Below are 57,671 nucleotides of genomic sequence, written 5' to 3'. Positions count from 1 at the left end.
GCGCCGCGACCCCTTCGCCATGCAGCCCTTCGCCGGCTACCACATGGCCGACTACTGGGGACACTGGCTGAACATCGGCGCCGACCTCGGCGACAAGGCACCCCGCATCTTCCAGGTCAACTGGTTCCGCAAGGACCAGGACGGCAAGTTCCTCTGGCCCGGCTTCGGCGAGAACGTGCGCGCCGTGAAGTGGATCGTCGACCGACTCGAGAACCGTGCCGACTCGCTGGAGAGCCCCATCGGCCAGCTGCCCGTGACGAGCGACATCGACATCTCGGGCCTCGAGGGCTTCGAGCCCGCCGCACTCGAGGAGATCTTCACGGTCGACCCCGAGTCGTGGCTCGTGGAGGTCGGCGTGACCCGCGAGTACTTCGACAGCATCGGCGAGAAGGTCCCCGCGGCGCTCTACACCGAGCTCGACGCCGTGCACGGTGCGCTGGACGCGGCTGCCGCATCCACCCAGACCAAGGCCCCCATCGGGGCCTGAAAGACGGCGGCGAGCGGGACTCCGACCACTCGCCGCAAGCTGTGCCCCTCCGCGCGCGCGTGGCGCGGAGGGGCGCACAACTCCTGGCAGCTCGAACCCCTGTGTTCGCAGCTGAGCCCCTCAAGGATGCGCCCCTGAGGGGCTTTTCCTTGCCCTCGCACGCGACCCGCCCGGCAACCCGCGACACCCCTGGAGCCGCTACCCTGGATGGGTTCACAACAGGCACCCCAGACTCGGTGCCGCCAACATCGACACGGAGTGTGCATGTCCAGCTCGCCCTCAGTTCCTTCTTCTTCCTCAACTCAGGGCATTCCTGACAAGCCCGTCCTCGAGGGCCTCGAAGTCAAGTGGGGTGAGCGCTGGGAGGACTCCGGCACCTACCGCTTCAACCGCGAAGGCGCGACTCGAGGCGACATCTACTCGATCGACACGCCTCCCCCCACGGCGTCAGGCTCGCTCCACGTCGGCCACGTCTTCTCGTACACGCACACCGACGTCGTCGCGCGCTTCCAGCGCATGAGCGGCAAGCGCGTCTTCTACCCGATGGGCTGGGACGACAACGGCCTCCCCACCGAGCGACGCGTGCAGAACTACTACGGCGTGCGCTGCGACCCATCGCTCCCCTACGAGGCCGACTTCACGCCGCCGCACGAGGGTGGCGACGGCAAGAGCATCAAGGCCGCCGACCAGCAGCCCATCTCGCGCCGCAACTTCATCGAACTGTGTGAGCAGCTCACCATCGAGGACGAGAAGGCCTTCGAGGAGCTCTGGCGCCAGCTCGGCCTCTCGGTCGACTGGACGCAGAGCTACCGCACGATCGACGACTCCTCGCGCCGCAAGAGCCAGCTCGGGTTCCTCCGCAACCTCGAGCGCGGCGAGGCCTACCAGGACCAGGCGCCGACGCTGTGGGACATCACCTTCCGCACGGCCGTCGCGCAGGCCGAACTCGAAGACCGGGAGCAGCCGGGCGCCTACCACCGCATCGGCTTCGCCCGCGAGGGCGGCGAGCCGATCTTCATCGAGACGACGCGCCCCGAACTCCTCCCCGCGTGTGTGGCCCTCGTCGCGCACCCCGACGACGAGCGCTACCAGCCGCTCTTCGGCACGACCGTCACGACGCCCCTGTTCGGTGTCGAGGTGCCCGTGCTCGCGCATCCGCTCGCCCAGAAGGACAAGGGCAGCGGAATCGCCATGATCTGCACGTTCGGCGACGTCACCGACGTCGTGTGGTGGCGTGAGCTGAAGCTCCCGAACCGCACCGTGCTCGGCAAGGACGGCCGCCTCATCGCGGATGCCCCCGAGGCCATCACGAGCGAGGCGGGCAAGGCCGCGTACGCCGAGCTCGCCGGCAAGACCGTGTTCAGCGCCAAGAAGGCCGTCGTCGAGCTCCTCCAGGCGTCCGGCGACCTGGTCGGCGACCCCAAGCCCATCCAGCACCCCGTGAAGTTCTTCGAGAAGGGCGACCGCCCGCTCGAGATCGTCTCCACCCGCCAGTGGTACGTGAAGAACGGCGCGACCGACGTCGACCTCAAGGCCCGGCTCATCGAGCTCGGCCGCGAGATCTCCTTCTGGCCCGACTTCATGCGCGTGCGCTACGAGAACTGGGTCGAGGGCCTCTCCGGCGACTGGCTCATCTCGCGCCAGCGCTTCTTCGGCGTGCCCATCCCCGTCTGGTACCCCATCGACGCCGACGGCGAGGTGCAGTACGAGTCGCCCATCACCCCGGATGCGTCGCAGCTGCCCGTCGACCCGTCCTCCGACGTCCCGAACGGCTACACCGAGGCGCAGCGGGGCGAGGCTGGCGGCTTCCTCGGCGAGGTCGACGTCATGGACACCTGGATGACCTCCTCCCTCACCCCGCAGCTCGCTGGCGGCTGGGAGTCCGACGAGGAGCTCTTCGGTCTCGTCTTCCCCTACGACCTGCGCCCGCAGGGCCAGGACATCATCCGCACGTGGCTCTTCTCGACCGTGCTGCGCGCGCAGCTCGAGCACGGCGTCGCCCCCTGGTCGAACGCCACGATCTCCGGCTTCATCGTCGACCCCGACCGCAAGAAGATGTCGAAGTCGAAGGGCAACGTCGTCACGCCCGCCGACATGCTCCAGGCGCACGGCTCCGACGCCGTCCGCTACTGGGCGGCCTCCAGCCGCCTCGGCACGGACGCGGCGTTCGACCCGAAGAACCCGACGCAGATCAAGATCGGCCGCCGCCTCGCGATCAAGGTGCTCAACGCGTCGAAGCTCGTGCTGGGCTACGGCGACCACGTCGGCGAGGTCACGGAGCCACTCGACCGCTCGATGCTCGCCGAGCTGAACCGCGTCGTCGGCGAGGCGACGAAGGCGTTCTCCGACTACAACCACGCTCGCGCGCTCGAGGTCACCGAGACGTTCTTCTGGACGTTCTGCGACGACTACCTCGAGCTCGTGAAGGAGCGCGCGTACGGCGCCGGCGAGGACGCCGCGGCTCAGGCCTCGGCCGTCACCGCCATGCGCTCGGCGATCGACGTGCTCCAGCGCCTCTTCGCCCCGTTCATCCCCTTCGCGACCGCCGAGTCGTGGTCGTGGTGGCACGACTCGGAGCTGCACACGGCGGCCTGGCCGACGTCGGCGGACCTCGCGGCGGCCGGCGACCAGGACGGCGCGCTCCTCGCACTGACGAGCACGGCCCTCACGAGCATCCGCGGCGCGAAGACCGCGGCGAAGGCTTCCCAGAAGACGCCAGTGGCGAGTGCGGTCATCGCGGCACCCGAGGAGTCGGTGGCGCTGCTTCGCCTCGCTTCCGCGGATCTCCGCCACGTCGGTCGCATCGAGCAACTCGACTTCGAGGTCGCCGAGGCGCTCGAGGTCCGGGATATCGAGCTGCTCGTCGTCCCGCCGACCGAAGCGTCGTCGTAGGCTGGGGGTTCCCCCCAAGTCTGAGTGCAGCAGCGACGTCAGTGACAGAAGAGGAGTCAGGGCCGGCATGACAGTTCCTGAAAAGGCCAAGCCCCGCAAGCGAACGCGGGACCGCGCCGCGGCGCGTCCCAGCATCGAGGTCAGGGCCATGGGCCCGACCGACTACTTCGTCTGGCAGCCGCTGTTCGCGCAGCACGTGGATGCGCTGGGCGAGAGCTCGAACGACGGGCGCGCGCTCGGCGTGTGGCGCCACGTCGCCAGCAAGACGGGCAACCTCGAGGGCATGATCGCGTTCGTCGAGGGCGAGCCCCGCGGCTACGTGCTGTTCCGTGAGCGCCTCGACATCCGCGGTGCGCGCACGGTGCTGAACATCGAGGCGAAGTACTCGGGCGCCGACTCGAACCGGGCGGCCGTCAACGAGGAGCTCCTCGGCGCCGTGTTCGCCGCGGCTGCGAAGCGCGGATTCGACGCCATCTCGTGGCTGGTCGACGCCGAGGACGAGGTCGGCCTGCAGCAGTCCGCGCGCATGGGCAGCCGCAGCGACGAGGTCCGCTTCGAGATCTCCGTCGACTCCCGCCAGCAGAACGAGGGCTAGACGTGCTCATCGGCGAACGGTGGCGGGCGGGCAGCCGCCCGCCCCGCTCGCTCGAGAAGTACCCGGAGTTCGTCGAGGCCTGCTCCGCGCATGAGCACGTCATCTCCCCGACCGTCGACGATGTCTCGAAGCTGTGGTGGACGCTCACCTGGCTCGAGGGGCGGCCCGTCGCCGAGCTCGAACAGGGGCCGCGGGTCGCGCTCCGCGCTGACGGCTCGGTGCATGTGAGCGGCGCCGAGGAACCGGTCGGAGCTGGCGTCGGCGTCGCCGACGGGGACTCCCCCGAGCACGACGTGTTCGACGAAGACGAAGATGACGACGACCTCTTCCCGGAGCCAGCGCCCCGCGCCTGAACGACGACGCCCCGCTGCGCGCGTAGCCCCTACTGCCCGCTCGACCTCTCCGCCCCGCCGGGCCCTGCCTGCCTGCTCCGATCCCCTCTCGACCCGGTCCGCTCCCTGTCCCGGTCCCCGGTCCCCGAAGCTGAGTTGTGGTCGTCTCGATCGCGTGAGAACGACCACAACTCCGCTCTGCGTTTCGCGGACGGGGTCACGACCGGATGCGTCCGCTGAGCGCGGACAGCGGATGCGCGTGCCGTGTCGGTGGTCGCGCCTAGGGTTGGAAGCATGACCCAGACCGTGCAGCTCGACGCCGAGAACCCGTTCGCCAACCCCAGCTCGCTTCCCTTCCAGTTGCCGCCTTTCGGAGAGGTGCGCGAAGAGCACTTCCTCCCGGCGTTCGAAGCTGGCATGGCGCAGCAGCTCGCGGAGGTCCAGGCGATCACGGCGAACCCCGAGCCTGCGACGTTCGCGAACACGGTCGAGGCCCTCGAGCGATCCGGCCAGCTCCTCGAGCGCACGGCCGCCGTCTTCTTCACGCTCAGCTCCGGCGACGCGACCCCGGGCATCGACAAGATCGAGGCGGAGATCGGGCCTCGGCTGACCGCGCACGAAGACTCCATCACGCTGAACCGGGCACTGTTCGCGCGCATCCAGTCGGTGTACGACACCCGCGAGCAGGCAGGGCTCACCGACGAGCAGACGTTCCTGGTCGAGAAGCTGCACCGCAACTCGAGCCTCGCGGGTGCCGGCCTCGACGATGCGTCGTCGGCTCGTCTGCGTGAGCTCAACGGCCGCCTGTCGGAGCTCGAGGTGCAGTTCGACCAGAAGCTGCAGGCCGACAGCAACGCGCTCGCCCTGGTCGTCGACTCCGCGGAAGAGCTCGCGGGGCTCGACGAGAGTGCCATCTCGGCCGCATCCGCTGCCGCGGAGGCTCGCGGGCTCACCGGCAAGTACTTGATCTCGCTGGTGCTCTTCACGGGCCACCCGCTGCTCTCGACGCTGACGAACCGCGAGACGCGACGCAAGCTGTTCGAGGCGTCGTCCGCGCGCGGCAGCCGCGGTGGCGACCACGACACAAGGGCCACGGCGCTCGAGATGGTGCGCGTGCGCGCCGAGCGGGCCCGTCTGCTCGGCTTCGAGAACCACGCTGAGGCCGCCGCGGCGAAGTCGACCGCAGGGAGCGCATCCGCGATCCGAGCGCGCCTCGAGCAGCTCTCGACTCCCGCCGCCGCCAACGCGCGCCGTGAGCAGGACGTGCTGCAGGCCACCATCGACGCCGAACAGGCCGCGGCCGGCGAGCCGAGCTTCGCGCTCGAGCCGTGGGACTGGGCGTTCTACACCGAGAAGGTGCGCGCCCGCGACTACGCCGTCGACACGTCGCAGATGCGCCCGTTCTTCGAGGCGAAGGCGGTGCTCGAGAACGGCGTCTTCTACGCCGCGAACCGCCTCTTCGGAGTCACGTTCACCGAGCGGCCCGAGCTGCGCGGTCACCACGCGGACGCGGTCGTGTACGAGGTGGGCAACGAGGACGGCACCGAGGTCGGGCTGTTCTCGCTCGACCTCTACACGCGCGATTCGAAGCGGGGTGGCGCGTGGATGAACTCGGTCATTCAGCAGAACCGCCTGCTCGGCGAGCCGACGGTCGTGCTCAACACGTTGAACGTGCCGAAGCCTGTTGAGGGCTCGCCGACGCTGCTCACCTTCGACGAGGTGGAGACGCTCTTCCACGAATTCGGGCACGCTCTGCACGGCCTGTTCGCGCTGGTCGGCTACCCGAGCCTGGGTGGCACGAATGTGCCCCGCGACTTCGTCGAGTTCCCGAGCCAGGTGAACGAGATGTGGATGCTGTGGCCCGAGGTGCTGCGCAACTACGCGAAGCATCACGAGACGGGTGAGCAGCTGTCGGAGGAGCTCGTCGAGCGCCTGCTCGACTCGGCGTCGTTCAACGAGGGCTTCGGCACCAGCGAGTACCTGGCTGCGTCGGTCATCGACCTCGAATGGCACTCGCTGTCGCCCGAGGAAGCGGCCGAGGTGACCGACGTCGAGGCATTCGAGCAAGCCGTTCTGCGCCGCTACGGGCTCGATCTTCCCGCCGTGCCGCCGCGGTACACGCTCCCCTACTTCCAGCACATCTTCGCCGGCGGCTACAGCGCCGGCTACTACGGCTACATCTGGAGCGAGGTGCTCGACGCGGCGACGGTCGACTGGTTCGCGGAGCAGGCGGAGCTCGACGGCGGCCTGCGAGCTGCGGGCGAGCGCTTCCGTCGCAGCATCCTCGAGCCTGGTGGCTCCCGCGAGGCGATGTCGCTGGTCAGCGACCTCCTCGGCGGCCCGGCCCCCATCGAGCCGCTGCTCAAGCGCCGCGGACTGCAGTAGCTGCGATGGAGGGGCTTCGGCCCCTCCATCTTGCGGCCACTTCGGCACGCCTTGGAGGCCTTGGGACGCAGTCGTCAGGAATGACGAGGTGTTCCTCGGCACGACTGATGTCCGGGTACCGTCTCCCGCTCGGACTGCGCTGAGCCGACGTCCAGAACGGCATGTTCGGCTGGACGGCATGGAGCTCTTCTGGGGTATCGCGTTGATCGTGGTCGGCGGCACGGCAGCGGTCGTCGACAACTGGCGCCACGCGGTCGTGAACCCTGAGCACCGGATCCCGTGGATCGGCCGCCCGCCGGTGCTCCCCCGAGCCTGGTACGTGGCGCGCGTCATCATGGGGTTCGCCACCGTCTACGGCGTCCTGACCGTCATGAGGGCCACCGAGCTGCTGATGTTCATGGCTGCGGTGCTCGCAGCCGTCGCTGTCCTGCCCGGGTTCTTCGTGGCGGTGGCCCACAACCGGCGGGTCAATCGTCAGCGGCTTGAAACTGCCCCGCAGTAGGAATAGACCTGCGCGAGCCCGAGTCGCACTCCCGAAGAGACACATTCAGGATTACTGCACCAGCAACGCTATAACCGGTGGGGCTTCATTCCTCGACCGATACGGTGGATGCATGAGTTCGTCGGTCGTTGTCGTTCCGCGAAGCCACTGGATCAGTGCCTGGTTCCTCCTTCTCTTCGCGGTTCCCGTCGTCCGCGTCGACGACGTCGACCACCCGGCCCGTTGGGGACAGCCGACCGAGGTCACCGTTGAGCCTGGCTCGCACAGAGTCGGCGTCGGTGCGAGGTACCACGGAACCAGAAGCGCGGTCGGCATCGGGGGCGCGGAATCCCGCTTCGTGGTCGCTGAGCAACAGCGACTCCTCTTGGACGCCAGGAACGGCTTCTTCAACCACGACCCCTTCCGAGTGACCGAGCGATCGATCGGAGCACTTCGGTGACCGGTCCGGATGTCCCGGCCATGGGATGCTCGGGAGCCGCGCGCGATGTCGCCGCCCGTCTGCTCCTCGGCCCCCGCGGGCGCAGGCTGTGCCTCGAGTACGCCGTGCACTCCAGCCCAGCGGTCGGCTCAGCCCTGTTCCCACTCGCGCGTCACGTTGACGTCAACCCGGGGGTTCGCTACAGCCTGACCGGACACGCGCCCATGCCCACGGACGATCCGATCCCCACTGCTGAGGAGTTGGCCGCGTGCCTCAGCGGCGTCGACCTGGCAACGGTCGATCCCGAGGGCGTGACGGAAGCCCTGCGCGCGTCACTCAACTCGGCCCGCTACTGGCAGGAACCAGACGGCAACGACGAGGTTGCGGCGTTGCCCGAAGTCCGGGCCGCACTCCACCCGATCGCTGAACTCGTCGCCGCAGCGCTCCCGGGCCTCGCCTCCCCGCGGGGAAAGAAGCAGTGGGCGGTGGATTGGAACCCGGCGGAGAACGCCGCACCGCTCCACACCGACCCGGCAGCAGCCCTCCGGACGTGGACGCGGGAGCTGGCCGACGAGGAGCAGCGGGCAGCGCGAGACCGCCCCTTGGATCCGCACGCGCGCTGGTCGGGAACCTGGTGGTCGGTGCCACAGACAATCCTCGAAACCCGAGGAACCGTAGAGGCGGCGCTCGAGCTCATTGAGGACTCCTTCGGCTGGACTGCGGCGACGTTCATTCCGGTCAGCGGCGTTGGGTCCGTGCTGGAGATCGAGTCGGCAGACGACTGGGCGAGGCTCTGCCGCGACTACCCGGCCGAGGTGACGGCGTCGCGGCGCCACGACTGGTTCCGGACGACTGGGCGGAACGGTCGCTGGGTCATTCCGCACTGGGAGCGCGTCGCGCAGGACTGGGACGCCGTGCACCTCACGGCCCTGGGCTACTACTCCTCGGCAACGCAGGTCGTGGGCGTCGATACGGAGTTCGCATCCGTGATCGCAGGGTGGGCGCCCGACTCGACGCTGTGGCTGCGCGACGTCGCTCGCGAAGCTACCGCGGCACGCGAGGAGTGGTCCCGGCCGACTGAGCAGGATGAATGGGCACGCAACACCGCCGCGTAGTCACAACGCCTGACTTTCAACCTGTGGGCCGAGCCGGAGTGATGCTCGCTCGTGCGGGACAAGCCGAGCATCTTTCCAGGGCTCTCACGAACAGCGCCGTACGTTGGTGAATCATGATCGAAGACCACGTTCGCGTCGAAGCGGCGTCCGAGCTTGACGTCGCCGCGGTAGCGAATCTCATCGCTCAAGCGCGTGCCTGGTTGGCGTCTCGTGGCATCGACCAGTGGCAGGACGAGGTGCCGATGTCGCTCCTGGAATCCGATGCGGCGCACGGGCGCCTGTTCGTCGTGAGGGACGGGGACCGCACCGTGGCGACGGTCACCCTCTCCGATTCCGACACCGCGATCTGGGGCACCACCGCGCGCACGGCTCTCTACGTGCACCGCTTGGTGGTCACGCAGACGCACCGGGGCGTCGGTCTCGGCGAGAGCGTCCTCGATTGGGCGCGGTCGCAGGCGACGGCTGGCAGCATTCCGCTCCTTCGACTCGACTGCGCGACCGAGAACCGCGTGCTGCGGTCGTACTACGAACAGCGAGGGTTTCGGCACGTTCGGGATGCCACCGTCATCTCACCCGACGGTGCACGCGAGCTGGCGTGCAGCCTCTATGAGGCAGAGCTCCCTCGCCTCTGAGAGGTGCTCGTGCCGATCTTCGCCACGAGCGCCAGGACGATGACGCCTGCGGCGACGAAGAGCATCGCTGTGAGGAAGATCATGACCGACACAACAAGACCCTAGACGCATCGCCTCCATGGGCGACCAGGTCCTCGAGTCCCACCGCCGCGGTGAGGCGTCACCCAGAACAACGTGTTCGTGTGGGCCGTATGGAACTCTTCTGGGGCATCGTGCTGCTGGCCATCGGATCGGCGGCGTGCGCCGTCGACGTCGTCCGACTGTCCAGGAGCATCCCGGGGCAGAGGATCCCGCTGTTCGGCCGGCCGCCGAAGCTGCCGCGCCTGTGGTTCCTCCCCCGCCTGGTCATGGTCTTCGCCGTCATGGGCGGACTACAGCTGCTCGGGCGAGCCGCAGACCTGACATTCCTCCTGACCGCCGTCTTGCTGGGAGTGGTCCTGCTCGTGCCGGCTCTCGGGGTCGCAGCGCTGCACAACCGCCGGATCGGCATGCGCGACGCGAGGCAGGCGCAGGACGATCTCGAAGGGTCCGAGGTCACCGGGCGCTCGCGGGGATGCGAGGCGCCGCGAGGCGATCCGCTCGGCAGGGCCGCGAATCTCTGCCCTGAGCCACAGCGTCCCGGGCAGACGAGATCTAAGCTCGTGCCATGTCAATGGTGGAATCCGAGCCGGAAAGCGCAGCGGTAAGCGCACGCGCGCCGCACGGGGAAGCCAGGACCATTGCCCTCGCCGTATCGGGGGTGTTCGTTCTCGGGTTCTTAGCGCTCGCACTCGGCCAAGGGATCGCGGAGATGCTCGTCTACGGTGCCGCGATGGAGACTGATCGGGATCCGCGCTCGTCCGCCGCGCTGAACTACGGCGAGGCGAAGTCCATGACCGACCTCGCGATCCTCGCCCTCGGCGTCGCCTGGATCGCATACCTCGGGGCCGCCGTCAGTTTCGCCAGCATCGGTCCGCGCGCCTTCGGCCGCACGTTCGGGATGCTCGTCCTGCTCTCGGTCATCGTCATCGTGGTTCCCGTCGGCTGGCCTCTACTCGACCTCGCGGTGCGATGAGCGACGACGTGCCCACCTGGCACACGGCCGAGCATCGCCCAGTTCGCCCCTCGGCCTGGCGCCCGATCCTCGGGTGGAGCATCGCAACCGTCATCATCCTGTTCGCGGCCGCGGCGACGCTCGTCATCGGCGTCTTCCTCGCGCTCAGCGTCGGCGAGGTCCTCCACTACGGCCCCGAAGCCGACGCGAGCGACACCTGGACCACCCCCAAGGGACACTACGAGGAGGCCATCCTCACGACGTGGATAGCCGGTGTCGCTCACTTCCTGGTCTGGTTCTTCAGCCTTTCGGCGGCCGCCATCACCGCCGCCTGCACCCACAAGTCAGTGTGGTGGTCGCTCGCCATCATCACGGTCCTCGCCGCGCTCGAGATCAGCGCCGCTGTCGTCATCCAGCACGTCAGGTACGAGGCGGGCGAATACCTGGGGTGAGCGGGCCCCGCGGTGCGCGCCGCTAGATCTGCGCGGCCGCTGCGAGGTCAACGACGCGCATGACCTCACGCTTGGGTGAGAGCTGCACCACCGTGATCGCGGCCGCGAAGGCTGCGCTGTTCTTCTCGCGCGCAACCTGGATGCGGCGCCGGAACGTCCCCAATTGCACGTCAAGCTTCTCGGCAGCGTCGGCGACCGACATGCCAGGCAGCTCCCCGCGAGGTGTGGCGCCGATCGCCTCGGATGCGATCTTGTTTCGCTGCGCCGCACGCTCGCGCGATTGCTGCGCCCTGGCCTCGCGTTCCTCCGGGGTGCCGCCGAATCTCGTGGTCGCGGTCGCTCCCGTGACGCCAAGCGCCGCTCCGATCTGCGCCCACGTCGAACCGGCGGCGCGAGCGCGCTCGACAGCATCCACGAGGCCGACTTCCTCCAGCCATCTGACTGCGTCGCGCGTCGCCGTGACGCGCGCAAGCGGATCGCCGTTGCCCGGCGCCAGTCGTTCGAGGGCAGCTTCAAGTGGTTCACGCATGGCATCCATCTGATCGAGCGTACGTCGAGCAACGGCACCCCGTCCGCAGGCCACCTCGAACCACTTCGACGGCACTCCCTGGCCGCCTCGCGCCTCGGCCCGGTATTCTCGGCGGCATGCTCAGCGACGGCAACCAAGTGACGGCAGCGTCGGTCCCGGACTGGGAGTTCCGGTTCAGCACAGGCGAGCGTGAGCAGGCGTCGCTGACCGGGGATCAGCGCATCCGCCTGACTCACCTGCAGTCATTTCTCCCGGCGACGGGTCACGCCCTGCTCGCGCCGCGCCGCGAGGAGCTGACGGTGTGGTTGCGAGCGCTCGTCGAAGAAGGGGTCAGCGTCGACCTGCTGGCAGTCGAGCTCCGCCTTCCCCGTGCCTTCGTGGCCAGCATCAACGAGGCCTGAGCCAGGCTCTCGGCTCTCGGCTCTCGGTTGATTCGCGATCCGCCCCGCCAGGCGTAGGGTGTTCTCCATCGTGATCCGAAGCCAGGAGGTGACACCCATGAACGCAGGACCAACAGTGGGTGCTCCCCGCAGCTCACGAACTCGCGACTAAGCAGGTCGCGCTGGGAGCGCCCGTCACGCACCGTGTGAAAGGCAACCCCCATGGACCTTCCTTCCTCCTCCGCTCCCCTGCTCGTGCCGTCTGACGCACACAGCCCCCGCCGTGCACTTGTGCTCGGCGGAGGCGGCTCAACCGGCAACGCCTGGCTCATCGGGGTGCTCGCGGGCCTCGACGCGGCGGGCCTCGACGTCGCGTCCGCCGACCTCGTCGTGGGCACCTCGGCGGGGGCAACCGCCGGTGCTCAGCTCGCCGGGGCGACACCGTCCGACCTGTTCGAGGCGATTCTCGCCGCGCCCGCGCGACCCCTCCCGTCCGGGCCCCGGCACCCGCCCACACCGGGGGCGGTATCCGAACAGGTCGCAGCCCAGCTCGAACAGATGCAACGGCTCATCGCCGGATCCGCGGACGCGACCGACATGCGCCGACGACTCGGCGCATCCGCGCTCGAGCGGCTGGCGGCTGCCGACGGATCGTGGCAGGACCGCTGGCGCAGCATCGTCGCCTCCCGCCTCCCAGTGCTGGACTGGCCTGCGAGGCAGCTGCTGCTCACCGCCGTCGACGCCGAGACCGGCGACCCGGTGACGTTCGACCAGCACAGCGGTGCGGACCTCGTCGACGCCGTCGCAGCGAGCACATCGAGCGGCCTCCCGTACAGCGTCGGCGATCGGTGGCTCATCGACGGCGGCTTCCGCCGAAACGAGAACGCCGACCTCGCAATGGGCTTCGACCGTGTCCTGGTGCTTGCCCCGTTCTCGGGGAAGAGCCTCACACCGCGCGAGTGGGGCCTGCAGCTGGATGCGCAGCTCGAGGAGCTGCGCACGACCGGCAGCACCGTCGAGACCATCTTCCCGGGTGCTGAGCTCGACCACCTGTTCGGGGCCAACGCCATGGACCTCTCGCTGCGACCATCCGCCGCTCGCGCCGGATTCGCGCGTGGGCAGCGCTGTGCGGAGGAGGTGGCTGAGAGCTGGGTGTAACGATGGGGTGAAATCTTCGCCCAGAGGATTCCCAGAAGAAGTAAGGGTCACCTAAGCTGAGGGAATTCAGTCTTCGGTGCGATCCCCTCGCACCGATCCCGCCCGAAGGGATCCCGCATGACCATCGTCACCGACACCGCGACGACCATCAGCGCGCGCCTGCGCGAGCGCACCTCGCAGGCCCACGAAAGCGCCGAACGCTCGCGCTTCCTCGAGCGCCTCCTGGGCGGCCAGCTCGGCATCGACGCCTGGGCTGCGCTGCTGCAGCAGTACGGCTTCATGTACGAAGCACTCGAGAGCGCGGCGGTCCCCGTGCGCGAGAGCGGCAAGCTCGGCGCTATCCCGGCCGTTGAGCTGAACCGTGCCGCTTCGATCGCAGCCGACCTGGAAGCGCTCGCTCCGCGGCTCACGCAGCCGCTCCCCGGTGAGCTCCCGGCCACCCGCGAGTACGCGGAACGCATCACCGCATCCGCCGACGACCCGGCCCGCTACCTCGCACACCACTACACGCGCTACCTCGGCGACCTCTCCGGTGGCCAGGCAATGCGCGTCATGCTCGACCGCACCTACGGGCTCCCCGCGCACGAAGCGACGTTCTTCGACTTCACCGAGATCCCCGCGATCGTGCCGTTCAAGCGCGCCTACCGCACCCAGCTCGACGACCTCGCCTTCGACGAAGCGGCCATCGTGCGCCTCCTCGACGAAGCCAACGCGAGCTTCACCTGCAACGAGCGCATCTTCGAAGCGCTCGACGCGCGCTTCTAGCGACAACCGCGCGCAGACGCAGACGCGCAGACGCGCAGGTGCGCAGACGCCAGGTGCGGACGCGCGCAGGTGCGCAGGTGCGCAGACGCGCAGGTGCGCAGACGCGCAGGTGCGCACGGCCCGCATCCACTCGGATGCGGGCCGTTCTCGCGTGCCCGCAGGCCTCCGCACCGACTCGCGCACCTCGCGGGAGCGGCTCCAAACCTGGCCAGTGCGCGCAGAGTTGTGGCGAAACGAGGTCGGGACGAGCGGCACCAGCACCGGGCCACAACCCTGCGCCGCCGCCTGAGCCTGGACCTGCACCTGTTACCCGCACCCGCCACGCGCGCCCGCAGCTGTCCCTGCATCTGCGCCCGCATCCGCACTTGCGCCCGCACCTGCACCCGTGCTTGCACCCGCACCTGCACCTGCACCTGCACCTGCACTCGACGGCGCCGCCCACGAGCGACACGAGCGCAAAGTTGTGGCCAGGTGAGGTCGGGAAGCGGAGCAACAGCATCCCGCCACAACTATGTCGAGGTAGCAAGGCAGCGAGTAGAGCAGCACGCAGAGCTACAAACGACACGAGCGCCCCCGCAAACGTCGCGAGCGTCCCAGCACAAGGTCGGGAGCTGAGTTGTGGTCGCTACGAGCGTTTTTTGACGACCACAACTCCACTTTGGGCGAGCGGACGACGGCTCCGACGGGTCGGAAGCCACGACTCCCCGCAAACGTCGCGCGCGTCCCAGCACAAGGTCGGGAGCTGAGTTGTGGTCGCTACGAGCGCGTCTTGACGACCACAACTCCACTTTGGGCGAGCGGACGACGGCGCCCACGAGTCAGAAGCCTCGACTCCCCGCAAACGTCGCGCGCATCCCTGCACAAGGCCGAGAGCTGAGTTGCGGTCGCCACGAGCGCACTTTGACGACCACAACTCCACTTTGGGCGAGCGGACGACGGCGCCCACGAGTCAGAAGCCGCGCCTACCCGAAGAGGTTCGGGTCGAGGCCGAGCCTTCGTCGGACGAGGAGCGAGATCGACCAGTTCAGACCGGCGATGGCGAGCATGCCTGCTCCCCCGCCGAGCACCATGGGCGCAGTGATCTCCCCGATCTGCAGGCCCGAGGCCTCACTCGCGGTGGCGACCGGGCCAGCCTCCGACTGTGCGGCTCCCCCGCCAGCGGTCGCGACACCGGCCGCAGGCGCCGTCGTGGTGGGGGCGGGTGCGGCCGCGTTCGGAGCCCGAGTCCCGCCCGAGGCGTTGTTCTGCGTGAGCGTCGGCGCGGCCGGCGCGCTGTACGCGCCCGCGGTGGGCGTGTGGTCGCCGGCGAGGCTCACCGTGAGCGGGATCGTCGGCTTGTACGCGTCGCGAGCGCCGTTCGAGGTGAACCAGTACGAGAACTGGCCGGTCTCCTTCTGGAAGTCGACGAAGTCCGACGGGAACGCGCCCCAGTAGCTGGAGTTCAGCGCCGTGCGTGCCGCCTGCGCTGTCGCGGTCGAGTCGCCCCCGCCGACCACTCCCTGAGACTGGCCGGTGCCGCTGTATGAGACGCCCACGTAGTCGGGGGTAGTCGTGATGACATCGCCGCTGGTGTCGACGCCGGCCAGGTTGGCGAGGGTGATGATGCGCTCGGCCAGCGGCATCCACTTCGAGGCATCCGTCATCGACGCCCCGTAGCCGGAGGCTGTCGCGGTGATGGTGCCCTTGCCGCTCCCGTCCACCTTGAGCACGGGGTCGGTTGCCGTCCAATAGGTGAGACCGCCGTAGAAGGCGACGGTGAAGCTGCCGCGCCACTGCACGGTCAGCTCTGAGCCGGAACGGGTCGCCTCGCCGCCCGTGATGCGCACCTGGGATTCCGTGTGGGAGCCGAGCCGTGCCGTCGAGACGGCGGTGCCGGTGCGGTCGATGCACTTCGTCGCCCAGCTCGCCTGCTCGAAGCCGTTGCCGTTGGGCTTGATGATGGTGACGTTGCCGTCGGCGGAGCGGTACTCACTCGCGTTCCAGGCGCGGGATGAGCCCGTGTCTCCGGCCTCGCCTGCCGCGAGGAAGTTGCATCCTCCGGCGTAGGCGCCGCTTGTTGCCTCCTTGTTGAGGCCCCAGTAGAACGTCGCGCCGTCGGCGGATGCGCCGTCGCCGTCGGTGGGTGTGGTCGGCTCGGTGCTCGGGGGCGTCGTGGGCGCGGTTGTGGGCTCGGGCGGCACGGTGGGTTCGGGGCGCGATCCGGTGCTGAGCTGCTGCGTCGCGGATGCACCAGCCTGGGTCGCGAGGTACGGGGTCACGGTGATCGCGTACTCGGTGTCGGCGGTGAGCCCGGGGACGATCGTCGTTCCCTGGCCTGTCGCGTCCGCTGGAACCTGCAGGATCGCGCCGACGGCGGTGCCGCCCTGCGTGAGCTGCACCTGGTACTCCGTCGGCGGGCCTCCGCCGTCGGCAGGCCAGGTGAGGGTGGTCGTGAACGAGTTCGCCTGGACGTCACTGACCGTCACTCCTGGCTGCGTCGTCGTCCCGAGCGGCGGCACGACGGTGATGCGGAGCTGGTGGCCGGCGCCGAGGTCGATCGGGGTCTCGGCTGCGCCGTTGCGCACGGCGAGGGTGAACACGTGCGCACCCTCGGGCAGGTCCGCGACGTCCCACGTGCCAAGACCGGCACCGGCCGTGATCTGCGCGGTCGTGCCCGGCAGCAGCTGCAGCTCGCTCCCGTCCGCGGCGCGGAGCACGGGCTCCCCGGAGATGTCCTCGCCGAGGTTGGCGAATCGCACCTCGGTGCCCTCCGCGTAGCCGAGCGGCACCCGCTCGTAGGCGGGAGTGGCCGTCGGGGACGTGTCGAAGCGCAGCTCGAGCGGCGCGGCGACCTTCTTCGGGTCGGCGATGCCGCCCGAGGAGTACCAGTAGCTCGACTGCCCGCTCGCTTCGTGGAACGCCACGAAGTCCTTCGGCCAGGAGCCCCAGTCGTCGCCCGTGCGGGCCTGCGGTGTGCTGACGGCGCCCGCATCCACGCCCCGGTAGTCGGGGGTGATGGTGGCACCGGATGCCGTGAGCTCCGCCGGCGTGGCATCGATCGTGGCGAGCGTGACGCGCTGCGGGTCGAGTCTCTGCCACTTCGTCGGGTCGTCCATGTCGGCGCCGTAGCCGCCAGCGGTGCCCGTGAGCGTGCCCCTGCCGTCGGTGAGGTCGAGCCTGAGGTCGTCGACCGACCAGTACGTCATGCCTCCGTAGAAGACCACGGTGAAGGCACCGTCCCAGGAGATGCTGGCCGTGCCGGCTTCGAGGTCGACGGTGCCGGTGCCGTCGGCGAGGTTGACCTGGTTGGCGCTTGTCGATCCGGCTCCCGTGCCGACTCTGCTCCCGCCTGCGTCGAGGCACCTGGAGTCCCACGTGGCGGGCACCTGGTTGCCGGCGGCGTCGGGCTTCGTGATCGTGACGCTGCCGTCGCTCGCCGAGTAGAAGCGATCGTCGGCCCAGACCGCGGAGCTGCCGTTGTCGCCGGATGCTCCGGCGGAGAGGAAGTTGCACCCGCCGAAGTAGGCGCCACCGCCTGCTTCGTCGTTCATGGCCCAGGAGAGGCCGACCCCCGTGACCGGTGTCGATGCCGCCTCGGCGGAGTCCGCGGCCAGGAGCCCGACTCCCGCGAGAAGTCCCATGATGCCGATGCCGGCGAGGATGCGCGTGCCGATCCCCGGGGCCGGCAGGCGGCGCCCGCGCGGGGTGCCTAGGCGGTGCGTCGCTGAGGTCACCGTGCGTCCTCCCGGCGTCCGGCCGCGCTCGAGAGGATGAGGGTGGGCGCATCCCGCTCCTCGCCACCCGCGTCGACGCTCGCGTCGGCGCGGGCGTCGTCGAGCGGACTCGGGTGGCGCGGTGAAGGAGCGTCCATGGCGAAGAAGTCGACGAGCTTGTCGTTCTCGAGCGGCGCGGGGCCGGCGGGGACCTGCGAGAGCGCTTGCTGGGCACCGACCGCGCCCAGCCTGCGCCTGGCGCGAGCCTCGCGCTGCTCCTGGGAGAGCCTGACTGCCGCCGTTTTCCTGCGCTGCTTCTCTCGCTCCTGCAGCGCCTTGCGCTCCCGCTGCCCGCGCACCTTCTCGAGTGCGGCCGGGTTGACGCCGAGGAGGAGGCTCTTCGCGGCGAGGTACGCGCCGATCCCGACGGCGAGTGCGACGACCGTGAGGCCGACGAGGAGCAGGACGGGCGCGAGCACCACGAGCCAGGCGAGCGCGTCGCCGACGGAGCCGAGGCCCTGCGACGCGGCTGTGCTCTGCGTTGTCGTCCCGACGGGGGCGGAGGTCGCGACAGGCGCCGCGTCGCCGGGCTGCTCGGCGGGAGCCGCGGGGGCCGCCGCCTGCGGCTGCTGGGCGCTGGCCTCGGCCTGAGGGGCGACGGCTGCCGCACCGCCGGCGAAGGTGAGCGGCGTGAACGACTCGTTGTTCGTGTTCTTCACGCCGTGCGCCCCGATCGTGATGATGCCGCATTGCACGGTGGTGCAGTCGACCGAGGTCGCGTTCTGGTCGCGGTCGTACGTCTGGAAGACGGCGCCGGGAATGCGCAGCGTTCCCGACCACGTGCCGTCGGCCGCGACCTCGCCGCCGTTCGCGGCGTAGGAGGTCGACCCGCCAGGGAAGGCGGCGAACAGCTGGTAGCCGACGGGGTTCGTCTCGTCGTCGTACACGTACCGGTAGTCCTCCCCCGTGACGCCGCCGGCGCTCGGCTTCCACGAGCCGCCGTTCGGATCGTCGACCCAGCCGAACAGCACGTAGATGCCGCCGAACCCGCCCTGCACCGACTGGAAGCCGGAACCCGACACCTGGATCTCGCTCTGCGCATCCGCCGCGGGCTCTCCGGAGATGGTCACCTGGCCCGCGGCGTGTGCGGGCGACGCGGTGACGCCGACGAGCAGGGCACCGAGGGCGAGCGCGAGGGCCGCGACGATCGAGGCGGCCAAGCGCGCCCCAGAGAGGCGGCTGGCCGTTGGGGTGGTGGCGGTCATGCGTTCTGCCCTTCTGCGGCGAGGGTCGAGGGGGCGGGTCGGGAGGGGGTGCGTCGGGGAACGACGATCGGCGACCCGGTGATGGGGTCTTCGAGGATGTGCACGGGGTGCTCGTACACCTGCGAGATGAGCTCAGCCGTGAGCACGTCGGCGGGCGGCCCGTCTGCGACGATGCGGCCGCGGCTGAGGAGCGCGATGCGGTCGGCGTAGGCGGCGGCGAGGTCGAGGTTGTGGACGATGATGACGACGGCGCATCCGGTGCTCGCGTAGCTGCGCACGAGGTCGAGCACCATCTCCTGATGCTTGATGTCCATAGCGGCGGTCGGCTCGTCGAGGAGCATGACCGAGGCGGTCTGGGCGAGCACTCGCGCGAGCGCGGCCCTCGCGCGTTCGCCGCCGGACAGTGACGGGTAGTGGCGGTCGGCGAAGCGGTCGATGTCGGTGCGCCGCATCGCGCCCGCCGTGATGAGGTCGTCGCGGTCGCGCTCGCTGACCTGCTGCCAGGGCGCGCGGCCCATGTCGACGACCTCCTCGACCGAGAACGGGAAGGCGATGTCGACCTGCTGCAGGAGCACCGCGCGGCGCATGGCGAGCTCAGTGTTGGTCCAGGCGTAGCTGGGGAGGCCGTCGATCTCGACGGTGCCGCTGCGCGCATCCACGTCGGCCGTGATGACGTTGATGAGCGTCGACTTGCCGGCGCCGTTCGGGCCGACGAGCGCGAGCACCTCCCCGGCGCGGATGTCGAGGTCGAGTCCCTCGAGCACTGTGCGCTCGCCGAAGTCGACGCTCACGTCGCGCACGGAGAGCACCACATCGCCTGGCGCTGTGGCGCGCGGCTTGCGGATGGGGTTCCTGAGGATGGATCCGATCACGACCACGCACCGCCCTTGGCCCGGCTGCGCCGGATGAGGTAGAAGAAGAACGGCCCGCCGATGAGCGAGGTGAGCATGCCGATGGGGAGGTCCGCGTATTCGACGAGGGTCCTCGCGCCGAGGTCGGCGATCGTGAGCAGCAGCGCGCCGCCGAGCACGGAGCAGAGCAGCAGTGCCCGGTGGGACGGGCCGATGATCATGCGGATGATGTGCGGCACGACGAGCCCGACGAAGGCGATGATGCCGGCGAAGGCGACGGCGGCCGAGACGAGGAGGGCGACGTAGATCATGACCAGCAGCCGCACGCGCTCGACGTTGACGCCGACGTGGCGGGCCGCTTTCTCGCCGAGCGACAGCAGGTCGAGCTGGCGGCCGATGCCGATGGCGAGGATGCACCCGACGATGATGAGCGGCGCGACGAGCCAGACCTGCTCCCAGCGCGAGCCGTTCATGCTGCCCATCTGCCAGAACACGATCTGCTCGCGCGCCTGCGTGGGAGCGCTGAAGGTGATGAACGCGATGAGGGCACCGCAGACGGCGTTGACGGCCACTCCCGTGAGGATGAGCGTGATGACGTCGGTGCGTCGGCCTGAGCGGGACAGCGAGTAGACGACGAACGTCGTGATGAGGCCGGCGACGAACGCGAACGTCGGTGTCGTGAAGGGCCCGAGGAACGTGAGGCTGAAGAGGATCGAGAAGCTCGCGCCGACTGCTGCACCGGCCGAGACCCCGACCGAGCCTGGCTCGGCGAGCGGGTTGCCGAAGATGCCCTGCATGAGCGCGCCGGCGACGGCGAGCGCAGCGCCGACGAGCACGGTCAGCACGAGTCGCGGGAAGCGCACCTCCGCGAGCGCAGCAGCCCCGAACTCGTGGCTCGGGCCCGGCAGGGCGTCGATGCCGACCTGGTTGAGGAGGAAGCCGAGCACCTCGAGCGGCGGGATGTAGAGCTGGCCGATCATCGCCGACACGAGGCAGCCCGCGATGAGGAGGATCGTGAGCACGGCTGCGAGGAGCGACGCTCGCGCCTTCTTGGTCCGGGGCGGCGCATCCCTCGGCTCGGCAACCGGATCGGGGCGTCGCCGTGACCGCTCCTGTGCCCCGTCGAGGAGGCGGTGGCGCTGCGGCTGCTGGGGTGCGGCCGGCGGGGTGGTGTCTGGCGGTGTTGCCGTTCTCACGTGTGCATCTCTCATCATTCGCCCGTTCCGGTGCTGGCGGCAGGGTCCGCTTCTGGTGCGTAGGCGAGGTCTGGCGCGTAGATCGCGGTGCCGAGCGCCGCGAGGACGGAGGCTGTGCGGGGGCCGAAGCTCATGACCTCGTAGTCGCTCATGTCGACGATGCGCTTGTTGGCTCCTGCTGGGGTCTGCCCGATGCCGGGCAGCTGGACGGCCTCGTCGATGCCGCCGACGGAGGCGAGGCCGAGGGTCATGACGATGATCACGTCGGGGGCGGCACGCACGAGCGCTTCCGCGTTGGTCGGCGACATTCCGGCGAAGCCGACCTCGGTCGCGACGTCGCGCGCCCCGATGCTCTGGATGATCGAGTCGGCGCCCGACCCTGCGCCGAACCAGTAGTAGACGCTGCCGCGCAGGTAGAGGAACACCACTCGTGGCTTCTTCTCCGGGTCGGTGGGTGCCATCGTGCCGAGCTGCTGGATGGTCGTGCCGATCTCGGCCTGCGTGCGCTCGGAGAGCTTCTCCCCCAGCGCCGGCACGCCGAGGGCATCCGCCACGAACTGGATCTGCGGGGCGACGCCGTCGACGCCGTCTTCGTAGGCGATGGGCACCATGACGACGGGGATGCCCGCCTGCCGCAGCTGCAGTTGCACGTCGTACGGCCCGATGGAGGCGTCGGTCACGACCACGGTCGGGGCGAGCTGCAGGATCGACTCGGCGTTGAGCTCGTGCCCGTTCTGCGTGACGAGCGGCAGCTGCTCGTTGCCGGGCATGAGCTTCGTGATGTCGGTGGCGGTGTCGCGCCCGATGAGGTTGCAGCCGAAGCCGAGGCCGATGACGGCTGCGGCGAGGCCGCCGTTCTGGTTGATGGCGAGGATGCGCGTCGTGTCGGTCACGGTCGTCGTGGCGCCGTCGGAGCTCGTGAACGTCGTCGGCAGCTGCTGCACGGCGGTGGCCGCGTCGGTGACGGGGTTGATCGCCGCGGTCTGCGTGTACGCGGTGGTCGGGCCGGCGATGCTGCGCGGCTCCGGCAGCTCCGCGGAGGTGACCTGCGGGAGTACGGGGGCCACGGGGTCGGCCTGCACGGGCTGCGAGACGCACTGCTCGTTGCCTGCGCCGTTTGCGGTGCCGATGTTGTGGAACCCGTTGACCCAGAGCACCGAGACGACGACCACGGCGAGCGCTGCCCAGCCGGCGCGACGGATCGTCGAGCGGCGGAAGCGGCGGAGCGTGCGTGGCAGTGGCATGGGTTCCTCGGTCGTGTGGTCAGGTCGTGGATGCGCGTGGATGTCGGGCGGGTCGGCTCAGCCGGCGCGCCCCCTGCGGCGGAGCAGCAGGATGATGCCGGCGGTCAGCGCGAGGGTGCCGACGCCGAGGGCGATCGCGAGCGTCTCCGTGCCGGTGCTGGCGAGTCCCGCGCCTCCGCCCGCCGACCCGGTTCCCGGCCCGGTCCCGGTGCTCGCTCCTGGGCTGAGCGTCGGCGCGATGCTCTGGCCGGCGCTCGGAACGGTCGTCGGCGCTGCGGTACTCGCCGAGGTACCCGTCGGTGTGGGCGCGACCGTGGGTGCCGGGATGGTCACCTCGACGATGCCCGACGGGGCGGTGGGGGCCGGCTCCGCGACGGCGGGCGTCGGGCTCCAGATGCCGGTGGCCAGGGCGAGGGCGATCCCGGCGATGACCGCGAGCGCCGCGCCTCCCGCTTGACCCCCAGTCCGGGGAGGGGCGAGCCGCTCGGCGCCCGGCGCCGCCTCGGAGTCGTAGCCGGCCATGAGGAGATCGAGCCGACGGCGACGCCAGAACCAGAACCAGAAGACGATGCCAGCCGCGGCGACCAGCAGCAGGACGCCGAGGATGACGAGCGACCAGGGCAGAGCGAACGCCGAGAGGTCGGCCGTGACGGCGACGGGCACGTCCGTGAAGGCTCCGACGGGCTGCAGGTACACGGTGAGGGCACCGGTGAGCGGACCGATGGCGCCCGTCGTGATCTCGCGCGTGATCGTGACCGCCGATCCGGGGAGCAGCTCGGGGATCTCGCCGCCGGTCATGGCGACTCCGGCGGCCCCGCCGATGCCGCTCAGGCGCAGATCCTCGAGCGACGAGAGCCGCACGTTGCCGGTGTTCACGAGCTCGTAGCTGACGGTGGTGGTGCCGCCGCCGAAGGGGTTGACGCCAGCGGCACCCCAGTCGGTCGCGAGGCTGCGGATCTCGGCGGTGGGCGCGAGCTCTCCGCTCACGCGCATGTCGATGCGCAGCCCGAGGCGCCGCTCGACCTTGACCTGGTCGGTGGAGTCGGCGGGCAGGAGAGAGGCGACGATCGCGGCGGAGTGGTCGCCGGGCGTCGCATCCGCTGGCACCGTGAGGGTGAACGGCACGTCGATGCTCGCCCCCGGTTCGAGGGAGACCGAGCCTGCGCCGGGGGCGACCCAGGTGCCCGCATCCACCGATGGCTCGCCGTTCTCGAGGATGTCGACGGCGCCCGTCGCGGTCGTGAACGCGTCGGCCGCGTAGATCGTGAGCTCGAGCGCGCCCGGCCCGGTGTTGGTCACGGTCATGGAGTCGGCGATGACGTCGCCCGGGTTGACGTCGTAGGTGAAGTTGGGTCGCCCAGAGCCCCGGTCGCCGTCGACCGTGTCGATGCTCCACGCGGGCGGCTGCGTCGTGTCAGCCTGCGCCGCGGTCGGCGCGACGAACGACAGCAGCGCCAGCAGCGAGGTCGCGAGAACGACGGATGCTGTGGCGCGAGTGCGGAGACGGATGGGGAGAGCCATGTGGTCCCTTACGTGGGGCGCTCGCGGCGGGGCCGCGGCGGAGCGAGCGAGCGATGCGGAGGAGCGGGGGTGCTGCGAGGGCGGATGCTCGCGCAGCGGGGTGCGAGTGCGCGGGAGCCTGATGGGCTCCCGCGCACTCCTCGGCCCCTAGGAGATGGCCGAGATGGTGAGCGTGGCGGAGTACGCGCCCTGCTGCGTTGTGGTGGGGACCGTCAGCGTGAGGTCCGCACCGAGCGTTGCGCTCGCGGCGGCGTTCGACGTCGCGAGGAGCTGCGCCGTGTTGAGGCCCGTCGCCGCCGAGCCAGCGGTCACGTTCGCGGCGTTGCCCGCGATGAGCTCAGGAGCCCAGCCGAGGTTCGCAGCGGAGATCGAGTCGGTGCCGTTGCTGAAGTCGCTCGACTGGCCGGAGACCGTCCAGCCGTAGGACGCGGTGCCGCCGGCACGCGTGTCCGTGACCGCGACGTCGCTGATCGAGCCGTTGGCGACGAAGGTGTCACCGGTCTGGACCGCGGTGCCGAGGTCCGCGCCGTTCTGGTCAGCCCAGGCCCACGAGAAGGAACCCGTCTCGGGGTCGACCGGCGTCACTGCGGCTTCGGGGATGACGACCTCCACGTTGCCGTCCGGCGTGCCGGGAACCTCGGGTGCTGCGATCTCCGCGTAGCTCGCGGAGAAGCCCTTCGCGACCTTCTTCGGGTCAGCCGCGCCACCAGAGGAGTACCAGTACGACGACTGGCCCGTCTTGGCGTTGAAGTCGACGAGCGACTGCGGGAAGGAGCCCCACGTCGCAGCAGTGGTGTTCTGCGGCGATCCGGCCGTGGTGACCTCGACGCCCAGGTAGTCGGGCGTCGAGACCTCGATGCCCGTCGCGGTGACGTCGACGCCGTCGAACGTGGCGAGGTCGATCGTCTCTGGTGCGATCGGGACCCACTGCGACATGTCCTCCATCGACGTGCCGTATCCGGAGGCGGTGCCCGTGAGCGTTCCGACTCCGTTCACGACGTCGAGCACTGGGTCGGAGACCGTCCAGTACGTCAGGCCACCGTAGAAGACGATCGTGAAGTCGCCGTCCCACGAGATGGTGCCGGTGTCGGTTGCGGGGTTGACGGTTCCAGCGCCCGCCGCGAAGTTGACCCGGTTGTTGGTCGTCGAAGCGGCTGATGGGGAGACGGCCGCGCCCGCCGCGTTCTGGCACTTGGTGCCCCAGGTGGGGGCGATCTGCTCGCCGGCTGCGTTCGGCTTCGTGATGGTCACGTTGCCCTCCGCAGCCTTGTAGAAGCCGTCGGCTTCGGTCCAGAGACGGGAGGATCCCGTGTCGCCTGCCGTACCGGCGACGAGGAAGTTGCAGCCGCCGAAGTAGGCGCCGCCGCCGGTCTCGTCGTTGAGCTGCCACGAGAACGAGACGTTCTCGACGGTTGCGTCGCCTTCCGCGGCTGACGCTGGTGCCGCGCCGAGGCCGAGGCCCGCCGCGATGAGGCCTGCCGCGGCGAGTGTCGCGCCACCGCGAGCCAGCACAGACGACCGACCAGCCGTCCGTTCTTGCACTGCTGTCATGAGTTCTCCTGAGTAGAAGTCACGGCCCCCCGACACGCGCGCAGATGCGCGGCGAGTGCCGTGTACCGAAAGCCCTACGCTTGGGCGCCACCCGGTGGAACCGGTTAGGTAACGCTAAGTAAGGCAAGGGTTACCTTACGGGAGATTTTCAGGTTCGACAATGGAGCACGACGATCCGGGCACGAATGCACCCCGGAACCACACGCGCCCCGTCGGCAACCACCGCGTTACCTTGGCCCGGTAGCGTTGCCGCGTGCAATCCCCCCTGGACCGATCCGCGGCAGCGCCCACGCCCCGCACGCTCATCGACGTGCTCACGGCCACCGTCGCCGCGCATCCCGACGCCATCGCGATCGACGACGGCGACGCCCCGCTCAGCTACCAGGACCTGAGCGCCTACGTCGCGCAGACCGCGATGCGGCTGCAGGATGCGGGAGTGCGGCGAGGAGACAAGGTCGGTGTGCGCCTCGTCTCGGGCACCAGAGAGCTGTACATCGCGATCCTCTCCGTCATCGCAGCCGGTGCCGCGTACGTGCCCGTCGACGTCGATGACCCCGACGAGCGCGCGGTGCTCGTGTTCGGCGAGGCCAAGGTGCGAGGCACCATCCAGAGCGACGGCGAGTTCGTGCTGGCCGCCGACGGCGAAGCGAGCGCCCACCCGGCCGTTCCCCTGTTCGACGAAGGCGCACCGCATCCGGAGAGCACGAGCCTCGCCGACCTCGAGGGCCCCCACCTCGACGACGACACCTGGGTCATCTTCACCTCGGGCTCGACCGGTGTACCCAAGGGCGTCGCGGTCTCCCACCGCTCGGCTGCCGCGTTCGTCGATGCCGAGGCGAAGCTGTTCCTGCAGCACGACCCCATCGGGCCGGGCGACCGCGTGCTCGCCGGCCTCTCCGTCGCCTTCGACGCCTCCTGCGAGGAGATGTGGCTCGCCTGGCGCTACGGCGCCTGCCTCGTGCCAGCCCCGCGATCACTCGTGCGATCCGGCGAGGACCTCGGCCCCTGGCTCCTCAGGCACCAGATCTCGATCGTCTCCACCGTGCCGACCCTCGCGGCGCTCTGGCCCAGCGAGACGATCGAGCAGGTCAGACTGCTCATCTTCGGCGGCGAAGCCTGCCCGCTGGAGCTCACGCAGCGCCTCGTCGGCGAAGGCCGCGAGGTCTGGAACACCTACGGGCCGACCGAGGCCACCGTCGTCGCCTGCGCCGCCCTCCTCGACGGCAACGCCCCCATTCGCATCGGCCTGCCACTCGACGGCTGGGAGCTCGCCGTCGTCGACGCGGACGGCAAGCGCGTCGCGGAAGGCGAATCCGGCGAGCTGATCATCGGCGGCGTCGGGCTCGCCCGCTACCTCGACCCCGCCAAGGACGCCGAGAAGTACGCCCCGATGGAGAGCCTCGGCTGGGATCGCGCCTACCGCTCGGGTGACCTCGTCACGTTCGAGGAAGCCGGCCTCGTGTTCCTCGGGCGTGCCGACGACCAGGTCAAGATCGGCGGCCGACGCATCGAGCTTGGCGAGGTGGAGGCAGCCCTCCAGTCCGTCACCGGAGTCACCGGCTCGGCCGTCGCCGTCCGCACGACCTCCGCTGGCGTCTCGATCCTCGTCGGCTACATCGTCACCGGCACGGGCTACGAGCGGCAGCTCGCGCGCGCAGAACTCAGCGAGCGGCTCCCGAAGGCCCTCGTCCCGCTCCTCGCGGAGCTCGACTCCCTCCCGACCCGCACCTCCGGCAAGGTCGACAAGAACGCTCTGCCCTGGCCGCTGCCGGGCGCCGATGATGTCTCCGGCGACCTCGACGGGCACGTCGCCTGGCTCGCCGAGCAATGGCAGGCCGTGCTCGGACTGCCCGTCGGCAGCGAGGACGCCGACTTCTTCGACCTCGGCGGCGGATCCCTCTCGGCCGCCCAGCTCGTCACCCGAGTGCGCTCGCGCGTGCCCGAGTTCACGGTCGCCGACGTCTACGACCACCCCCGCCTCGGCGCCATGACCGAGTCCATCAGCGAAGCGCTCGACGACGAGGACGACGTCATCGCCTCGTTCAGCACGCCCGGCCCAACGCCGCTCTCGGCGCGCATCCTGCAGATCGTCGCCGGCCTGCCCCTGCACATCCTGGCCGGCGCGCGCTGGGTCACCTACCTGCTCGCGGCGAGCGCGCTCCTGCAGCTGCTCCCCGGCTTCGAGGTGCTGCCGGATGCGCCGCTCTGGCTCATCGTCGTCCTGCTGATCGTCTTCGTGACCCCGTTCGGGAAGATGGCGATCTCGGTCGCCGCCGCGCGCATCCTCCTCTTCCGGCTCAGACCCGGCGACTACCGACGCGGCGGCGCGACGCACATGCGCCTGTGGCTCGCCGAGCAGGTGGCCACGCAGATCGACGCCGTCGGCCTCGCTGGCGCACCGTGGGTCGTCTACTACGCTCGCGCACTCGGCGCCAAGGTCGGCAACAACGTCGACCTGCACTCGCTGCCGCCCGTCACCGGCATGCTGCAGCTCGGAGACGGCGCGGCCATCGAGCCGGAAGTCGACCTCACCGGCTACTGGATCGACGGCAACCTCGTGCGCATCGGCGGCATCCGCATCGGCGCAGGGGCGACCGTCGGCGCCCGAAGCACCCTCGCCCCCGGCACCAAGATCGGGCAGGGCGCCGAAGTCGCCCCGGGGTCGGCGGTCTTCGGCAGGGTCCGCTCGGGCAAGAGCTGGGCAGGCTCCCCCGCCGTGCGCGTCGGCAAGGTGCGCGCGAGCGACTGGCCGGCGGACCGTCCACCGCAGCCCGCCGGCTGGGCGGTCGTCTACGCCATCGCCTCGGCCGCCCTCGCGCTGCTCCCCCTGTTCGCGTTCGCCGTCGGCGGCGTCGTCATCGCCGCCGGGATGCGCGGGGCCGGGACGCTCGGCGAGGCGACCCTCTCCGCGTTCGCCTGGCTGGCCCCCGCTGTCATCGCGGCCGGCATCACCTTCGCCGGCTTCGTCGTGCTCTTCGTTCGCCTCCTCTCGATCGGCCTGAGGGAAGGCACCCACCCGGTGCGCTCGAGGATCGCCTGGCAGGCCTGGTGCATCGAGCGCCTCCTCGACGCGGCCCGCACCACCCTCTTCCCGTTCTACGCGAGCCTCTTCACCCCCGTCTGGCTGCGGATGCTCGGCGCGAAGGTCGGGCGCGACGTCGAGGCCTCGACCGTGCTCCTGCTCCCCTCCATGACGCAGATCGACGACGGCGCGTTCCTCGCCGACGACACCATGGTCGCCTCCTACGAGCTGCACAACGGATGGATGCGCATCGAACGAGCGCGCATCGGCGCGCGCGCCTTCCTCGGCAACTCCGGGATGGCCGCCGCCGGGCACTCCGTCCCCCGCGACGGCCTCGTCGCCGTCCTCTCCGCAGCACCGGCGAAGGCCAAGCCCGGCTCATCCTGGCTCGGGTCCCCGCCCGTCCGCCTCCGCCGTGTCGCGGTCGACGGAGACGAGACGCGCACGTACAACCCGCCAAGGGCGCTGCGTGTCGCGCGTGCCCTCTGGGAGCTGTGCCGCATCGTGCCCGTCATCGTCACCTGCGGGCTGGGCCTCGGTGTCCTCCTTGGGCTCGCAGCCATCGAGACCGCCGTCGGCGTCGCCTGGAGCATCGTGCTCTCCGGATTCGTCCTCCTGGGTGCGGCCGCAGCATCCGCCCTCATCTCGACCATGGCCAAGTGGGTCATCGTCGGTCGCATCCGCGTCTCCGAGCAGCCCCTCTGGTCGAGCTTCGTGTGGCGCACCGAGGTCGCCGACACCTTCGTCGAGATGGTCGCGGCGCCCTGGTTCGCGCGCGGAGCTGCAGGAACGCCGGCACTCGCGATGTGGCTGCGCTCCCTGGGAGCCAAGATCGGCAAGGGCGTCTGGTGCGACTCGTACTGGCTGCCGGAGGCCGATCTCGTCACACTCGGGGACGGAGCCACCGTCAACCGGGGATGCGTCGTCCAGACGCACCTGTTCCATGATCGAATAATGAGCATGGACACCGTCACCCTCGAAGCAGGCGCAACGCTGGGACCACACAGCGTGATCCTCCCCGCCGCCACCATCGGCGCTCACGCCACCGTCGGGCCCGCATCGCTCGTCATGCGAGGCGAGTCGGTGCCCGTCGGCAGCCGCTGGAGCGGCAACCCGATCGGCCCCTGGCGGGCCCTGAAGCTGCGCGCCTACCAGTCGAAGGCTTCATGATCCTCGCGACGAGCGCAGAGCCGCTGCCCGGCAACCCGTACACGCCGCAGAGCGGCGACGTCAGCATCCGCGTCGAGCACTACGACCTGGCGCTCAAGTACCGGATGCAGAACAACCGCCTCTCGGGAACGGCGACGCTCAGCATCCGCACGGCGGTGCCGCTGACCGCGTTCTCCCTCGACCTCGTGGGGCTTCGCGCGAGCAAGGTCAACGTGCGCGGCGACAAGCAGGCCCGCTTCAAGCAGAGCGACCGCAAGCTGAAGGTCACGCTCTCGAAGCGGGTCGAGGCCGGCGAGCCCATCACGGTCGAGATCGTCTACGAGGGCGCGCCCCGGCCGCGCCGCTCCCGTTGGGGAGTCATCGGTTGGGAGGAGCTGGAGGACGGCATCATCGTCGCCTCGCAGCCGACGGGAGCCCCGACCTGGTTCCCCTGCAACGATCACCCCGCCGACAAGGCCAGCTACCGCATCCAGGTCGCCGTCGACAGCAACTACGACGTCGTCGCAACCGGGACCCTGAGCTCGAGACGCGCCTCAGGCGGGCTCACGACCTGGGTGTACGAGGAAGCGGCCCCCACTGCCAGCTACCTCGTGACCCTCCAGATCGGCCGCTACCAGCGCGAGGACGTGCAGCTCGCGGGGGTGGCGGGCCACCTGCACTACCCCCCTTCGCTCGCGCGACGCGTCGGCACCGACTTCGCCGACCTCGCGAAGATGATGTCGACCTTCGAGCTGACGTTCGGTCCCTACCCGTTCGACACGTACGCCGTCATCGTCACGGCCGACGACCTCGAGATCCCCCTCGAAGCACAGGGCATGGCCATCTTCGGCGCCAACCAGATCGACGGCGCACGCGGCCAGGAGCGCCTCGTCGCGCACGAGCTCGCGCACCAGTGGTTCGGCAACAGCGTCGGCGTCGCGGGCTGGCAGCACATCTGGCTCAACGAGGGCTTCGCCTGCTACGCCGAGTGGATCTGGTCAGAGGCGAGTGGCGGACCGAGTGCCGACAGCCTGGCCCGGGGCGCCCGGGTATCCCTGGCGAGGCTTCCCCAGGACCTGCTGCTCGGAGATCCGGGCGCCGAGGACATGTTCGACGACCGCGTGTACAAGCGCGGCGCGCTCACCATGCACGCCCTGCGGCTCACGGTCGGCGATTCTGCGTTCTTCGAGATCCTCACGAGCTGGACTCAGGTGAAGCGCTTCTCGGTCGCCTCGACGGCGGAGTTCCTCGAGCATGCGGCGTCGTTGGCGCCGGATGCTCCGCTCCAGGAGCTGTTCGACGCCTGGCTCTATCAGCTCACGCTCCCCGACCTTCCTCCGCCTCCTGCGGCGAAGGTCACTCGCCGCTGGCGGTAGCCGTAGCCGTCGCGACGGCAACCACGAATCGACCGTCGACGAGCGTCCGGCGGATGCGGTAGCGCGCATCCTCGCCCCTGATGCGCGCCAGGCCGTTCTCGTCGAGCTTCACCTCGCTCGGGTCGACCCGGAGCCCACGGCCGTCGGCCTTGAGGACCGCTTCGATCGCCGTCCAGCGTTCGAGTTCTGCCACGGCGCCGGCACCCATCTCGAGGCAGACCTCCTCGACGTCGAGCCCGAGGGCAGAGACACGGTCGCTGTCGGCGAGTGCGACGAAGACGGCGCGGCCGGCGTAGGAGATGCTCACGAGGATCGGCTGCTCGCGCAGGCGCGGCTTGCCGTGCTCGGCGGAGCCGCAGTGCCCACACGATGCCTCGAGGCGGGGTGCGGGGTCGTCGAGGGCAGCGCTGACGAGCAGCCGCCCGGTGAGGAAGGCATCCGCGCGGGCATCGTTCAGGTGAGCGAGGCGCTTCCGGTCATCCGCGGAGAGCACCCCGAGCGCCTGCCGGCGCTGGCGGGGGCTCAGGCTCGTCGCGTCTGCACCGAGGAGCCTCGTGCTGCCGAGTCGCAGCTCAGCGAGGTCCACGTGACGCCTCAGATCGAGGGCGACCCGGGAGCGCGGATCCGTGCGAATGGCGGAAGCCCCACGTGCGTGTGCACGCGGGGCTTCCGCTGGGACGCGACAAAGCGCTGCCGTCCTCGATCGACCGGGGGCGGTTACGCCGACTTCTCGGCGCGCAGCTCCGGCCGCGGGATGATCGTCGGCGCCGCGTTCTTGAGCACGACGTCGCGAGTGATCTCGACGCGACTGGCATCGTCGAGGGACGGAACGTCGAACATGACCGGCCCGAGCGTCTCCTCGAGGATGGCGCGGAGGCCACGAGCGCCCGTCTGCCGTAGCACGGCGAGGTCGGCGATCTCCTCGAGCGCACCCTCGTCGAAGACGAGCTCGACGCCGTCGAGCTCGAACATCTTCTGGTACTGCTTCACGAGCGCGTTGCGCGGCTGCGTGAGGATGTCGATGAGTGCTCCACGGTCGAGCGGCGACACTGTCGTAATGACGGGAAGACGACCGATGAACTCCGGGATGAGCCCGAACTTGTGGAGGTCTTCCGGCAGCACCTCGCTGTAGAGGTCGCGGTCGTCGTTCTTCGAGTGCAAGGGGGCGCCGAAGCCGATGCCCTTCTTGCCAGCACGCTGCGAGACGATCTCCTCGAGCCCAGCGAACGCCCCGGCAACGATGAACAGCACGTTGGTGGTGTCGATCTGGATGAACTCCTGCTGCGGGTGCTTGCGGCCACCCTGCGGCGGAACCGAGGCGACCGTGCCCTCGAGGATCTTCAGCAGCGCCTGCTGCACGCCCTCGCCGGAGACGTCGCGCGTGATGGACGGGTTCTCCGCCTTGCGCGCGATCTTGTCGATCTCGTCGATGTAGATGATGCCCGTCTCGGCGCGCTTCACATCGAAGTCGGCTGCCTGGAGGAGCTTCAGGAGGATGTTCTCGACGTCTTCGCCGACGTAGCCGGCCTCGGTGAGCGCCGTGGCGTCAGCGACCGCGAACGGCACGTTGAGGCGCTTCGCGAGCGACTGCGCCAGGTAGGTCTTCCCGCACCCGGTCGGGCCGATGAGCATGATGTTGCTCTTCGAGATCTCCACCTCGTCGACGCGGTCTTCGGCCGAGGTGATCTGGCCGAGCGCGCGGACGCGCTTGTAGTGGTTGTAGACCGCGACGGCAAGTGCCTTCTTCGCGGGCTCCTGACCGATGACGTACTCCTCGAGGAACGCGAAGATCTCGCGCGGCTTCGGGAGCTCGAAGTCCTTGACCTCGCTGGTCTCGGAATCGGCCATGCGCTCTTCGATGATCTCGTTGCACAGCTCGACGCATTCGTCGCAGATGTACACACCAGGACCAGCGATGAGCTGCTTGACCTGCTTCTGGCTCTTGGCGCAGAACGAGCATTTCAGCAGCTCGCTGCTTTCACCGATACGTGCCATGAGGACCTCCTTCGCGGTCTGCCAAGACTAACCCGAACCACCGACATTGCCCGGATGGCCGCGCCAGGGGCACTCCCCCGGCGCGGCCATGGACATTGCAGCGTGTTCGAGTCGGTCGGATCGAACTAGTCGATGATGACCGGCTCGGCGCCCTTGCGGCTCGTGAGCACCTGGTCGATGAGGCCGTACTCGAGCGCCTCGGCGGCCGACAGGATCTTGTCGCGCTCGATGTCGCGGTTGACCTTGTCGAGCGACGTGCCGGAGTGACGCGCCAGCGCCTCTTCGAGCCACGTGCGCATCCGCAGCACTTCCTGCGCCTGGATCTCGATGTCCGATGCCTGCCCCTGGCCGGCACCGCCGGTGGAGGGCTGGTGGATGAGCACGCGAGCGTTCGGCAGAGCCAGGCGCTTGCCTGGCTGTCCGGCCGCGAGCAGCACGGCAGCCGCCGACGCCGCCTGGCCGAGGCACACGGTGGAGACCTCGGGGCGGATGTACTGCATGGTGTCGTAGATCGCCGTCATGGCCGTGAACGAGCCACCGGGCGAGTTGATGTACAGCGTGATGTCGCGGTCCGGGTCCTGGCTCTCGAGCACGAGGAGCTGGGCCATGATGTCGTCCGCCGACGCGTCATCGACCTGCACGCCGAGGAAGATGATGCGGTCCTCGAAGAGCTTCGCGTACGGGTCCTGGCGCTTGTAGCCGTAGGCCGTGCGCTCCTCGAACGTCGGCAGGATGTACCGCGACGACGGGGTCTGGACGCCTGCCGGCGAGCCGCCGGTCAGAAATGGGGTGTTCATATGCTCTGGCTTCCTTACTCTGCCGACTCGGACGTGGACTCGGCGTCGCGCTTGGTGCCGCCGCCGCCCGTGACCTCTGTTGCCGAGGAACGGATGTGGTCGACGAACCCGTAGGCCAGCGCCTCGTCGGCGTTGAACCAGCGGTCGCGGTCGCCGTCCTCGTTGATCTGCTCGAGGCTCTTGCCCGTGCGCTGCGCCGTGATCGACGCGAGGCGAGCCTTCATGTCGAGGATCAGCTGCGCCTGGGTCTGGATGTCGCTCGCCGTGCCGCCGAATCCGCCGTGCGGCTGGTGCAGCAGCACTCGCGCGTTCGGCGTGATGTAGCGCTTGCCCGGCGCACCTGCGGTCAGCAGGAGCTGGCCCATCGATGCCGCCATGCCGATTCCCACGGTCACGATGTCGTTCGGCACGAACTCCATCGTGTCGAAGATCGCCATACCGGCGGTGATCGATCCACCCGGCGAGTTGATGTAGAGGTAGATGTCTCGCTCAGGATCCTCTGCAGCAAGCAGCAGGATCTTGGCGCAGATCTCGTTCGCGTTCTCGTCGCGCACCTCGGACCCGAGCCAGATGATGCGGTCTTTCAAGAGCCTGTCGAAGACGCTGTTCGGCAGTTGAATATCAGCCACGGTCGCTCCATTTCCCTAACGGTCGTCACCGAATCTAGTGGAGCCACGAGGCCAGCGCTGGCCTGTTCGCCCACGGCACACGGTGCCTGGCAAAGGGCAGGGGATGCACGAAGCGCCGCCGGCGTGATGCCGGCGGCGCTTCGCGAAGTGGGCGGGAGGCTACTTGGCCTCGTCGTCCTTCGCTTCGTCGGCGGCGACCTCGTCGGACTCGACGGCGTCAGCCGATTCCTCGGCCTCCGCTGCTGCTGCCTTGTCCTTGGCGCGCTGCACGGCGACCGTGAACTCGGAGATGTCGACGGCTTCGCCGTTGGTGTCGACGACCTCGGCCTTGTCGAGGACGAAGAGGATCGCCTTCGAGCGTGCGACCTCGCCGATCATGCCGGGGAGCTGGTTGTTCTCCTGCAGCACGCCGATGAACTCCTGCGGAGCCATGCCGTACTGGGCTGCCGACTGGATGAGGAACTGCGTGAGCTCGTCCTGCTCGACCTCGACGCCCTCAGCCTTGATGACCTCGTCGAGGAGCACCTGCTGGCGGAACGACTTCTCGGCGTTTGCGCGGACCTCGACGCCGTGCTCGTCGTCGGGCTGGAGGCCCTCCTGCTCGAGGTGGCGCGTGACCTCGTCGTTGATGAGCGTCTCGGGGAGCGGGATCTCGACGAGCTCGAGGAGCTGCTCGACGATCTTCTCGCGGGCCGCGTCGACCTGAGCGAACGTCTTCTTGCTCTTGGCCTGCGTCTCGAGGTCTGCGCGGAGCTCGTCGATGGTGTCGAACTCGCTCGCGATCTGCGCGAACTCGTCGTCGATCTCGGGCAGCTCGCGGTCCTTGACGGACTGCACCGTGACGGTGATCTCCGCTTCCTTGCCCTCGTGCTCGCCGCCGAGCAGCGTGGAGCGGAAGGTGGTCTCCTCGCCTGCGGTGAGCGTGAGGAGCGCCTCGTCGGTGCCCTCGAGGAGCTGGCCGGAGCCGAGCTCGTAGGAGATTCCCTCGGCTTCGTCGACCTTGTCGCCGTCGACCGTGGCGATGAGGTCGAGCGTCACGAAGTCGCCGTCCTCGATCGGGCGGTCTGCCGTGACGAGCGTGCCGAAGCGCTTGCGGAGCTCTTCGAGCTCCTCATCGACGTCAGCCGCGTCGACGACTGCAGCCTCGACCTCGACCTTGATGCCGTCGTACGACGGGAGCTCGATGGACGGACGCGAGTCGACCTCGACCTCGACGACGAGGTCGCCGGAGAAGTCGGCAACGTTCGGCGTCTCGATGACGTCGGCCTTCGGGCGTCCGAGCGGCTGCACGTCCGACTCCGAGACGGCCTGGTTGAAGAAGACGTCGAGTCCGTCGGAGATCGCCTGGTCGAGGACCGCGGCGCGACCGACGCGCTGGTCGATGATCGGCGTCGGAACCTTGCCGCGGCGGAAGCCGGGGACCTGGATCTGCTCTGCGATGGTGCGGTAGGCCGAGTCGACGTATGGCTTGAGTTCAGCCGGTTCTACGTTGATCGTCAGCTTGACGCGGGTCGGGTTGATCTGTTCGACCGAGGTCTTCACGTGGGGCATCTCCTGAGATACGTGGGGTGACTGCGCGGATTCGCGCGTGGAGCGGGGTGCGACTGCACGCCGCGCACCACCCAGATGGGCGTATCGCCGCACTGATGCGGCTGCGGACAGCCTACGGCACCCACAAACGACAGCACTCTACCGGCAATCAGGATCGTCGTGGGCGGGCAGGCACAATGCGCGCCCTCGTCCGCGCGCGAGAAGTCAGCCAGAAGCAGGCTGGCAAACGCGGGACGGGGGCAGCGCGACGGGCGGGTGGGGCGCTCTCGCGCATCCACCCGCCCGTCGCGGCGTGTCCTCCGAGGAAGCGCGCCTACTTCGCATCCTCGCGCTCTGCGGCCTGCACGGCGACGGCTTCCGTCTTCGCCTTCAGGATGAGCTTCTCGCGGGTGCGGGTGCGCAGGTGCTGGACGGCGCTGATGACGATCGCCCCGACCATGAGCACGTAGATGGCGATCGTGATGGGCGAGTCGACCAGGATGCCGAGGTCGCCCTCGCTGACGGCGAGCGCTCGCCGCAGCTCGGTCTCCGCGAGGGGTCCCAGGATGGCCGCGATGAGCACGGGTGCGAGCGGGATCGCGTACCGGCGCATCACGAACCCGAAGACGCCGATGGCGATCGCGAGCCACAGGTCGACGGCCGAGGAGGCGATCGCGTACACGCCCAGCATCGCGAAGCCCGTGATCCCTGCGTACAGGTAGTGGCGCGGGATGAGCAGCAGCTTCGCCCACACCGCCGCGAACGGCAGGTTGATGATGAGCAGGATGAGGAGGCCCACGAAGAGGCTCGCGAGCAGGGGCCAGACGAGGTCGCCGCTGCGCTCGAAGAGCAGCGGTCCCGGCTGCATTCCGTACTGCTGGAATGCGGCGAGCATCATGGCCGCCGTGGCCGACGTCGGGAGCCCGAGCGCGAGGAGCGCGCCCATCGCGGTGCCCGCCGTCGCGTTGCCGGCGGCTTCCGGCGCCGCGACACCCTGGATGGAGCCGCGCGTGCCGAAGTCGGGGTCGTTGCGGCGCTTCGCGAGCCGCTTCTCCGTGCCGTAGGCGAGGAACGTCGGAACCTCGGACCCGCCGACGGGGATCGCGCCGAACGGCACACCGTAGGCCGTGCCGCGCAGCCACGCGGGCAGTGCCTGCTTGAACTCGCGCAGGTTGAGGTACGGCGAACCGGACGCGGGGATCTTCGTGAGCCCGCCCTCGCGGTGGATGCGGCTGGCGACGTGCAGGACCTCGCCGATCGCGAGCAGTCCGACGGTCACGACGATGATCGAGATGCCGTCGAAGAACTGCGGCAGATCCATCGTGAAGCGGGCCGCACCAGACGGGCCGTCGACGCCGACCAGGGCGATCGCGAGGCCGATGCCGAGCGCGATGAGGCCGCGGATCACGGAGTCCGCGACGACCGAGGAGATCGCGACGAACGCGAACGCCGCGAGCGCGAAGTACTCGGCGGGGCCGAACTGGGTGGCGAGCTGGACGAGGAACGGCGAGAAGAACACGACGAGCGCCGTCGCGATGGTGCCGCCGATGAACGCGCCGATCGCCGACGTGCCGAGTGCCTTGGCGGCCCGGCCGTCCTTCGCCATCCTGTGCCCCTCGAACGTCGTGGCGATGGCCGAGGAGTTGCCAGGGGTGTTGAGGAGGATGCCGGACGTCGAGTCGCCGAAGAGCCCACCGAAGTAGATGCTCGCGAACATGATGAACGCGCCGGTCGGGTCGAGGCTGAAGGTGACGGGCAGGAGGAGGGCGACGGCCATCGCGGAGCCGAGGCCGGGCAGGACGCCGACGGCGGTGCCGAGCACGGCGCCGATGAGCAGCCACAGCAGGTTGATGGGCGTGAGGGCGACGGTGAAGCCCTCGAGGAGGTGGGTCAGCTGATCCATGGGAGGACTCCGCTCAGGATTCCGGACGGCAGCGTGAGGCCGAGGCCCGCCGAGAACGACAGCTGCACAAGTGACGAGAAGAGGAACGCGACTCCGATGTCGAAGAGGTGGCGCTTGCTGCCGAGGGCGTACGCGACGACCCAGAACAGCACGGCGGCGGTGATGATCCAGCCGAGCGGTTCGAGCAGCAGCGCTGTTCCCGCGAGTGCGGCGAAGACGATGCCGAGCGTCTTCCAGTCGGTGCCCGTGCGCTTCTTGCGCTCCTCGCCCGCCGCGGCCGTGACCACTCGGATCTCGGACGTCGTGTCGATCTGCCCGATGTCCTCGAGCAGCTCTGGCGACATCTCCAGCATCTGCCCGGCCTCGTCCTCGTCGTCACGGGCCGGCTTGCGGATGACCGTGATCGCGAGCGCGATGGAGACGATGAAGAGGAGGATGACGACGATCGTCGGGAAGAACTGCGGGCCGGGGACTCCTGCCGTTGCCGGCACATCCATGGTGGCCGTGCCGATAGCGAAGACGCAGGCCAGGACGAAGATGAACGCGGCGACGCCGAGCTCGCTGCGGCCATGCCACCACGAGCGGCCCTTGGTCGAGATGCTGCCCGTTCCGGGCCCGTCCGTCTCACGCGGGCTCTGGGCCTCGCGTGGATTCTGCAGCGTGCTCATAGTCCGAGCTCCTTCACGAGTGCGGTGACCTGATCTGTCTCACCGACGAGGAAGTCCTCGAAATCGGTGCCGGGCTGGAAGCTGTCCGTCCAGTTGTTCCGGTCGAGCGCTTCCGCCCATTCGGGGCTGTTCTCGAGCTCGGTGACGATGTCGATGAGCTCGTCGCGCGTCGCGTCGTCGATGCCGGGAGGGGCGACCACTCCGCGCCAGTTGACCATCGCGACGTCGACGCCCTCCTGCTTGAACGTGGGGATGTCGATGCCCTCGACGGGCTCCGGAGCCGAGATGGCGAGCGCCTTGAGGGTGCCAGCCTCGATCTGGTCCCTGAACTCGTTGTAGCCGGACAGGCCCGCCGCGGTGGTGCTGGAGAGGAGCGAGGAGAGCACCTCGCCGCCGCCCGAGTAGGCGACGTAATTGACGTCCTTGGGGTCGACGCCGATCGACTTGCCCAGCATGCCGCTGAGCAGGTGGTCGATACCGCCGAGCGAGCCGCCGGCGATCGAGTGCTTGCCCGGGTCCGCCTTCATGCCCTCGACGAACTCCTCGAGGGTGGTGTACGGCGACGAGGCCGGCACGACGAGCGCGTTGTAATCGTCGGCGAGGCGTGCGATGGGCACGGTGTCCGCGAGGGACTCCCCCGTGTTCGAGAGGACTGTCGCGCCGACCATGACGCCGCCCGTCACCATGAGCAGGTCGTCGCGGCCCTGCATCTGCAGGAGCTGGCTGAGGCCGATCGTTCCACCAGCGCCTGGCACGTTCACGACCTGGGCGTTGTTGACGATGCCGTTCGCCCGCATCGCCTGCTGCGCCTCGCGGGCGAAGGCGTCCCAGCCGCCGCCCGGGGCTGCCGGGGCCATGATCGTGAGCTTGCTCCTGGCCGAGGCTCCGGCACCCGCGCTGCTCGCATCCACAACCGCGAAGCCGAGGACGGCAACCGTGACGATCGCGAAGAGAGAGGTGAGCAGCTTGTTCGGGAGTCTTGTTCTACTCAATGGAGTATTCCTTCCGTTGGCAACGACTCTGTCGCCGCGCTGGTCTGCGCTTCTGTCTACGATTGCACCGGCGGTGACCGTCGGCGGGTTCTGGCCTTTGTGGTCTTTGTGGACACGCGGGACCGTCGCGGAGAGCCGGGACACGAGGGGGTGCGGGGATGGGCAGAACGCGGATCGGCGGCCTGACGGCGCTGCGCGGCCCGCGCGTGATCACGCTCGTCGCCGTGCAGTTCTCCATCGTGGCGATCTGCATGCTCACGACCCTGCTCGTCGCCCTCCAGGTGCAGCACACCTCGATCCGCGAGGAGACCGGGGAGCGCGCGCTCGACGTCGCCATGAGCCTCGCCGAGCTGCCCGCCGTCGTCGAGGCGGTCGGGTCCCCGGATGCCGGTGCGACGCTACAGCCGCTGGCGGACCTCGTCTCCGAGTCGGCAGGCGTCGACTACGTGGTCATCACCGACGATGCGGGCATCCGCATCACGCACCCCGTGCCGGAGCGGCGGGGTGAGCTCGTCTCCACCGACCCCAGCATCGCGCTGGGCGGGGAGACCTTCGTCGGCACCGAGGTCGGCACGGTCGGCCCCACCCTGCGCGCGAAGGTACCGGTCTGGCGCGATGGCGTCGTCGTCGGCACCGCCTCGGTCGGCATCCTCGAATCCTCCATCTCGGCGCAGCTCGAGGAACGCATCTGGCAGGTCGTCCCCTGGGTTGTCGGCGCGGGCCTGTTCGGTCTCGCCTGCGCCGCGGGAGTCTCCCTCCTCCTCGGCCGCCGGTTCGACCAGCTCACCGTCGCGGCGCAGGAGTTCGAGACGCAGCGCCGTCTGGCGTCCGCGCTGCGCGAGCAGACGCACGAGTTCTCCAACCGCCTGCATGTGCTGTTCGGCCTCATCGAGGTCGACGAGCGCGAGGAGGCGCTCGACTACATCCGCACGCTCACGCCCGTCGATTCGCTCGCCGCGGCGCCCGCTCTCGAGGAGATGCTCGCGGACGCCCCGGTGCGTGTCCGCGCCATCCTCGCCGCCGCGAGCGCGCGCCTCTGCGAGCACGGCGGGCAGCTGCAGGTCGACGTCGAGATCGAGGACCGCGCGGGAACGGAGCTCGCCTTCGGCGACGACGCCGCCACCGCGCTCAGCAACCTCGTCCGCAACGCCGTCGACGCCGTCGAGGCGCAGGGCGAGCAGGGGGTCGTCCGCGTCGCCGTCGAAGAGGAGGCTGGTGGACTCCGGATCCAGGTCGACGACAGCGGGCCGGGCATCGCTCCGGGGCTGCGCGAGCGGATCACGGAGGCTGGCTTCTCGACGAAGACCACCGAGACGAGGGACGGCCTCGAGATCCCTCGCGGCGTCGGCCTCGGGCTCGTGCGCCGCCTCGCCGAGGCGCACGGCGGTGCGCTCGTCATCTCGGACAGCGAGCTCGGCGGGGCCCGCTTCGTCGCGACGCTTCCGAACTCGAGCACGCGGGCTGACGCGGATTCGGAAGCGGCGAGCACTGGGAGGATGGACCAGTGACCACGATCCGCACCCTCATCGTCGACGACGAGACCGCCGTCAGGCGCCTGCACGAGCGGATGCTCGCGGGCGTCGACGGCTTCGAGGTCGTGGCGGTGGCGGGAACCGGAGAGGAAGCCCTCGAGGTCGCCGCGAGCACGGACATCGACCTCGTGCTGCTCGATGTGCACCTGCCCGACTTCAGCGGCGTCGAGGTACTGCGTCGCCTGCGCCACCTCCTCGGGGACTCCTTCGACGCCATCATCATCTCCTCGGCCAACGACCGGCTCTCGGTCGCTCAGCTGGCGACGGCGAGCATCTCCGACTACCTCGTGAAGCCCTTCTCGAAGGCGAACTTCGAGGCGCGCCTCGCCAACTACCGCGACACTCGCACCGTCGCTCCGCCCCTGGCGTCCTCGCCGGCCCAGACCCTGCCGCTGCGGCAGCAGGACATCGACGGGATGCTCGCTCGCCGGGCGGGCGCGCAGGCAACGGGCGGCGACAGGCAGGGTGCGCAGGCGCAGCCGCCTGGCCGCAGCCGCCCGCTCCCGAAGGGGCTGTCGGAGCCGACCATCAAGCTCGTCGCGTCGCAGCTGCACCCCGAGTGGCAGTCGGCGCTCGAGGTCGCCGAGCGCTGCGGCCTCTCCCGGGTCACGGCTCGTCGCTACCTCGACCACCTCTGCGCGCGGGGACTCGCCCAGGTTGAGCCGGTCTACGGCAAGCGCGGGCGCCCCGAGCTGCGGTATCGCCGGCAGGACTGAGCGCCGCGAGTCAGGGTGTCGGCGTCGGCGTCGGCGCTGCACCGTCGAAGCTGATGGTCCAGGTGGTCTCCTCCTCGTACGGCTCGATGCGGATGATCGTCGGGCCGGCCTCGAACGGCCGCGTGAGCGACGTCACCTCGCTGATGTTCTCGTACCAGCCGTCTGCGCCGAACGTGTCGATCGTGACGCTCTGGTCGGGCTCGAACGTGAAGGTCGCGTCACCCCCGACGCCGTCGTACAGGAGCACTTCCTGGCCTGTCCCCGAGTACTCGGCGTCGAACGAGGGGAGCGTGTCGACGGAGACGAGCGTCACGGTCCACTCCCCCTCCGCTTCGATGTCGATGGCCCGGAACTCGTCGTCCATCCATTCGTTGATGACGGCGAGGCCCGAGTAGTCGGAGTAGGCGCTGATCGAGGAGCTGCCCATCTGCTCACCCTCGGCGTCGACGTCGTAGATGCGCAGCTGCTCGCCCTCGAACTCGACCTGCAGCAGGCCGATGTCGTCGGCGCCGTCCGGCAGGACGACGTCGAACCTCGCGTTGCCGGTGCCGGAGACGCTTGCCGTCCCGTTGAGGTCGAGGGTGCCGGTGCCGCCGGACAGCTCGGTCACGGCGCCACGGATCGAGCCGCCGGTCGACCCGATCAGCTGGATCACGAGCGCGATGACGGTCAGGAGGAGGGTGATGACCCCGACGGCCCGCCGCCCGCCACCCGCGCGCAGGAGGCTGACGCTCGAGATGAGCGCGAACACGATGAGCACCCAGGCGATGAACGAGATCCCCGAGATCGCGAACGTGAGGGCCAGGATCGCGGCGATGAGCCCGAACCAGGCGCCCCCGCCCTTCTTCTTCGCGGTGCCCGTCGCCACGCCTCCGGCCGTCGAGGCCGATGCCGCGGCCGGGGCTCCTGGGATCTGGCTCGGTGGTGCGGATGCGAGGTCTCCGAGACGCTTGGCGATACTCCCCGACCCGCCAGCCGACGCCGCCCGCTGCACGTCGCGAGCTCGGTTCCCGAGGAGCGCACTGCTGTCGGTGGCGACACGCTGCAGCAGCTCCTGCCGGTCCAGCTGCCCGTCGGCCAACTGCGTGAACTCCTCGCCAGACGCGCCGCCCTGCACGACGAATCCGGGCGTCTGGGAGGCGGCATCGCGTTTGATGGCCTCATCGAGCTCTTCGAGCGTGCGCGGCGGGTCGGGCAGCCCAGGCGGGGTGTCGAAGGTCTGCGTGTGCTCCTGCGGAGCGGCGTAGGGATCCTCGGCCGCCTCCTCGGCGTCGCGCTCCGCCTCGCGTCGCTCGTCCTCCAGCCGCTGCTCGTCGCCCCTGCTGTCCTGCGCCGCCCACTTCGAGACGAAGTCGGGGGCGCGGTAGCCGGATGGGGCCTGGTAGTCGCGCTGCGAGTAGTCGACCTCGCCGTCCTTCTCAGGATCTTCTGGTGTCGAGTTGTCTGGCACGTGAGCTCCTCGGGGCGACGGACGGGGCAGTGATCGCGCATCCATTGAACTACATGCACTCGACCGGCTCCGCGAGCGAGTAGATTCTCGGGACCGCCGCAAGAGAGGGAGCGAGATGTCGCAGCCAGCAGACTTCAGCCGCGAGGAGTTCGACGTCAGGCTCGCGAACACTCGGGTCCGCATGAGCGACGCCGGCCTCGACGCGCTGCTCGTCACCGACCCGGCGAACCTCTACTACCTGACCGGCTACAACGCCTGGTCGTTCTACATGCCGCAGTTCCTCTACGTACCGGCCGAGGGTGAGCTCCTCCTCGTCATGCGGGCGATGGATGCGCATGGCGCGCACCACACGACCTGGCTGCCGAGCGAGCAGGTCGCCGGCTACCCCGAGAGCCTCGTGCACCGGGCGGAGGTGCACCCCATGGACTGGGCGGCGACCGAGCTGCGGGAGCGGGGCCAGGCAGATCGGCGGATGCGCGTCGGCTACGAGTCGGAGGCGCACTTCTTCTCGGTCCGCTCGTTCCTGACGTTGCAGCGCCGCCTCCCCGAGTGGGACCTCGTCGACAGCGGGGAGCTGGTCAACTGGGTGCGTCTCGTGAAGTCGGAGGCGGAGATCTCGCTCATGCGGACCGCGGCCGCCGTGAGCTCCAACGCGATGGCGGTCGGCATCAACGCGCTGCGCGGCGGCAGACGGCAGAGCGACGTCGCCGCGGAGATCCAGGCGGCGCAGGCCGCGGGAGTCGGGGCGTCTGAGGGCGACTACCCGTCGATCGTGCCGATGATGCTGGCCGGGGAAGGGGCGGATACGCCGCACCTCACGTGGTCGAGCGCCGAGATCGTCGCCGGGGAGGCGGTCTCCCTCGAGCTGGCTGGCGCGCACCGCCGCTATCACGCTCCGCTCGCGCGAACCGTGAGCCTCGGCCCCCCGAGCGCGGAGCTGCAGCGGGTTGCGGCGACGACCCTCGACGGGTTCGAAGCGGCCCTCGAGCTGCTCCGCCCCGGCCAGACCCCTGATGCCGCCGTCGCGGCCTGGGACGCCCAGCTCGCGAAGCAGGGGCTCAGCAAGGCCTCCCGACTCGGCTATTCGATCGGCATCGGCTACCCGCCCGACTGGGGCGAGCACACGGTGAGCATCCGCTCCGGCGAGGAGACCGTACTCAAGCCCAACATGACGTTCCACCTCATCGCCGGCATGTGGATGACGGGATTCGGCTTCGAGGTCTCCGAGTCGATCCGCATCACCGAGACGGGCGTCGAGGTGCTCACCCGCGCTCCCCGCGAGCTCATCGTCAAGGGCGATGCATGAGCGGCGTGAGCCAGACGGAGGCGTCGGCGCTCTCCCGGCTCGACCTGGAGCGCATCGTCGCCGACACGGCGGAGCTGATCAGGGCACGCGGCGAGAACCCTGGCGAGACGGAAGCGGCGACCGTCGAGGTCCTCACGTCGCTGTGCGAGCGGGCGGGCGCTCAGGTCACGCTCACCGAGGTCGCCCCGGGGCGGCACAATCTGCTCGCCGAGCTGGGAAGTGGCGACGGACCAGCGCTCCTCTTCCTCGGGCACAGCGACGTCGTCCCAGCGGGCGTGGGCTGGCTCGGCGACCCCTTCGAGCCGCGTCTCATCGATGGCATGCTCATCGGCCGCGGCGCCGTCGACATGAAGGGCGGCCTGGCGGCCGTCGTCGCGGCGATGTCGGCGGTGCACACCGAGCGCCCCGAGGTCCGCCTCGCGCTCCTCTGCACGGTCGATGAGGAGGACACGGCGACCGGCGCCCTCCGCTACATCGCCGACGCTCCGACCACCCTCGCCGTGAACGACGACGCGGAGATCGCGCCATATTCGGCGTGCATCGTCGCCGAGCCCACGGGCCTCGACACCGTCGTCGCCTGCCGAGGCGCCACGAACTTCATCATCACGCTGCGCGGCGCGGCGGCGCACGCCGGCAACCCGGCCGACGGGGCCAGTGCCATCGCCGCGGCCGCCATCGCGGTGCAGGCCATCGAGGACGACGCCAGGCGCATCGCGCAGCAGAGCGCCGCCGTCCCCGGCCTCATCGGCACCGGCAGCTGGAACGTCGGCATGATCGCCGGCGGGCACGGCACGTCGATCGTCGCCGAGGAGTGCACGCTCTACGTCGACCGACGCGTGCTCCCCGACGAGGAACCGGAACGCATCCTCGAGGACGTGCTCACGCGCATCCGCGCAGCCATCGCAGGGAGCGGGATGCTCAACTCCGAGCGCATCACCGTCGCGGGCCACCTCGACATGGCCATGCCGGGGTTCCTGACGCCACCCGACTCCGTGGTGCCGGCCGCGGCGGTGCAGGCTGTCGCCGACGCCGGCGGCTCCTCGAGCATCGGCGGGTGGAGCGCGGCCTGCGAGGGCGGCTTCATCGCCCGTCACCACGAGATCCCCGTCGTCATCCTCGGGCCGGGTGACGTGAAGTCGCAGGCGCACCAGCCTGAGGAGCGGGTCCGCACCGACGAGCTGCTCGTCGCCGCGCGCGCATACGCGTTGATAGCGCTACGTCTCGCGGAGGCGTCCCGGTAACACCCAGGTCCGCGCGCTGTGCTTGGACATCACCCGTGTGGAAAATTCAGCAAGGAGCACCCCCATGTCCTCTGATCAGTCCAGCAGAGGTGGCCCCGGTGCCGCCCTTGCACCCCTGACCCGCGAGATCGACCTCACACCAATCCAACGCAAGACGGCACGGAGATCGGTCGCCGGTTCCGCGATCGGCAACGCCATCGAGTGGTTCGACTACGGCATCTACGGCTATCTCGCAATCTACGTGTCGCAGCTGTTCTTCACGTTCAGCGACGACCAGGGTGGCGCGCTCGCCCTCATCCTGACCTTCGCGACCTTCGCCGTCTCGTTCCTCGTGCGCCCCCTCGGCGGCATCGTGCTCGGCCCGCTCGGCGACCGCATCGGCCGCCAGAAGGTGCTCGTCTTCACGATCATCATGATCAGCCTCTCGACGGCGGCGATCGGCCTCCTCCCGTCGTTCGACTCGATCGGCTTCGCAGCGCCCATCCTGCTCATCCTGCTCCGCATGCTGCAGGGCTTCTCCGCCGGCGGCGAGTACGCCGGTGCGGCGATCTTCATGTCGGAGCACGCACCGGATGACAAGCGCGGCTTCTTCGGCTCGTTCCTCGAGTTCGGCACCCTCGCCGGTGCGAGCGCCGCCGCCATCCTGTGCACCACGCTCGCCTTCATCGTGGGCGACGACGGGATGCTCGAGGGCTGGTGGCGACTGCCGTTCCTGCTCACGCTCCCCCTCGGCCTCGTGGCCCTGTGGATGCGGCGCCATCTGAGCGAGTCGGAGACGTTCGTCGACGACGCCCAGGAGCCCGGCGAGAAGCAGACCGCCATCGGCGCCCTCGTGTCGCTGCTGAAGAACTACCCGCTGCAGGTGCTGAAGCTCTTCGGCTTCGTGATCCTCATCAACGTCGCCTTCTACCTCGTGCTGACCTACATGCCGACGTACCTGTCGACGACCCTCGACCAGAGCACCGCCGAATCGACGTTCTCGCTCGTGGTCATCCAGCTGCTCATGATGGCCGTGATCGTGCCGTTCGGCGCGCTGTCCGACCGCATCGGCCGAAAGCCGCAGCTCATCGCCGCGAGCATCGGCTTCACCGTCTTCTCCGTGCCGGCGGTCATGCTCATCCAGACCGGATCGCTCATCGCGCAGATCGCGGGCCTCGGCATCCTCGGCCTGTTCCTCGTCATGATCATCTCGACCATCTCGTCGACGCTGCCCGCGCTGTTCCCGACCGCGGTGCGCTACTCGGGCTTCGCGATCGGCTACAACATCTCGACGGCGATCTTCGGCGGAACCGCGGCCTCGGCCAACACGTGGCTCATCGATCAGACCGGCAACGTCCTCATCCCGGGGTTCTACCTCGCGGGTGCCGGACTCATCGGTCTCATCTCGGTGCTGACCTTCAAGGAGACCGCCGGGCGCTCGCTGCGCGGCAACGTCATCCCCGGCAGTGACGACGCGGAACGCGTCGCCGCCGGCGAGCACCTCGTCGGCAAGGTCAACAAGTAGGCAGAGACCGATCCGACACCCACGCGGCACTCGTCGCGGCCTCCCGCCGCGACGAGCGCCGCTGTGCTGAGCACGCCGACTCTCAGCCGGCGAGGACGGCGTCGATCTGGCCCATGGCCTCCGTCATGCCCTCCGCCATGCCCATCTCGATGACGCTGTCGAAGTCGGCCGGAGACGCGAAGACGGAGACGGTGGTCATGCGAGTGAGGTCGCCGGCAGCCTCGATCGTGACGGTGCAGCGCATGACGGGCAGCTCGAGGTTGCGTGAGCCGTCGTCGTGCGCGAACCCGTTGTCGAACGACAGCGTGTGGTGCGGTTCGATGCTGACGAACTCCCACCACTCCCCCGCCGTCGTGCCGTCCGGTCCCGTCATGTGCGACAGGACCCTGCCACCAGGCGAGAACTCGAACGAGTCGACCGTGGACGGCCAGGTCGGAGGACCCCACCAACGCTCGAGCTGGCGGGGGTCCTCCCACAGCCTCCAGACGCGCTCCGGCGTCGCGGCGTGCTCGGTGACGACGGTCAGCGTGCGCTGATCCGGATCCTTCTGCGTTGAGATGACAGGCATGATGCTCTCTCCTTCGTTCACCGCTCGCCAGCGTCGGCGCGCGGAGATGGTGGTGCGCTCTCGTCGTCGTCGGCGAGGAGCGCGTCGATGCGGGATGCTCGGTCGCGCCAGAGCCGCTCGTAGGACTCGAGGAGCCGCGTCGTCTGGGCGATCGTCGCCCGGTCGGCATGGACCAGCTGCTCCCTTCCCCGCCGCCGTTTCGCCGTGAGGCCTGCCCTCGTGAGCACGGCGACGTGCTTCTGCACGGCCGCGAAGCTCATGGCGTAGGCCTCGGCGAGGGTGGTCACGGACTGCTCCTCGCGGAGCACGCGCGTGAGGATGTCGCGCCTCGTCGTATCCGCCAGGGCCTGGAAGATGCGGCTGACGTCGTCCTGGCCGAGCTGTTGTGTAACCATTTGGTTGTACGTTACGCCGCACGAAGCGCCGAGGCAAGACCGGTGGGGGTGGTGGTTCGTAGACTGCACCGGTGAGCAATCCGAGCGAGAGTCCCACGCAGGCGTCCTGGCGCAGCGCACTCGGGCGACTCCTCGAGCAGCCTGCCGCCCCGGTTGAGGGCCACGCCTCCGAGCGAGTCGTGCCCCTTGCCCTGCAGTTCGAAGTGCGTGAACTCATCCCGCGCACCATGTACCGCTGGAACGGCCCCACGTCCCGCCGCGCGTTCACGGGCGACGACGGCGCGGCCACGGCGCTCGACGAGCTCCGGCTCGGGGCACGACCCGTGATGCAGGGGGTTCGCGGCAAGTGGGTGAAAGGAGATCTCACCTGGGCGAAGCTGCAGCACCTGCGCGGGCGTCGAGACCTCGACCCGCGGCACCAGGCGTGGTTCGCGCAGTTCTTCGCGGTGCACCGAGCCGCGCGCCCGCCAGAACCGGGCCAGGACAGCGAATGGCTCTTCCTCGACGAGGCGCAGAGCCCCGTGATGTGGACGATGCTCCAGGAGGCCATCAGCCTGGACATCGCCTTCGTCGGCACGGGCAAGCGCGCCAGCATCACGCTCGAAGCCGGCTCGAGCCTCACACTCGACGCCAAACGGACCCCGGGCGGATTGACCGTGGCGCCACTCCTCACCATCGGGGATGCGCCCGCCGACTTCGAGACGGCCCGACCGGTCGGCGACCACGGCTTCTACGCCTTCGACGCCGACGAGCCCGACCGCATCCGCCTCGCCAAGAGCGACACGAGGCTCTCCCGCCAGCAGCTGGCCCTCCTCGACCCCGGACGCGCCCGCAGGACCGAGTTCACGGTACCGAGCGACGACGCCGACGAATTCGAGCGCTCGCACCTGCCAGAGCTCGCGGCGCACCTGCGGCTGGGCAGCGCAGACTCGTCGGTCCGCATCCCTGAGCCGACACCTCCCGAGCTCATCCTCACCACGACGTTCGGCCCCCGGCACAGCATCGAGCTGCGCTGGCGATGGGCCAATCCTCGGTCCCTCGCCGCACCGCCCGCACTCTCGAGCGTGCTCGAGGAGGGCATGCTCCCGCGCGACTGGATGCCGGAGGACGTCGACTCCCCCGGAGCCCTGCCCGCTCGGGTCACCCTCTCGCAGATCGAGGCGGCGCGCTTCGCGGCCGAGACCCTGCCGCTGCTGGAACGGCTCTCGGGCATCCGCGTCGAGACCGTCGGCACGCCACCCGCCTACCGGGAGCTCCGCGGGGCCCCGAACCTGACCGTCACGACCGTGCCCACCGAGCGGCACGACTGGTTCGACCTCGGGGTCACCGTCACCGTCGACGGCAAGGTGATCCCCTTCACGAAGCTCTTCAAGGCCCTCGCGCTCGGGAAGCCGAGACTGCTGCTCATCGACGGCAGCTACCTCTCCCTCAAGCACCCGGCGTTCGAGCCGCTGCGCGAACTCATCAGCGAAGCGCAAGGCCTGAACGAATGGGAGCCGAACCGTCTGCAGATCAGTCGAAGGCACGCCAGCCTCTGGTCCGACTTCGAAGACCTCGCCGACGAGGCCGAGCCAGCCGTCGAATGGCGCGAGCTGCTTCGTGAGCTGCGGGAGGACGCCCCCTCGCCCATCGAACCTCCCCGGGGCCTCCACGCAGCGCTGCGCCCGTACCAGCAGGAGGGCCTCAACTGGCTCGCGTTCCTGTGGCGGAACAAGCTCGGCGGCATCCTCGCCGACGACATGGGCCTCGGGAAGACCCTGCAGACCCTCGCCCTGGTGCAGCACGCACGCGAGCAGGCTGCCGATGGGCGCGAGCCGGCGCCGCTGCTGGTCGTCGCACCGACCTCGGTCGTCTCGAACTGGGTGTCGGAGGCCGCCAGGTTCACCCCCGAGCTCACGACGCGCATCATCGACGCGACCCAGGCCAGCTCAGGGCGCCGCGTCGCGGACGTCGCCGACGGAGCGAGCATCGTCGTCACGAGCTACGCCCTCTTCCGGCTCGACTTCGAGGCCTACCGCGGCGTCGCCGAAGACACCGGATGGTCGGGGCTCGTCCTCGACGAGGCCCAGTTCGTGAAGAACGCGAGCTCGCTCGTGAGCGAATGCGCGAGGGAGCTCGAGGTGCCGTTCAAGCTCGCCATCACGGGCACGCCCCTCGAGAACTCGCTAACCGAGCTGCACGCGCTCCTCGCGATCACCGCCCCTGGCCTGTTCCCCTCGGCGAGGCGGTTCGGGGAAGAGTACGTGCGCACGATCGAAGGCAAGCGGCACGGCGTGAGCGATGGCGTCGGTGCCGGGCTGAGCGAGCCCGCGAGCGCCGAGGTGCGAGCCAAGCGCCTCGCGAGACTGCGAGCGCGCATCCGCCCCTTCCTGCTCCGACGCACGAAGGAGCGTGTCGCCCCCGAGCTGCCGGAGAAGCAGGAGCAGACGCTCTTCATCGAGCTCAGCGAGGAGCACCGCGAGCTCTACGACCTCTACCTGCAACGCGAACGCCAGAAGCTCTTCGGGCTGCTCGAGGACCTCGACAAGAACCGATTCATCGTGTTCCGCTCGCTCACACTGCTGCGCCTCCTTGCGCTCGACCCCGCGCTCATCCAGGCGAGCCTCGACGGCATGCCGCCGGGTACAGTGCCCTCGAGCAAGCTGGACGCGCTGCTGGAGCACCTCACGGACGTCGCCGCCGAGGGGCACCGGGCGCTGGTCTTCAGCCAGTTCACCTCGTACCTCAAGCTCGTCGCCAAGCGCCTCGACGCGGAGGGAATCCCCTACGTGTACCTGGACGGCGCGACGACGAAGCGGGCAGAGGTCATCGCCTCCTTCAAGGAGGGCACGGCCCCCGTGTTCCTCATCAGCCTCAAGGCGGGCGGGTTCGGCCTCAACCTGACGGAGGCCGATTACGTGTTCCTGCTCGACCCGTGGTGGAACCCGGCGAGCGAGGAGCAGGCCATCGACCGCACGCACCGCATCGGGCAGGCGCGTCGCGTCATGGTCTACCGGATGATCGCGGAGGGCACGATCGAGGAGAAGGTCATGGCGCTCAAAGATCGCAAGTCGAAGCTCTTCAACGCCGTCATCGACGACGACGAGCTGTTCAGCACCGAACTCTCGGCTGAGGACATCAGGGAGCTGCTGCGGTAGCCGAGGGGCGTGGAAGCACGAAGCCCGGCCGAGCCATCTCTGGCTTGACCGGGCTTTTCTCTGGAGGGGCTGACGAGAATCGAACTCGCATCATCTGTTTGGAAGACAGAGGCTTTACCACTAAGCTACAGCCCCGAATCGGGACGAAGAGAATGCTACCCCATCTCGACGAGGTCCGTGAACTCCACCCTCCATCAGCGAGTCGCGGCCGTGGATGTGGTCCGCGTGGCCCCGGGAGTCCGGTAACATTACCTCCGGTTCGCCGCGCGATCGGCACCGGGGTGTAGCTCAGCTTGGTAGAGCGCCCGCTTTGGGAGCGGGAAGTCGCAGGTTCGAATCCTGTCACCCCGACCAGCATCCTCCTGCAGCTTCGAGCCAGGCAAGACCCCCTCTCGAGGGGGTCTTTTTCGTCGACTCATGCGCCGCGCATAGACGACTCACACGTTCGTCATGTGGCCCGCATATGCGTCGTCGTTATCTTCTTGTTATCTGCACGCTGGCGTGACTGAGGTCCCTCGCACCGGCGTCGGCCGAGGCGTTGCAGTGAAGGCCACCCGCGGCGCCCCAGCGCCCTCCGAGAGGAACACCATTGCAGTCAGATCTCGCACGCCCCAACAGCCCACACGCTGTTCCCCTCGCCAAGATCGCGGCTGCGACCGGCGGGAACGTCTCCCCCGCGAGCGACGCCGTCACGGTGACCGGGGTCTCGAGCGATTCCCGGCGCATCCGCCCAGGTGACCTCTACGTCGCGATTCCCGGGGCACGGATGCACGGCGCAGACTTCCTGCCAGCGGTCGTCCGGGCCGGCGCGGTCGCCGTGCTCTCCGACGAGGCCGGCGCAGCAAAGGCCGCCGAGTTCGACCTGCCCGCCATCGTCGTCGAGAACCCGCGCGAGGTCATGAGCGTCGCTGCCTCGACCGTCTTCGGCACCGGGATCGCCACGCCCCAGCTCTTCGCGGTGACCGGCACCAACGGCAAGACGACCACGAGCTACCTCCTGCACGCGCTCTTCCTCTCGCTCGGCATCAAGGCCGGGCTCTCGGGAACCGTCGAGCGCATCGTGGGCGACGCGCGGCTCGAGACCCGTCTCTCCGGTCGGCTCACGACGCCCGAGTCCGACTACCTGCACGGCCTCGTCGCTCGCATGACCGAGGACGACGTGCAGGCGGCCGCGATCGAGGTCTCCTCCCACGGCCTCGACGGTGGGCGGGTCGACGGCCTGCCCTTCGAGAGCGCCATCTTCACGAACCTCTCGCAGGACCACCTCGATGTCTACGGCACGCTGGAGAACTACTTCGCGTCGAAGCTGGTGCTCTTCACGCCGAGGCACGCGAAGCGCGGCGTCATCGCGATCGAAGACGAGTGGGGGCGCCGCGCGGCGGCCGAGTCGCTGATCCCCGTCGTGAAGGTCGCACGCGACACCGCGGAGGGCGCAGCCGACGCCGACTGGGTGCTGCACATCGACGCCGAGGGCCTCGAACGCACCGACTTCACCCTGCGGGGCCCGAACGGCGAGGAGCTCACCTCCAGCATCGGCCTCCCCGGCGCCTTCACGGCGCTCGACCTCGCGCTCGCGATCGTCTCCGTCATCGGCACCGGACTCGCGTCGCTCGAGCACATTCGGGAGGCGCTGAGCGCCACGGACGGGCTCCACCCCGTTGTCCCGGGTCGCCTCGACCTCGTCTCCGGCGAGTCGGAGCTGCGCGTCTACGTCGACTACGGGCATACGGCAGCGTCCTTCCGCGCGGTGCTGCACGCCCTCCGCCCGTTCACCCCCGGCCGGCTCTTCATGATCTTCGGCGCCGACGGCGACCGAGACAAGGGAAAGCGCCCGGAGATGGCGCGCGCCGCGAGCGAGGAGTCGGACGTCGTCATCGTCACCGACTACAACCCGCGAACGGAAGACCCCGACAGCATCCGCCGCACCCTTGTCGAGACGATCCGCGCCGAGTTCCCCGAGCGGGAGCTCTACGAGATCGCCGACTCGGCGACCGGCATCGACCACGCCGTCGCACTGGCCGAGCCCGGAGACCTGATCTTCGTCGGCGGGCACGGGCACCGGGCCGACGTCGAGGTCGACGGCCGCATCGTGCCGTACTCGGCGCGAGAGGCCGCCGTGGCCGCGCTGCGCGAGCACGGCTGGCTCGCGCCGGAGCCGCCGAGCGCCTTCGGGTCGGCGGATGCGGTCACCGACGCACAGCAGCGCCGCGCCTCCTAGGCTCCCGGGCGGCCGAGGAAGCGAGGCGATGCCGCACACAAGACCTCAGCGGTCGGAGACCGCCTCGAACTCTCCGCGGTCTCTCGCCGCGAGCAGCTCGGCGTAGTCGAGCGCGGACTGCTCGGCGTAGCCGATCGCCCACTCGGCCATCGCGCCGTCGAACGAGCCGCTCTTGCCGAGGTACCCGGCGATCATCGGCGCGATGGGGCTCTGCGCGTGGGCGCGTGCGAGGAGCGTGCCGCACGCCTCCCCGTACTTCGAGAACTCCGATGGCGTGAGCTGGTCGAGGTCGACCGAGCCCTTCATGTCCCTGAACTGCCGCACGTAGAAGTCCCTTGGGACGCCGTCCTCATCCTCGAAGCGCAGGTAGCCGAGGAACGGATCGGAGACGGCCTGCAGGATGCGCTGGCAGCTCACCACCCGGTACCCCTCTCCGAGTTCGTCGTACTCGCGGCGAGATCGCGCCTGGAGGAGCCTCCTCGGGTCGACGTGGCCGTAGGCCTCGAGCACCGACGGCGGGGCCTCCTTCACCTGCAGCACGAGCGCCTCCCCGCCCGGCCCCGTCAGGATCAGGATGAAGCACCGGGTGCCCACGCTCCCGACCCCGACAGCACGCCGCGCGACGTCCGTGAGCGTGAAGTTGCCGAGCAGGAACGCCACGTCGGTGCCGACCGTCGCACGGTACCGCTCGAAGAGCTCCTCGACGCGCGCCTCGGCCTCTGGCGACACGTGCGTCATCACGGGCGGATTCTCGACGATGAGCCTGGTGCCGTCGGCCGCCCGCTCCGTGAGCTTGTCGACGAACTTCTGCGACGTGCGCTTCCTGGCACTCTTCGTCGCCTTCGCGAGCACGTCCTGTGCCTCCGTCCTGAACGAGGGATGCGCCACGTCGGTGTCGAGCCGCAGGTAGTAGCGGTCGAGGGCCGAATGGCCCACCATCTCGCGCATCCCCTCCCGGTAGGCGGCCGCGGCCTTCCTCGCCGCCTTCCTCGTCTGCTCCTCGGTGAGTCCGAGGTCTCGAGCGCCGACGACCACGCTCGCCACGAGCCGCTTCAGATCCCACTCCCACGGCGCAGACGCGGCTTCATCGAAGTCGTTGAGGTCGAACACGAGCGTGCGCTGCGGCGAGGCGAACAGCCCGAAGTTACTGAGGTGCGCATCGCCGCACGCCACCACCTGGATGCCGGTGCTCGTCCCCTGGGACAGGTCGTGCGCCATGATCGCGGCGGTGCCGCGATAGAACGTGAACGGACTGTCGAGCATGCGCCCCATGCGCAGCGCCACGAGCTCTGGCAGTCTCGCCTCGTTCTGCTCGGCGAGGATCGCCCGGGGGTCGCGCTCGCCAGGGACGAAGATGGCGTGCTCGACGTGCGGCTGCGTCTTGCGGAGCGCCTTGCCCGCCGCGTAGAGCTCGTCGCGAGTCGGCCGGGGCGCGCGATCGCGCTGCAGACGGCTGAGGTGTGTCGGCATGAGGGGCCTTCCTCGTCGAAGTGTCGAGCTCCGGCTCGATGAGGCTCAGTCTCTCGCGATTCGGTGAACGCCGAGAGACGCCGTAGCGACCGAGCGTCGCGGGGTCACGACACGATGTCGTAGGTCACCCACGCCGTCTGCTTCGCGACCGAGTCGTAGAGGCGCCGAGCGGTCGCGTTGTCCTCAGCCGTGATCCAGCGCACGACGCTGAGGCCAGCATCCTCGGCGTACTCGCCGAGGTGCAGCAGGAGGGCCCGGCCCGCGCCGCCGCCGCGGACCGCCGGGGAGGTGAAGAGGTCGTCGAGGTACAGCCCCGTGGTGGCGGAGAGCGGTCGAGCGAAGCGACGCACATGCGCGATACCACCCAGGTGCCCCTCCGCGTCGACCGCGACGAAGCCGTGCGACTCGTGGGCCTCGTCGCTCAGCCACGACCAGACGGTGTCGATCTTGCCCTCGTCGACGGGAACCCCGTAGAACGCTCGGTAGCCGCGATAGAGCTCCCGCCATTCCGGCTCGTCCGACGCAGTGACAGGGCGCACATTCCATTCAGTCATGCGCCAAGTCTCGCCCCAGCCCGCCGGAAAGCTCCAGCAGACTCGGCGGGAAGGCGACCCTGAACAGCTCACGGTTGGACGTTCCACCCGTGGAGACGTAGAGTCTCCGCCGTGGATCTGTTCAAGTACCTCCGCCCAGCCTCGAGCACCCCCCAGGCCGAGCACCAGCCGCACGGCGTTCACAACGCGCGGGAAACCCTCCGCGCTCGGACCGTCGAACTCATCCGACCCGGCTTCGTCTCCCTCGACGAGGCCCTCGAGACCGCTGGCTCGTTCGCCGAGGACGAGGCGCTGCCCGTCCGTCCCGATGAGATCGAGCGGATCGTCACCGCCACCTGGGACGACCTCGCCGACTGCCAGCGTGACTGGGCCAGCGAAGGCGACTACGAGAAGCTCCGAGCCGCGTTCGCCGACCTCGAGCAGGCCGGCGTCGTCGCGCGCATGAACTTCGCCTGCTGCCAGAATTGCGGGCACGCCGAGATCGAGGCCGAGAGGACCATCGGCAAGCACGTCGGCTACGTCTTCTTCCACCAGCAGGACGCGGAGCGCCTCGCCGGTGACGACGCGGAGCTGCTCCTCGCGTTCGGCACGTTCGCGGCCAGCGCCTCGCAGACGGCGGAAGAGCGCGCGGAGGCGGAGCAGCAGCTCGGACGTCTCGTGGCCACGACCATGCGCAGCAACGGCCTCGCGGTCGAGTGGGACGAGCAGACGTCGTCTCGCATCGCCGTCTCCATCAGCCACTGGCGCAAGCGCCTCCCGTTCGTCGGCGCCTGAGCGCGTCTCGGGCCCGACTGCCCGGCTGATCTGACCGGGCAGTCCTCCCCCGCTCCCGCTTTCGCCTCCCCATTCTTGTCCGGAGAACGGCATCCTCGCGGCTCGCTCGCTAGGCTGACGCCCAGACAACCCCGGGGGTAGACGCAGAGTGACTGACGCAGGAGTGGGCAGACAAGCCCAGAGGCCACGGTTCCCGAAGACGCTCGGCGATCTCACCGACCCGAGCAAATGCCCTTCGTGCTTCGAGACCTATGGCGCTCCAGGGCCGTCCTGCCCCGCCTGCGGCTTCACCCGCGACTCGGCGGTCATCAGCCATCTTCTCGACCTCGGCGCGCAGGCGCGCGGCCCCCTCCTGGCCCGCGGTGAGTTCATCGTCGCGGCGAACGAGCAGGCCAAGGCGAAGGCCCGCGCGGCGCGACAGGACCAGCTGGCTCGAGCCGAGGAGACACGACTCCGGGAGGAGGAGCGGGGCAGGAGCCGGGCAAGCGACGCGCTGCTCGCGGCCGACCACGCGAGGCTCCTCGGAGGAGCCGCAGGGCACCTCGGGGCGGATACCGCTCCGGCTCCGCGCCAGGGGCAGAACACGCAGCAGCGCGGCCAGCACGTGTCCGCGCCGGCGCAACAGACGACGCAGCACCCGGCGCCGCAGCCGACGGAGACCTGGGCCACGCAGCGCGCGCCCTCCGGGTATCAGGCACCACCGGCCCAGCACCTGCCGCCCACCCCGCCAGCTCAGCCGCCCCGGCCCCGTCGCTCGAGCGTCCAGTTGTTGCTCCTCGTGCTCGGCATCGGGCTCCTCAGCATCGCAGCGGTCGTCTTCCTCACCTTCGCCTGGGTCGTCTTCGGCGTCGAGGTCAAGGCGGCCATCACCGCCGGCGTGACGCTCGCGGTCATCGCGACCGCCAGCATCCTGAAGCGCCGGAGGCTCTCGGCCACGGCGGAGGGAATCGGTGCGCTCGGTGTCGTGCTGGTCGTCCTCGACGTGTGGGCCGTCCAGGCCACGGGTCTCCTCGGTGCCGGCAACGTGCCGGGAACGCTCTACTGGGGCATCGGCCTCCTCGTCGCGACGGCGGCCTTCGAGGCCTGGCATCGCCTCTCGCACGTGCGCGCCCCCGGCATTGCCGCGAGTCTCACCGTGCTGCCCGCCCTCGCCCTCACCGCGGCCGGAGCCACCGCCACGTTCCTGTCCCCCGTGCAGCGCCTGGTCCTCGCCCTCGTCTTGGCCGGTGCCGCCTCCGCGCTGCACGTTCTGCTGCGCGTCAGGCCGTCCGTCTCGGCCGCGACGCAGGGCCCACCCGCCGCCGACTCGTTCAGCGGTGCAACTCCGCGCTCGCTCGAGCGCTGGATCCTCTCCGTCACAGGCGTCGTCGCCCTGGCCGGCGGCGTGCTCTGCGGCGCGGCGGCGGCAACTGGCAACGACCCCTGGCTCGGGTACGCCTTCCTCTTCCTCATCGCGGCTGCCTCGGCGGCCCTGCTGGCCTGGCTCGTCAGCCAGGAACGCGGAGCACTCGCCGCACGCAGCCTCCTCATCGCCTTCGGCATCCTGACGGCGCTCTCGCTCGGGGCAGTCCCCCTGAGCTTCACCGGGGCCGTGCGCCTCGCGCTCTCGCTTGCGCTCATCCCGATCCTGCTGGCCGCAGCCCAGGTGCTCAGATCCCGACTCGCCGCGACAGCACGCCCGCAGTCCGCCGCGTTGCAGCTCGCCGTGACTTCGCTGAGCTTCACGACGCTCGCAGCGGCTGCGGTCCCG

The 57,671-nt window shown here is 69.6% G+C and carries 46 protein-coding genes, 2 tRNA genes and 1 pseudogene (2 of these 49 running past the window's edge); 27 read left to right on the top strand and 22 right to left on the bottom strand.

Annotated elements, in window-relative coordinates; translation table 11 throughout:
- The 12 genes from C5E07_RS06980 to C5E07_RS06925 form a co-directional block, all read left to right on the top strand.
- Window positions 1-487 carry the end of a phosphoenolpyruvate carboxykinase (GTP) gene (locus C5E07_RS06980; protein WP_104298992.1) on the top strand. The gene continues 1,388 nt to the left of window position 1, outside the view, so the window shows 487 of its 1,875 coding nt (coding positions 1,389-1,875); its start codon lies beyond the left edge, outside the window; it ends in the stop codon at window positions 485-487.
- Between the two features lie 264 nt (window positions 488-751).
- Window positions 752-3,379 carry a valine--tRNA ligase gene (gene valS, locus C5E07_RS06975; RefSeq protein ID WP_104298916.1) on the top strand — a complete coding sequence of 876 codons (2,628 nt, stop codon included), beginning with the start codon at window positions 752-754 and terminating at the stop codon, window positions 3,377-3,379.
- A 67-nt stretch (window positions 3,380-3,446) separates the two neighbouring features.
- Window positions 3,447-3,974, top strand: coding sequence for a hypothetical protein (locus C5E07_RS06970; RefSeq protein ID WP_146080224.1), 528 nt, complete (start codon window positions 3,447-3,449; stop codon window positions 3,972-3,974).
- Between the two features lie 2 nt (window positions 3,975-3,976).
- A complete protein-coding gene (locus tag C5E07_RS06965; protein ID WP_104298915.1) occupies window positions 3,977-4,327 on the top strand; it encodes a hypothetical protein in 351 nt (116 codons plus the stop codon).
- Window positions 4,328-4,600: 273 nt separating this feature from the next.
- Window positions 4,601-6,691, top strand: a complete 2,091-nt coding sequence (locus tag C5E07_RS06960; protein WP_104298914.1) for a M3 family metallopeptidase — start codon at window positions 4,601-4,603, stop codon at window positions 6,689-6,691.
- Window positions 6,692-6,869: 178 nt separating this feature from the next.
- On the top strand, window positions 6,870-7,193 hold the full coding sequence (locus C5E07_RS06955; RefSeq protein WP_104298913.1) for a hypothetical protein: 324 nt from the start codon (window positions 6,870-6,872) through the stop codon (window positions 7,191-7,193).
- 112 nt (window positions 7,194-7,305) lie between these two features.
- On the top strand, window positions 7,306-7,632 hold the full coding sequence (locus C5E07_RS06950) for a hypothetical protein (protein ID WP_104298912.1): 327 nt from the start codon (window positions 7,306-7,308) through the stop codon (window positions 7,630-7,632).
- Window positions 7,629-8,726, top strand: coding sequence for a hypothetical protein (locus tag C5E07_RS06945; protein ID WP_104298911.1), 1,098 nt, complete (start codon window positions 7,629-7,631; stop codon window positions 8,724-8,726). Before C5E07_RS06950 ends, C5E07_RS06945 begins: the two co-directional genes overlap by 4 nt.
- A gap of 113 nt (window positions 8,727-8,839) precedes the next feature.
- A complete protein-coding gene (locus C5E07_RS06940) occupies window positions 8,840-9,358 on the top strand; it encodes a GNAT family N-acetyltransferase (RefSeq protein ID WP_104298910.1) in 519 nt (172 codons plus the stop codon).
- A gap of 191 nt (window positions 9,359-9,549) precedes the next feature.
- Window positions 9,550-10,044, top strand: a complete 495-nt coding sequence (locus C5E07_RS06935) for a hypothetical protein (RefSeq protein WP_104298909.1) — start codon at window positions 9,550-9,552, stop codon at window positions 10,042-10,044.
- 125 nt (window positions 10,045-10,169) lie between these two features.
- A complete protein-coding gene (locus C5E07_RS06930) occupies window positions 10,170-10,412 on the top strand; it encodes a hypothetical protein (protein WP_146080540.1) in 243 nt (80 codons plus the stop codon).
- Window positions 10,409-10,843, top strand: a complete 435-nt coding sequence (locus C5E07_RS06925; RefSeq protein ID WP_104298907.1) for a hypothetical protein — start codon at window positions 10,409-10,411, stop codon at window positions 10,841-10,843. The genes C5E07_RS06930 and C5E07_RS06925 overlap by 4 nt, the downstream gene beginning before the upstream one ends.
- A gap of 22 nt (window positions 10,844-10,865) precedes the next feature.
- Here the strand turns inward: C5E07_RS06925 and C5E07_RS06920 are convergent, their stop codons facing one another.
- Entirely contained in the window at window positions 10,866-11,372 is a 507-nt protein-coding gene (locus C5E07_RS06920; protein ID WP_146080539.1) for a hypothetical protein, read from the bottom strand.
- A gap of 116 nt (window positions 11,373-11,488) precedes the next feature.
- Here C5E07_RS06920 and C5E07_RS06915 point away from each other — a divergent pair, with 116 nt between their 5' ends.
- From C5E07_RS06915 to C5E07_RS06905, 3 genes are all read left to right on the top strand, one after another.
- Entirely contained in the window at window positions 11,489-11,773 is a 285-nt protein-coding gene (locus C5E07_RS06915) for a hypothetical protein (protein ID WP_104298905.1), read from the top strand.
- A 201-nt stretch (window positions 11,774-11,974) separates the two neighbouring features.
- On the top strand, window positions 11,975-12,910 hold the full coding sequence (locus C5E07_RS06910) for a patatin-like phospholipase family protein (protein ID WP_104298904.1): 936 nt from the start codon (window positions 11,975-11,977) through the stop codon (window positions 12,908-12,910).
- A 117-nt stretch (window positions 12,911-13,027) separates the two neighbouring features.
- Window positions 13,028-13,675 (top strand): heme oxygenase (biliverdin-producing), encoded by a 648-nt coding sequence (locus tag C5E07_RS06905; RefSeq protein WP_104298903.1) that lies wholly within the window; start codon window positions 13,028-13,030, stop codon window positions 13,673-13,675.
- A 962-nt stretch (window positions 13,676-14,637) separates the two neighbouring features.
- Here the strand turns inward: C5E07_RS06905 and C5E07_RS06900 are convergent.
- The 7 genes from C5E07_RS06900 to C5E07_RS06870 form a co-directional block, all read right to left on the bottom strand.
- Window positions 14,638-17,388, bottom strand: a complete 2,751-nt coding sequence (locus C5E07_RS06900; protein WP_104298902.1) for a fibronectin type III domain-containing protein — start codon at window positions 17,386-17,388, stop codon at window positions 14,638-14,640.
- A complete protein-coding gene (locus C5E07_RS06895) occupies window positions 17,385-18,632 on the bottom strand; it encodes a hypothetical protein (protein WP_104298901.1) in 1,248 nt (415 codons plus the stop codon). Before C5E07_RS06895 ends, C5E07_RS06900 begins: the two co-directional genes overlap by 4 nt.
- Window positions 18,629-19,504 carry a heme ABC transporter ATP-binding protein gene (locus C5E07_RS06890; protein WP_104298991.1) on the bottom strand — a complete coding sequence of 292 codons (876 nt, stop codon included), beginning with the start codon at window positions 19,502-19,504 and terminating at the stop codon, window positions 18,629-18,631. Before C5E07_RS06890 ends, C5E07_RS06895 begins: the two co-directional genes overlap by 4 nt.
- Window positions 19,501-20,679 (bottom strand): FecCD family ABC transporter permease, encoded by a 1,179-nt coding sequence (locus tag C5E07_RS06885; RefSeq protein ID WP_374953195.1) that lies wholly within the window; start codon window positions 20,677-20,679, stop codon window positions 19,501-19,503. Before C5E07_RS06885 ends, C5E07_RS06890 begins: the two co-directional genes overlap by 4 nt.
- 14 nt (window positions 20,680-20,693) lie before the next feature.
- Window positions 20,694-21,923: a hemin ABC transporter substrate-binding protein gene (locus tag C5E07_RS06880; protein ID WP_104298900.1), complete on the bottom strand. Its 1,230-nt coding sequence runs from the start codon at window positions 21,921-21,923 to the stop codon at window positions 20,694-20,696.
- Window positions 21,924-21,980: 57 nt separating this feature from the next.
- The gene (locus C5E07_RS06875) at window positions 21,981-23,444 is read right to left on the bottom strand and encodes a hypothetical protein (RefSeq protein WP_104298899.1); all 1,464 of its coding nucleotides are present in this window, start codon (window positions 23,442-23,444) and stop codon (window positions 21,981-21,983) included.
- A gap of 147 nt (window positions 23,445-23,591) precedes the next feature.
- Window positions 23,592-24,995, bottom strand: a complete 1,404-nt coding sequence (locus C5E07_RS06870; RefSeq protein ID WP_104328131.1) for an HtaA domain-containing protein — start codon at window positions 24,993-24,995, stop codon at window positions 23,592-23,594.
- A 253-nt stretch (window positions 24,996-25,248) separates the two neighbouring features.
- On the opposite strand from C5E07_RS06870, the gene C5E07_RS06865 reads away from it, so the two are divergent.
- Together C5E07_RS06865 and C5E07_RS06860 are read left to right on the top strand one after the other, a co-directional pair.
- Window positions 25,249-29,187: a Pls/PosA family non-ribosomal peptide synthetase gene (locus tag C5E07_RS06865; RefSeq protein WP_104298897.1), complete on the top strand. Its 3,939-nt coding sequence runs from the start codon at window positions 25,249-25,251 to the stop codon at window positions 29,185-29,187.
- Window positions 29,184-30,542, top strand: a complete 1,359-nt coding sequence (locus C5E07_RS06860; protein WP_104298896.1) for a M1 family metallopeptidase — start codon at window positions 29,184-29,186, stop codon at window positions 30,540-30,542. Before C5E07_RS06865 ends, C5E07_RS06860 begins: the two co-directional genes overlap by 4 nt.
- Here the strand turns inward: C5E07_RS06860 and C5E07_RS06855 are convergent.
- From C5E07_RS06855 to C5E07_RS06820, 8 genes and pseudogenes are all read right to left on the bottom strand, one after another.
- Window positions 30,523-31,128: a 4'-phosphopantetheinyl transferase superfamily protein gene (locus tag C5E07_RS06855; protein ID WP_104298895.1), complete on the bottom strand. Its 606-nt coding sequence runs from the start codon at window positions 31,126-31,128 to the stop codon at window positions 30,523-30,525. The two genes, C5E07_RS06860 and C5E07_RS06855, sit on opposite strands and share 20 nt — an antisense overlap.
- 131 nt (window positions 31,129-31,259) lie before the next feature.
- Window positions 31,260-32,537, bottom strand: a complete 1,278-nt coding sequence (clpX, locus tag C5E07_RS06850) for an ATP-dependent Clp protease ATP-binding subunit ClpX (RefSeq protein ID WP_104240772.1) — start codon at window positions 32,535-32,537, stop codon at window positions 31,260-31,262.
- Between the two features lie 125 nt (window positions 32,538-32,662).
- On the bottom strand, window positions 32,663-33,334 hold the full coding sequence (locus C5E07_RS06845; RefSeq protein WP_104240771.1) for an ATP-dependent Clp protease proteolytic subunit: 672 nt from the start codon (window positions 33,332-33,334) through the stop codon (window positions 32,663-32,665).
- 14 nt (window positions 33,335-33,348) lie between these two features.
- Window positions 33,349-33,963 (bottom strand): ATP-dependent Clp protease proteolytic subunit, encoded by a 615-nt coding sequence (locus C5E07_RS06840; protein WP_104240770.1) that lies wholly within the window; start codon window positions 33,961-33,963, stop codon window positions 33,349-33,351.
- A 133-nt stretch (window positions 33,964-34,096) separates the two neighbouring features.
- Window positions 34,097-35,505, bottom strand: a pseudogene (gene tig, locus C5E07_RS06835) (trigger factor); the annotation flags it as partial.
- Between the two features lie 322 nt (window positions 35,506-35,827).
- The gene (locus C5E07_RS06830; protein ID WP_104240768.1) at window positions 35,828-37,396 is read right to left on the bottom strand and encodes a tripartite tricarboxylate transporter permease; all 1,569 of its coding nucleotides are present in this window, start codon (window positions 37,394-37,396) and stop codon (window positions 35,828-35,830) included.
- Window positions 37,384-38,064, bottom strand: a complete 681-nt coding sequence (locus C5E07_RS06825; RefSeq protein ID WP_104298894.1) for a tripartite tricarboxylate transporter TctB family protein — start codon at window positions 38,062-38,064, stop codon at window positions 37,384-37,386. The genes C5E07_RS06830 and C5E07_RS06825 overlap by 13 nt, the downstream gene beginning before the upstream one ends.
- The gene (locus C5E07_RS06820; protein WP_181057859.1) at window positions 38,061-39,056 is read right to left on the bottom strand and encodes a tripartite tricarboxylate transporter substrate binding protein; all 996 of its coding nucleotides are present in this window, start codon (window positions 39,054-39,056) and stop codon (window positions 38,061-38,063) included. The genes C5E07_RS06825 and C5E07_RS06820 overlap by 4 nt, the downstream gene beginning before the upstream one ends.
- A gap of 158 nt (window positions 39,057-39,214) precedes the next feature.
- Between C5E07_RS06820 and C5E07_RS06815 the strand changes: the two genes are divergently transcribed.
- Complete coding sequence (locus C5E07_RS06815; protein WP_104298893.1) at window positions 39,215-40,564, top strand: ATP-binding protein; 1,350 nt, start codon at window positions 39,215-39,217, stop codon at window positions 40,562-40,564.
- The gene (locus C5E07_RS06810) at window positions 40,561-41,304 is read left to right on the top strand and encodes a response regulator (RefSeq protein ID WP_104298892.1); all 744 of its coding nucleotides are present in this window, start codon (window positions 40,561-40,563) and stop codon (window positions 41,302-41,304) included. Before C5E07_RS06815 ends, C5E07_RS06810 begins: the two co-directional genes overlap by 4 nt.
- A 10-nt stretch (window positions 41,305-41,314) precedes the next feature.
- On the opposite strand, the gene C5E07_RS06805 is transcribed toward C5E07_RS06810, so the two are convergent.
- Complete coding sequence (locus tag C5E07_RS06805; RefSeq protein ID WP_104298891.1) at window positions 41,315-42,754, bottom strand: hypothetical protein; 1,440 nt, start codon at window positions 42,752-42,754, stop codon at window positions 41,315-41,317.
- A 115-nt stretch (window positions 42,755-42,869) separates the two neighbouring features.
- Between C5E07_RS06805 and C5E07_RS06800 the strand changes: the two genes are divergently transcribed.
- The 3 genes from C5E07_RS06800 (at window position 42,870) to C5E07_RS06790 (ending at window position 46,805) form a co-directional block, all read left to right on the top strand.
- Window positions 42,870-44,060 carry a M24 family metallopeptidase gene (locus C5E07_RS06800; protein WP_104298890.1) on the top strand — a complete coding sequence of 397 codons (1,191 nt, stop codon included), beginning with the start codon at window positions 42,870-42,872 and terminating at the stop codon, window positions 44,058-44,060.
- Entirely contained in the window at window positions 44,057-45,301 is a 1,245-nt protein-coding gene (locus tag C5E07_RS06795; protein WP_104298889.1) for a M20 family metallopeptidase, read from the top strand. Before C5E07_RS06800 ends, C5E07_RS06795 begins: the two co-directional genes overlap by 4 nt.
- 64 nt (window positions 45,302-45,365) lie before the next feature.
- A complete protein-coding gene (locus tag C5E07_RS06790) occupies window positions 45,366-46,805 on the top strand; it encodes an MFS transporter (RefSeq protein WP_104298888.1) in 1,440 nt (479 codons plus the stop codon).
- Window positions 46,806-46,887: 82 nt separating this feature from the next.
- Here C5E07_RS06790 and C5E07_RS06785 read toward each other — a convergent pair whose 3' ends face one another.
- Together C5E07_RS06785 and C5E07_RS06780 are read right to left on the bottom strand one after the other, a co-directional pair.
- Entirely contained in the window at window positions 46,888-47,373 is a 486-nt protein-coding gene (locus C5E07_RS06785; protein ID WP_104298988.1) for an SRPBCC domain-containing protein, read from the bottom strand.
- A gap of 17 nt (window positions 47,374-47,390) precedes the next feature.
- Window positions 47,391-47,768, bottom strand: a complete 378-nt coding sequence (locus tag C5E07_RS06780; protein WP_104240760.1) for a helix-turn-helix transcriptional regulator — start codon at window positions 47,766-47,768, stop codon at window positions 47,391-47,393.
- A 71-nt stretch (window positions 47,769-47,839) separates the two neighbouring features.
- Here C5E07_RS06780 and C5E07_RS06775 point away from each other — a divergent pair, with 71 nt between their 5' ends.
- Window positions 47,840-50,905 (top strand): DEAD/DEAH box helicase, encoded by a 3,066-nt coding sequence (locus C5E07_RS06775; protein ID WP_104298887.1) that lies wholly within the window; start codon window positions 47,840-47,842, stop codon window positions 50,903-50,905.
- 61 nt (window positions 50,906-50,966) lie between these two features.
- Here the strand turns inward: C5E07_RS06775 and C5E07_RS06770 are convergent.
- Window positions 50,967-51,040 (bottom strand) — tRNA-Gly (locus C5E07_RS06770).
- A 142-nt stretch (window positions 51,041-51,182) separates the two neighbouring features.
- Between C5E07_RS06770 and C5E07_RS06765 the strand changes: the two genes are divergently transcribed.
- Together C5E07_RS06765 and C5E07_RS06760 are read left to right on the top strand one after the other, a co-directional pair.
- Window positions 51,183-51,259: transfer RNA gene (locus C5E07_RS06765), tRNA-Pro, on the top strand.
- 235 nt (window positions 51,260-51,494) lie between these two features.
- Window positions 51,495-53,123 (top strand): Mur ligase family protein, encoded by a 1,629-nt coding sequence (locus C5E07_RS06760; protein WP_104298886.1) that lies wholly within the window; start codon window positions 51,495-51,497, stop codon window positions 53,121-53,123.
- A gap of 45 nt (window positions 53,124-53,168) precedes the next feature.
- Here the strand turns inward: C5E07_RS06760 and C5E07_RS06755 are convergent, their stop codons facing one another.
- Window positions 53,169-54,593: a DUF2252 domain-containing protein gene (locus tag C5E07_RS06755; RefSeq protein WP_104298885.1), complete on the bottom strand. Its 1,425-nt coding sequence runs from the start codon at window positions 54,591-54,593 to the stop codon at window positions 53,169-53,171.
- A 104-nt stretch (window positions 54,594-54,697) separates the two neighbouring features.
- On the bottom strand, window positions 54,698-55,147 hold the full coding sequence (locus tag C5E07_RS06750; RefSeq protein ID WP_104298884.1) for a GNAT family N-acetyltransferase: 450 nt from the start codon (window positions 55,145-55,147) through the stop codon (window positions 54,698-54,700).
- Between the two features lie 111 nt (window positions 55,148-55,258).
- On the opposite strand from C5E07_RS06750, the gene C5E07_RS06745 reads away from it, so the two are divergent.
- Together C5E07_RS06745 and C5E07_RS06740 are read left to right on the top strand one after the other, a co-directional pair.
- Window positions 55,259-55,921, top strand: a complete 663-nt coding sequence (locus tag C5E07_RS06745) for a DUF6891 domain-containing protein (RefSeq protein ID WP_104298883.1) — start codon at window positions 55,259-55,261, stop codon at window positions 55,919-55,921.
- Between the two features lie 148 nt (window positions 55,922-56,069).
- Window positions 56,070-57,671 carry the 5' end (the start) of an SCO7613 C-terminal domain-containing membrane protein gene (locus C5E07_RS06740; RefSeq protein WP_104298882.1) on the top strand. Its footprint extends 3,894 nt past the window's final position, so the window shows 1,602 of its 5,496 coding nt (coding positions 1-1,602); its start codon is at window positions 56,070-56,072; its stop codon lies beyond the right edge, outside the window.

Source organism: Pseudoclavibacter sp. RFBJ3 (genome assembly GCF_002931375.1).
GTDB lineage: Bacteria > Actinomycetota > Actinomycetes > Actinomycetales > Microbacteriaceae > Pseudoclavibacter.
Note: the sequence above shows the minus strand (reverse complement) of the source record. Positions and strands in the feature narration are given on the sequence as shown.

Bases quoted from the DNA above. Each gene is read 5' to 3' on its own strand.
- C5E07_RS06970 (WP_146080224.1), top strand. From the start codon at position 3,447: ATGACAGTTCCTGAAAAGGCCAAGCCCCGCAAGCGAACGCGGGACCGC.
- C5E07_RS06815 (WP_104298893.1), top strand. From the start codon at position 39,215: ATGGGCAGAACGCGGATCGGCGGCCTGACGGCGCTGCGCGGCCCGCGC.
- C5E07_RS06920 (WP_146080539.1), bottom strand. From the start codon at position 11,372: ATGCGTGAACCACTTGAAGCTGCCCTCGAACGACTGGCGCCGGGCAAC.
- C5E07_RS06830 (WP_104240768.1), bottom strand. From the start codon at position 37,396: ATGGATCAGCTGACCCACCTCCTCGAGGGCTTCACCGTCGCCCTCACG.
- C5E07_RS06925 (WP_104298907.1), top strand. From the start codon at position 10,409: ATGAGCGACGACGTGCCCACCTGGCACACGGCCGAGCATCGCCCAGTT.
- C5E07_RS06790 (WP_104298888.1), top strand. From the start codon at position 45,366: ATGTCCTCTGATCAGTCCAGCAGAGGTGGCCCCGGTGCCGCCCTTGCA.
- C5E07_RS06755 (WP_104298885.1), bottom strand. From the start codon at position 54,593: ATGCCGACACACCTCAGCCGTCTGCAGCGCGATCGCGCGCCCCGGCCG.
- C5E07_RS06800 (WP_104298890.1), top strand. From the start codon at position 42,870: ATGTCGCAGCCAGCAGACTTCAGCCGCGAGGAGTTCGACGTCAGGCTC.
- valS (WP_104298916.1), top strand. From the start codon at position 752: ATGTCCAGCTCGCCCTCAGTTCCTTCTTCTTCCTCAACTCAGGGCATT.
- C5E07_RS06870 (WP_104328131.1), bottom strand. From the start codon at position 24,995: ATGACAGCAGTGCAAGAACGGACGGCTGGTCGGTCGTCTGTGCTGGCT.
- C5E07_RS06930 (WP_146080540.1), top strand. From the start codon at position 10,170: ATGGAGACTGATCGGGATCCGCGCTCGTCCGCCGCGCTGAACTACGGC.
- C5E07_RS06845 (WP_104240771.1), bottom strand. From the start codon at position 33,334: ATGAACACCCCATTTCTGACCGGCGGCTCGCCGGCAGGCGTCCAGACC.
- C5E07_RS06875 (WP_104298899.1), bottom strand. From the start codon at position 23,444: ATGGCTCTCCCCATCCGTCTCCGCACTCGCGCCACAGCATCCGTCGTT.
- C5E07_RS06960 (WP_104298914.1), top strand. From the start codon at position 4,601: ATGACCCAGACCGTGCAGCTCGACGCCGAGAACCCGTTCGCCAACCCC.
- C5E07_RS06915 (WP_104298905.1), top strand. From the start codon at position 11,489: ATGCTCAGCGACGGCAACCAAGTGACGGCAGCGTCGGTCCCGGACTGG.
- C5E07_RS06940 (WP_104298910.1), top strand. From the start codon at position 8,840: ATGATCGAAGACCACGTTCGCGTCGAAGCGGCGTCCGAGCTTGACGTC.
- C5E07_RS06825 (WP_104298894.1), bottom strand. From the start codon at position 38,064: ATGAGCACGCTGCAGAATCCACGCGAGGCCCAGAGCCCGCGTGAGACG.
- C5E07_RS06895 (WP_104298901.1), bottom strand. From the start codon at position 18,632: ATGACCGCCACCACCCCAACGGCCAGCCGCCTCTCTGGGGCGCGCTTG.
- C5E07_RS06750 (WP_104298884.1), bottom strand. From the start codon at position 55,147: ATGACTGAATGGAATGTGCGCCCTGTCACTGCGTCGGACGAGCCGGAA.
- C5E07_RS06860 (WP_104298896.1), top strand. From the start codon at position 29,184: ATGATCCTCGCGACGAGCGCAGAGCCGCTGCCCGGCAACCCGTACACG.
- C5E07_RS06950 (WP_104298912.1), top strand. From the start codon at position 7,306: ATGAGTTCGTCGGTCGTTGTCGTTCCGCGAAGCCACTGGATCAGTGCC.
- C5E07_RS06935 (WP_104298909.1), top strand. From the start codon at position 9,550: ATGGAACTCTTCTGGGGCATCGTGCTGCTGGCCATCGGATCGGCGGCG.
- C5E07_RS06785 (WP_104298988.1), bottom strand. From the start codon at position 47,373: ATGCCTGTCATCTCAACGCAGAAGGATCCGGATCAGCGCACGCTGACC.
- C5E07_RS06780 (WP_104240760.1), bottom strand. From the start codon at position 47,768: ATGGTTACACAACAGCTCGGCCAGGACGACGTCAGCCGCATCTTCCAG.
- C5E07_RS06955 (WP_104298913.1), top strand. From the start codon at position 6,870: ATGGAGCTCTTCTGGGGTATCGCGTTGATCGTGGTCGGCGGCACGGCA.
- clpX (WP_104240772.1), bottom strand. From the start codon at position 32,537: ATGGCACGTATCGGTGAAAGCAGCGAGCTGCTGAAATGCTCGTTCTGC.
- C5E07_RS06795 (WP_104298889.1), top strand. From the start codon at position 44,057: ATGAGCGGCGTGAGCCAGACGGAGGCGTCGGCGCTCTCCCGGCTCGAC.
- C5E07_RS06880 (WP_104298900.1), bottom strand. From the start codon at position 21,923: ATGCCACTGCCACGCACGCTCCGCCGCTTCCGCCGCTCGACGATCCGT.
- C5E07_RS06905 (WP_104298903.1), top strand. From the start codon at position 13,028: ATGACCATCGTCACCGACACCGCGACGACCATCAGCGCGCGCCTGCGC.
- C5E07_RS06910 (WP_104298904.1), top strand. From the start codon at position 11,975: ATGGACCTTCCTTCCTCCTCCGCTCCCCTGCTCGTGCCGTCTGACGCA.